The 54,373-nt window shown below is 73.3% G+C and carries 55 protein-coding genes and 2 pseudogenes (1 of these 57 cut by a window edge); 38 read left to right on the forward strand and 19 right to left on the reverse strand.

Annotated features, from left to right (window positions below):
• Positions 1-285: 285 nt before the first annotated feature.
• Positions 286-1,032, reverse strand: a complete 747-nt coding sequence (gene arsH, locus DT057_RS08010) for an arsenical resistance protein ArsH (protein WP_128561559.1) — start codon at positions 1,030-1,032, stop codon at positions 286-288.
• Between the two features lie 50 nt (positions 1,033-1,082).
• On the opposite strand from arsH, the gene DT057_RS08015 reads away from it, so the two are divergent.
• The 6 genes and pseudogenes from DT057_RS08015 (at position 1,083) to DT057_RS08040 (ending at position 5,820) form a co-directional block, all read left to right on the forward strand.
• Positions 1,083-1,442: an ArsR/SmtB family transcription factor gene (locus tag DT057_RS08015; protein ID WP_128561560.1), complete on the forward strand. Its 360-nt coding sequence runs from the start codon at positions 1,083-1,085 to the stop codon at positions 1,440-1,442.
• Complete coding sequence (gene arsC / locus DT057_RS08020; protein WP_128561561.1) at positions 1,435-1,872, forward strand: arsenate reductase (glutaredoxin); 438 nt, start codon at positions 1,435-1,437, stop codon at positions 1,870-1,872. Before DT057_RS08015 ends, arsC begins: the two co-directional genes overlap by 8 nt.
• Before the next feature lie 7 nt (positions 1,873-1,879).
• The gene (gene arsB / locus DT057_RS08025; RefSeq protein WP_128561562.1) at positions 1,880-2,944 is read left to right on the forward strand and encodes an ACR3 family arsenite efflux transporter; all 1,065 of its coding nucleotides are present in this window, start codon (positions 1,880-1,882) and stop codon (positions 2,942-2,944) included.
• An 89-nt stretch (positions 2,945-3,033) separates the two neighbouring features.
• A pseudogene (locus DT057_RS08030) lies at positions 3,034-3,180 on the forward strand (ArsR/SmtB family transcription factor); the annotation flags it as partial.
• Positions 3,181-3,226: 46 nt separating this feature from the next.
• Positions 3,227-4,609, forward strand: coding sequence for an NAD(P)-binding protein (locus DT057_RS08035; protein WP_128561563.1), 1,383 nt, complete (start codon positions 3,227-3,229; stop codon positions 4,607-4,609).
• The gene (locus DT057_RS08040; protein ID WP_128561564.1) at positions 4,606-5,820 is read left to right on the forward strand and encodes an MFS transporter; all 1,215 of its coding nucleotides are present in this window, start codon (positions 4,606-4,608) and stop codon (positions 5,818-5,820) included. Before DT057_RS08035 ends, DT057_RS08040 begins: the two co-directional genes overlap by 4 nt.
• 114 nt (positions 5,821-5,934) lie before the next feature.
• On the opposite strand, the gene DT057_RS08045 is transcribed toward DT057_RS08040, so the two are convergent.
• From DT057_RS08045 to ribH, 4 genes are all read right to left on the reverse strand, one after another.
• A complete protein-coding gene (locus DT057_RS08045) occupies positions 5,935-8,082 on the reverse strand; it encodes a sodium-translocating pyrophosphatase (protein WP_128561565.1) in 2,148 nt (715 codons plus the stop codon).
• 236 nt (positions 8,083-8,318) lie between these two features.
• Entirely contained in the window at positions 8,319-9,323 is a 1,005-nt protein-coding gene (thiL, locus tag DT057_RS08050) for a thiamine-phosphate kinase (RefSeq protein WP_128561566.1), read from the reverse strand.
• Between the two features lie 124 nt (positions 9,324-9,447).
• A complete protein-coding gene (gene nusB / locus DT057_RS08055; protein ID WP_128561567.1) occupies positions 9,448-9,930 on the reverse strand; it encodes a transcription antitermination factor NusB in 483 nt (160 codons plus the stop codon).
• Position 9,931: 1 nt separating this feature from the next.
• Complete coding sequence (gene ribH / locus DT057_RS08060; protein WP_128561568.1) at positions 9,932-10,474, reverse strand: 6,7-dimethyl-8-ribityllumazine synthase; 543 nt, start codon at positions 10,472-10,474, stop codon at positions 9,932-9,934.
• Between the two features lie 315 nt (positions 10,475-10,789).
• On the opposite strand from ribH, the gene DT057_RS08065 reads away from it, so the two are divergent.
• The 12 genes from DT057_RS08065 to coaA all read left to right on the forward strand — a co-directional run bounded on the left by DT057_RS08065 (position 10,790) and on the right by coaA (position 21,324).
• Complete coding sequence (locus DT057_RS08065; RefSeq protein ID WP_128561569.1) at positions 10,790-12,103, forward strand: MFS transporter; 1,314 nt, start codon at positions 10,790-10,792, stop codon at positions 12,101-12,103.
• Between the two features lie 303 nt (positions 12,104-12,406).
• Complete coding sequence (gene petA / locus DT057_RS08070) at positions 12,407-12,970, forward strand: ubiquinol-cytochrome c reductase iron-sulfur subunit (protein WP_128561570.1); 564 nt, start codon at positions 12,407-12,409, stop codon at positions 12,968-12,970.
• Positions 12,971-13,008: 38 nt separating this feature from the next.
• Positions 13,009-14,295 (forward strand): cytochrome b, encoded by a 1,287-nt coding sequence (locus DT057_RS08075; protein ID WP_128561571.1) that lies wholly within the window; start codon positions 13,009-13,011, stop codon positions 14,293-14,295.
• A 92-nt stretch (positions 14,296-14,387) separates the two neighbouring features.
• Positions 14,388-15,284, forward strand: a complete 897-nt coding sequence (locus DT057_RS08080; RefSeq protein WP_128561572.1) for a cytochrome c1 — start codon at positions 14,388-14,390, stop codon at positions 15,282-15,284.
• 188 nt (positions 15,285-15,472) lie between these two features.
• Positions 15,473-16,348 (forward strand): S-methyl-5'-thioadenosine phosphorylase, encoded by an 876-nt coding sequence (locus tag DT057_RS08085; protein WP_128561573.1) that lies wholly within the window; start codon positions 15,473-15,475, stop codon positions 16,346-16,348.
• Positions 16,349-16,422: 74 nt separating this feature from the next.
• Positions 16,423-17,025 carry an imidazoleglycerol-phosphate dehydratase HisB gene (gene hisB, locus DT057_RS08090; protein WP_128561574.1) on the forward strand — a complete coding sequence of 201 codons (603 nt, stop codon included), beginning with the start codon at positions 16,423-16,425 and terminating at the stop codon, positions 17,023-17,025.
• Between the two features lie 64 nt (positions 17,026-17,089).
• Complete coding sequence (locus DT057_RS08095) at positions 17,090-17,581, forward strand: DUF2628 domain-containing protein (RefSeq protein WP_128561575.1); 492 nt, start codon at positions 17,090-17,092, stop codon at positions 17,579-17,581.
• A gap of 73 nt (positions 17,582-17,654) precedes the next feature.
• Positions 17,655-18,314, forward strand: a complete 660-nt coding sequence (gene hisH, locus DT057_RS08100) for an imidazole glycerol phosphate synthase subunit HisH (RefSeq protein WP_128561576.1) — start codon at positions 17,655-17,657, stop codon at positions 18,312-18,314.
• A 44-nt stretch (positions 18,315-18,358) separates the two neighbouring features.
• Positions 18,359-19,114, forward strand: a complete 756-nt coding sequence (gene hisA / locus DT057_RS08105) for a 1-(5-phosphoribosyl)-5-[(5-phosphoribosylamino)methylideneamino]imidazole-4-carboxamide isomerase (RefSeq protein ID WP_128561577.1) — start codon at positions 18,359-18,361, stop codon at positions 19,112-19,114.
• A gap of 48 nt (positions 19,115-19,162) precedes the next feature.
• Entirely contained in the window at positions 19,163-19,939 is a 777-nt protein-coding gene (gene hisF / locus DT057_RS08110) for an imidazole glycerol phosphate synthase subunit HisF (protein WP_128561578.1), read from the forward strand.
• A gap of 63 nt (positions 19,940-20,002) precedes the next feature.
• On the forward strand, positions 20,003-20,326 hold the full coding sequence (locus tag DT057_RS08115; protein WP_128561579.1) for a phosphoribosyl-ATP diphosphatase: 324 nt from the start codon (positions 20,003-20,005) through the stop codon (positions 20,324-20,326).
• Positions 20,323-21,324, forward strand: a complete 1,002-nt coding sequence (gene coaA, locus DT057_RS08120) for a type I pantothenate kinase (RefSeq protein WP_128561580.1) — start codon at positions 20,323-20,325, stop codon at positions 21,322-21,324. The genes DT057_RS08115 and coaA overlap by 4 nt, the downstream gene beginning before the upstream one ends.
• A 42-nt stretch (positions 21,325-21,366) precedes the next feature.
• On the opposite strand, the gene thpR is transcribed toward coaA, so the two are convergent.
• Together thpR and DT057_RS08130 are read right to left on the reverse strand one after the other, a co-directional pair.
• On the reverse strand, positions 21,367-21,930 hold the full coding sequence (gene thpR / locus DT057_RS08125) for an RNA 2',3'-cyclic phosphodiesterase (RefSeq protein WP_128561581.1): 564 nt from the start codon (positions 21,928-21,930) through the stop codon (positions 21,367-21,369).
• 33 nt (positions 21,931-21,963) lie between these two features.
• Positions 21,964-22,569, reverse strand: a complete 606-nt coding sequence (locus tag DT057_RS08130) for an arylesterase (protein ID WP_238312649.1) — start codon at positions 22,567-22,569, stop codon at positions 21,964-21,966.
• A gap of 172 nt (positions 22,570-22,741) precedes the next feature.
• On the opposite strand from DT057_RS08130, the gene DT057_RS08135 reads away from it, so the two are divergent.
• From DT057_RS08135 to DT057_RS08145, 3 genes are all read left to right on the forward strand, one after another.
• On the forward strand, positions 22,742-23,437 hold the full coding sequence (locus tag DT057_RS08135) for an ABC transporter ATP-binding protein (RefSeq protein ID WP_128561583.1): 696 nt from the start codon (positions 22,742-22,744) through the stop codon (positions 23,435-23,437).
• Positions 23,438-23,455: 18 nt separating this feature from the next.
• Positions 23,456-26,047 (forward strand): ABC transporter permease, encoded by a 2,592-nt coding sequence (locus DT057_RS08140; RefSeq protein WP_128561584.1) that lies wholly within the window; start codon positions 23,456-23,458, stop codon positions 26,045-26,047.
• Positions 26,048-26,246: 199 nt separating this feature from the next.
• Positions 26,247-27,032, forward strand: a complete 786-nt coding sequence (locus DT057_RS08145) for a Bax inhibitor-1/YccA family protein (protein ID WP_128561585.1) — start codon at positions 26,247-26,249, stop codon at positions 27,030-27,032.
• 110 nt (positions 27,033-27,142) lie between these two features.
• On the opposite strand, the gene DT057_RS08150 is transcribed toward DT057_RS08145, so the two are convergent.
• Both DT057_RS08150 and DT057_RS08155 read right to left on the reverse strand, forming a co-directional pair.
• Positions 27,143-27,772, reverse strand: a complete 630-nt coding sequence (locus DT057_RS08150; RefSeq protein WP_128561586.1) for a TetR/AcrR family transcriptional regulator — start codon at positions 27,770-27,772, stop codon at positions 27,143-27,145.
• Positions 27,773-27,901: 129 nt separating this feature from the next.
• Positions 27,902-28,099, reverse strand: a complete 198-nt coding sequence (locus DT057_RS08155) for a hypothetical protein (RefSeq protein WP_128561587.1) — start codon at positions 28,097-28,099, stop codon at positions 27,902-27,904.
• A 241-nt stretch (positions 28,100-28,340) separates the two neighbouring features.
• Here DT057_RS08155 and DT057_RS08160 point away from each other — a divergent pair, with 241 nt between their 5' ends.
• Positions 28,341-28,904: a glutathione peroxidase gene (locus DT057_RS08160; RefSeq protein WP_128561588.1), complete on the forward strand. Its 564-nt coding sequence runs from the start codon at positions 28,341-28,343 to the stop codon at positions 28,902-28,904.
• A gap of 74 nt (positions 28,905-28,978) precedes the next feature.
• On the opposite strand, the gene DT057_RS08165 is transcribed toward DT057_RS08160, so the two are convergent.
• From DT057_RS08165 to DT057_RS08175, 3 genes are all read right to left on the reverse strand, one after another.
• On the reverse strand, positions 28,979-30,790 hold the full coding sequence (locus DT057_RS08165) for an NADPH-dependent assimilatory sulfite reductase hemoprotein subunit (RefSeq protein WP_128561589.1): 1,812 nt from the start codon (positions 30,788-30,790) through the stop codon (positions 28,979-28,981).
• 214 nt (positions 30,791-31,004) lie between these two features.
• The gene (locus tag DT057_RS08170; protein ID WP_128561590.1) at positions 31,005-32,786 is read right to left on the reverse strand and encodes a diflavin oxidoreductase; all 1,782 of its coding nucleotides are present in this window, start codon (positions 32,784-32,786) and stop codon (positions 31,005-31,007) included.
• 108 nt (positions 32,787-32,894) lie between these two features.
• On the reverse strand, positions 32,895-33,395 hold the full coding sequence (locus DT057_RS08175; RefSeq protein WP_128561591.1) for an Lrp/AsnC family transcriptional regulator: 501 nt from the start codon (positions 33,393-33,395) through the stop codon (positions 32,895-32,897).
• Between the two features lie 226 nt (positions 33,396-33,621).
• On the opposite strand from DT057_RS08175, the gene DT057_RS08180 reads away from it, so the two are divergent.
• The 7 genes and pseudogenes from DT057_RS08180 to DT057_RS08205 all read left to right on the forward strand — a co-directional run bounded on the left by DT057_RS08180 (position 33,622) and on the right by DT057_RS08205 (position 40,658).
• The gene (locus DT057_RS08180; protein ID WP_128561592.1) at positions 33,622-34,455 is read left to right on the forward strand and encodes a phosphoadenylyl-sulfate reductase; all 834 of its coding nucleotides are present in this window, start codon (positions 33,622-33,624) and stop codon (positions 34,453-34,455) included.
• Complete coding sequence (gene cysD / locus DT057_RS08185; protein ID WP_128561593.1) at positions 34,452-35,387, forward strand: sulfate adenylyltransferase subunit CysD; 936 nt, start codon at positions 34,452-34,454, stop codon at positions 35,385-35,387. The genes DT057_RS08180 and cysD overlap by 4 nt, the downstream gene beginning before the upstream one ends.
• Positions 35,387-36,775, forward strand: a pseudogene (gene cysN, locus DT057_RS36740) (sulfate adenylyltransferase subunit CysN); the annotation flags it as partial. The gene cysD and the pseudogene cysN, both read left to right, overlap by 1 nt.
• Positions 36,758-37,783: a sulfate ABC transporter substrate-binding protein gene (locus DT057_RS36745; RefSeq protein ID WP_308220139.1), complete on the forward strand. Its 1,026-nt coding sequence runs from the start codon at positions 36,758-36,760 to the stop codon at positions 37,781-37,783. The pseudogene cysN and the gene DT057_RS36745, both read left to right, overlap by 18 nt.
• Complete coding sequence (cysT, locus tag DT057_RS08195) at positions 37,780-38,649, forward strand: sulfate ABC transporter permease subunit CysT (RefSeq protein ID WP_128561595.1); 870 nt, start codon at positions 37,780-37,782, stop codon at positions 38,647-38,649. Before DT057_RS36745 ends, cysT begins: the two co-directional genes overlap by 4 nt.
• Positions 38,642-39,514, forward strand: a complete 873-nt coding sequence (gene cysW, locus DT057_RS08200) for a sulfate ABC transporter permease subunit CysW (protein ID WP_128561596.1) — start codon at positions 38,642-38,644, stop codon at positions 39,512-39,514. Before cysT ends, cysW begins: the two co-directional genes overlap by 8 nt.
• A gap of 1 nt (position 39,515) precedes the next feature.
• Entirely contained in the window at positions 39,516-40,658 is a 1,143-nt protein-coding gene (locus DT057_RS08205; RefSeq protein WP_128561597.1) for a sulfate/molybdate ABC transporter ATP-binding protein, read from the forward strand.
• Between the two features lie 396 nt (positions 40,659-41,054).
• Here DT057_RS08205 and hrcA read toward each other — a convergent pair whose 3' ends face one another.
• Positions 41,055-42,158, reverse strand: coding sequence for a heat-inducible transcriptional repressor HrcA (gene hrcA, locus DT057_RS08210; protein WP_128561598.1), 1,104 nt, complete (start codon positions 42,156-42,158; stop codon positions 41,055-41,057).
• Positions 42,159-42,249: 91 nt separating this feature from the next.
• Positions 42,250-42,594, reverse strand: coding sequence for a hypothetical protein (locus DT057_RS08215; protein WP_128561599.1), 345 nt, complete (start codon positions 42,592-42,594; stop codon positions 42,250-42,252).
• A gap of 250 nt (positions 42,595-42,844) precedes the next feature.
• Here DT057_RS08215 and DT057_RS08220 point away from each other — a divergent pair, with 250 nt between their 5' ends.
• The 3 genes from DT057_RS08220 (at position 42,845) to rdgB (ending at position 44,668) form a co-directional block, all read left to right on the forward strand.
• Positions 42,845-43,159, forward strand: a complete 315-nt coding sequence (locus DT057_RS08220; protein WP_128561600.1) for a hypothetical protein — start codon at positions 42,845-42,847, stop codon at positions 43,157-43,159.
• A gap of 160 nt (positions 43,160-43,319) precedes the next feature.
• Positions 43,320-44,033, forward strand: coding sequence for a ribonuclease PH (rph, locus tag DT057_RS08225; protein WP_128561601.1), 714 nt, complete (start codon positions 43,320-43,322; stop codon positions 44,031-44,033).
• A 2-nt stretch (positions 44,034-44,035) separates the two neighbouring features.
• A complete protein-coding gene (rdgB, locus tag DT057_RS08230) occupies positions 44,036-44,668 on the forward strand; it encodes an RdgB/HAM1 family non-canonical purine NTP pyrophosphatase (RefSeq protein ID WP_128561602.1) in 633 nt (210 codons plus the stop codon).
• Between the two features lie 70 nt (positions 44,669-44,738).
• Here rdgB and DT057_RS08235 read toward each other — a convergent pair whose 3' ends face one another.
• Positions 44,739-45,164 carry an organic hydroperoxide resistance protein gene (locus DT057_RS08235; RefSeq protein ID WP_128561603.1) on the reverse strand — a complete coding sequence of 142 codons (426 nt, stop codon included), beginning with the start codon at positions 45,162-45,164 and terminating at the stop codon, positions 44,739-44,741.
• 268 nt (positions 45,165-45,432) lie between these two features.
• Between DT057_RS08235 and DT057_RS08240 the strand changes: the two genes are divergently transcribed.
• A complete protein-coding gene (locus DT057_RS08240; protein WP_128561604.1) occupies positions 45,433-45,930 on the forward strand; it encodes a MarR family winged helix-turn-helix transcriptional regulator in 498 nt (165 codons plus the stop codon).
• Positions 45,931-45,990: 60 nt separating this feature from the next.
• Here DT057_RS08240 and DT057_RS08245 read toward each other — a convergent pair whose 3' ends face one another.
• On the reverse strand, positions 45,991-46,830 hold the full coding sequence (locus DT057_RS08245) for an aldo/keto reductase (protein ID WP_128561605.1): 840 nt from the start codon (positions 46,828-46,830) through the stop codon (positions 45,991-45,993).
• A gap of 326 nt (positions 46,831-47,156) precedes the next feature.
• Here DT057_RS08245 and DT057_RS08250 point away from each other — a divergent pair, with 326 nt between their 5' ends.
• The 5 genes from DT057_RS08250 (at position 47,157) to DT057_RS08270 (ending at position 53,492) form a co-directional block, all read left to right on the forward strand.
• On the forward strand, positions 47,157-48,362 hold the full coding sequence (locus tag DT057_RS08250) for a methionine ABC transporter ATP-binding protein (RefSeq protein ID WP_128561606.1): 1,206 nt from the start codon (positions 47,157-47,159) through the stop codon (positions 48,360-48,362).
• Complete coding sequence (locus DT057_RS08255; protein ID WP_128561607.1) at positions 48,352-49,017, forward strand: methionine ABC transporter permease; 666 nt, start codon at positions 48,352-48,354, stop codon at positions 49,015-49,017. Before DT057_RS08250 ends, DT057_RS08255 begins: the two co-directional genes overlap by 11 nt.
• Before the next feature lie 51 nt (positions 49,018-49,068).
• Positions 49,069-49,854: a MetQ/NlpA family ABC transporter substrate-binding protein gene (locus tag DT057_RS08260; RefSeq protein ID WP_128561608.1), complete on the forward strand. Its 786-nt coding sequence runs from the start codon at positions 49,069-49,071 to the stop codon at positions 49,852-49,854.
• Positions 49,855-50,064: 210 nt separating this feature from the next.
• Positions 50,065-50,295 carry a hypothetical protein gene (locus DT057_RS08265; protein WP_128561609.1) on the forward strand — a complete coding sequence of 77 codons (231 nt, stop codon included), beginning with the start codon at positions 50,065-50,067 and terminating at the stop codon, positions 50,293-50,295.
• Positions 50,296-50,597: 302 nt separating this feature from the next.
• Positions 50,598-53,492 carry a sensor domain-containing protein gene (locus DT057_RS08270; RefSeq protein WP_128561610.1) on the forward strand — a complete coding sequence of 965 codons (2,895 nt, stop codon included), beginning with the start codon at positions 50,598-50,600 and terminating at the stop codon, positions 53,490-53,492.
• 135 nt (positions 53,493-53,627) lie between these two features.
• Here the strand turns inward: DT057_RS08270 and DT057_RS08275 are convergent, their stop codons facing one another.
• The 3 genes from DT057_RS08275 to DT057_RS08285 all read right to left on the reverse strand — a co-directional run.
• On the reverse strand, positions 53,628-53,834 hold the full coding sequence (locus tag DT057_RS08275) for a hypothetical protein (RefSeq protein ID WP_128561611.1): 207 nt from the start codon (positions 53,832-53,834) through the stop codon (positions 53,628-53,630).
• A 112-nt stretch (positions 53,835-53,946) separates the two neighbouring features.
• Positions 53,947-54,207: a hypothetical protein gene (locus DT057_RS08280; RefSeq protein WP_238312646.1), complete on the reverse strand. Its 261-nt coding sequence runs from the start codon at positions 54,205-54,207 to the stop codon at positions 53,947-53,949.
• Between the two features lie 93 nt (positions 54,208-54,300).
• Positions 54,301-54,373, reverse strand: the 3' portion of a protein-coding gene (locus DT057_RS08285; protein WP_128561612.1) for a cation:proton antiporter domain-containing protein. It continues 1,757 nt past the right edge of the window; the window shows 73 of its 1,830 coding nt (coding positions 1,758-1,830); its start codon lies off the right edge, out of view; its stop codon occupies positions 54,301-54,303.

A 54,373-nucleotide genomic window follows, 5' to 3' on the forward strand; every position in this document is an offset into this window, starting at 1 on the left:
CGGCGTGACCGGCCCCGGGCCCGCCGGGCGCCCGCCGCCGGAGGCGCGCGCCCGGCCGCGTCGTGCCGCGGCCCGCCTCCGGGAGCCGGCGGGCATGCGCCAGCGCGCCGGCCATCATGGCGGACGCACGATTGCAGGCGCCGTCGCGCCAGCCGTAGCCGTCCCGGGTCCGTCAGTGCGGGCGGCGCTGAAAGGGGAGCGGATGAGCCCGGAGCAGGAGCGGGACTTCGGAAGCCGCTTGGTCCGGCCCGACGCGGTGACCGGCCCCGGACACCGACGGCGGGGTCAGCGCTTCACGAACCCGATATCGGCGGCCACCGCCGTCAAGCGGTCCGGCTCCCGCTCCTTGCGCTCGGAGTAGCGGTCCACGAGGTAGTCGGCGCGCCCGCGGGTCAGCAGGGTGAACTTCATCAACTCCTCGCAGACGTCCACGACCCGGTCGTAGAGCGGCCCTGGCTTCATGCGGCCGGTGTCGTCGAACTCCTTGTAGGCCATCGGCACCGAGGACTGGTTCGGGATGGTGATCATCCGCATCCAGCGCCCGAGCACGCGCAGGCCGTTGACCGCGTTGAAACTCTGCGAGCCGCCCGAGACCTGCATCACGGCGAGCGTCCGGCCCTGGGTCGGGCGGACCGAGCCCTCGCTGAGCGGCAGCCAGTCGACCTGGCTCTTCATCACCCCGGTCAGGTTGCCGTGCCGCTCGGGGCTGACCCAGACCTGACCCTCGGACCAGATCGACAGGGACCGGAGTTCCTGCACCTTCGGGTGGTCGGCGGTCGCGTCGTCGGGCAACGGCAGGCCGTGGGCGTGGAAGATCCTGACCTCGCCGCCCATCGCCTCCAGCAGCCGGGCCGCCTCGCAGGCCAGGAACCGGCTGAACGAGCGCTCCCGCAGCGACCCGTAGAGGATGAGGAAGCGCGGCGCGTGCGCGAGCGGCACCGACGCCTGCACCCGCTCGAGGGTCGGGACCTCGAAACGCGCCTCGGAGAGGTTCGGCATCCCGTCGGAGAAGGGTTGCTGGGTCTTGTCCACGCGGCCATCATCTCCTAGGTTTCAACAATCGTTGAATTGATGGACCAGCCATGGACGAACGGCAAGCCCTCGCCGCCTTCGCCGCGCTCGGGCAGGAGCACCGGCTCCGGGCCGTGCGCGCGCTCGTCACCGCCGGGCCGGACGGTCTCGCCGCCGGGGCGCTGGCGAGCGAGGTCGGGATCGCGAGCACCAACCTGTCCTTCCACCTGAAGGAGCTCTCGCATGCCGGGCTGATCACGTCCCGGCGCGAGGGCAAGTCGGTCATCTACAGCGCCGCCTATGCGGGCCTGTCCGACCTGATCGCCTTCCTGATGCGCGACTGCTGCGGGGGCCGGCCCGAGGTCTGCGCTCCTGCCGTCGCCGCCCTGTCCGCCTGCGATCGTACCACCGGAGACACCGCCCATGCCTGAGGCGTTCGACGTCGTCGTTTACCACAACCCCGCCTGCGGCACGTCCCGCAACACCCTGGCGCTGATCCGCAACGCCGGGGTCGAGCCGCACGTGGTCGAGTACCTCAAGACGCCCCCGAGCCGGGCGCTCCTCAAGCAACTTCTCGCCCGCGCCGGCCTCTCGGTCCGGGACGTGCTGCGCGAGAAGGGCACGCCCTACGCCACGCTCGGCCTCGCCAGTACGGCGCTGACCGACGATCAGCTCCTCGACGCGGTCGAGGCTCACCCGGTCCTGCTCAACCGCCCGCTCGTGGTGAGCCCCAGGGGCGTGCGCCTGTGCCGGCCGTCCGAGGCGGTGCTGGACCTGCTGCCCGCCCAGCAGGGCGAGTTCGTGAAGGAGGACGGCGAGCGCGTCGTCGACGAGCACGGCCGCCGCGTCGCCACCGCCTGAGGACACGATGAGCACCTTCGAACGCTTCCTCACCCTCTGGGTCGCGCTGTGCATCGTGGCCGGCATCGCGCTCGGCCACGTCGTGCCGGGCTTCTTCCACGCCGTCGGCGGCGCCGAGGTCGCCAAGGTGAACCTGCCGGTGGCGGTCCTGATCTGGCTCATGGTCATCCCCATGCTGCTCAAGATCGACTTCGCCTCGCTGCGCCACGTCGGCCGGCACTGGCGCGGCATCGGCGTGACGCTCTTCATCAACTGGGCCGTGAAGCCCTTCTCGATGGCCGCGCTCGGCTGGCTCTTCGTGGGCTCCCTGTTCCGGCCGTACCTGCCCGCCGACCAGATCGACAGCTACGTCGCCGGGCTCATCATCCTGGCGGCGGCGCCCTGCACCGCCATGGTGTTCGTGTGGTCGAACCTGACCCGCGGCGAGCCCCACTTCACCCTGAGCCAGGTGGCGCTCAACGACACCATCATGGTGGTGGCCTTCGCGCCCATCGTCGGCCTGCTGCTCGGGCTCTCGGCCATCACCGTGCCCTGGGGCACGCTTGTGCTGTCGGTGGTGCTCTACATCGTCATTCCGGTCGTGATCGCGCAGGTCGTGCGCCGAAGCCTCCTGGCCTCGGGCGGCCAGCCGGCGCTCGACCGGCTTCTCGCCAGGCTCGGGCCGGCGTCGCTCGTCGCGCTCCTGGCCACCCTGGTGCTGCTGTTCGGCTTCCAGGGCGAGCAGATCCTGGCCCAGCCGGCGGTCATCGGCCTGCTGGCGGTGCCCATCCTGATCCAGGTCTACCTGAACTCCGGGTTGGCCTACCTCCTGAACCGGATCGCGGGGGAGCAGCATTGCGTGGCCGGGCCCTCGGCGCTGATCGGCGCCTCGAACTTCTTCGAGCTCGCGGTGGCCGCCGCCATCAGCCTGTTCGGCTTCAACTCGGGCGCGGCGCTCGCCACCGTGGTCGGCGTCCTCATCGAGGTGCCCGTCATGCTCTCGGTCGTGTGGATCGTGAACCGGTCGCAGGGCTGGTACGAGCGGGGGGCGAACCAGCGGGCGGCCTTGGAGCCGGCTTCGCGCCAAGCGTGAGCGTCACGGTGCGGGCCGCCGCGGCCCGCACCGTCCTACCGGCCGCGAAGGCTTGACCGCAGGACCGCGGAGGCAGCCCTGCTCAATCCATCCTCACCGGCTTGGTCTCCCAGGAGCGGCAGGCGACGACCCTGATCTGCCGCGCCGCCTACCCGGCCATGAACGCCCTCGTCGGTTTCCTCGCGGACGAGTGCTGCGCCGACGAGACCTGCTCCGGGAAGGGCGAAGCGGCCTGATGCCGTGTTCCTTATTTCAATAATTCCGGAATCAACGGAGGATAGCGTGCCCGAGACGACGTCTTCGCTCCCCGTCGCGGTCATCGGCGCCGGCCCGGTCGGCCTGGCGGCGGCCGCCCACCTCCTCGCCCGCGGCCTGCCGGTGCGGGTTTACGAGGCGGGCCCGGAGGTCGGCGCCCACGTGCGGGCGTGGGGGCATGTGCGCCTGTTCTCGCCGTGGCGCTACAACGTCGACCCGGCGGCCCGGGCGCTCCTGGAGGGGGCGGGCTGGGACGCACCGCCCGGGGATGCCTTCCCGACCGGCCACGAACTGGTCGACCGCTACCTCGCGCCGTTGGCCGCCACGCCCCGGCTGGCCGACGCTATCGAGACCGGCGCGCGGGTGACGGCGCTCGGGCGCCTCGGCCTCGACAAGGTGAGCGACCGCGGCCGCGCCGGCGTGCCCTTCGTCCTGACCATCGCCGAGGCCGGCCGTGGCGCCCGCCGCGACCTGGCGCGGGCGGTCGTCGACGCGTCCGGAACCTGGGGGCAGCCGAACCCGCTCGGCGCGAGCGGCCTGCCGGCGGAGGGCGAGGCCGACCTCGCCGAGCGGACCGCCACCGGCGTCCCGGACGTCCTCGGTCGCGACCGGGCCGATTATGCCGGCCGGACCACCCTGGTGGTGGGAGCGGGGCATTCCGCCGCCAACGTGCTGCTCGACCTCGCGCGGCTCGCCGACGAGGTCGAGGGGACGACGGCCGTCTGGGCGACCCGCGGCACCGACTTGTCGCGTGTCTACGGGGGCGGCGCGGCGGACGAACTCGCCGGGCGCGGCGACCTCGGTTCCAGGCTGCGCGGCCTGGTCGACGGCTGCCGGCTCCCGCTGGCGCGGGGCTTCGCGGTCACGTCCGTGCGGAGGTGCCGCGAACGCCTCTTGGTCGACGGCATCACCGCGGAGGGGCCCCGCACCCTCGGGCCGGTGGACAGGGTCGTCGCCGCGACCGGGCAGCGCCCCGACCTCGCCCTCACGCGGGAATTGCGCCTCGACCTCGATTCCTGTCTGGAAAGCGTCAGGGCGCTCGGGCCTTTGATCGACCCGAACCTGCATTCCTGCGGCTCGGTCCGGCCGCACGGCCACCGCGAGGTATCCCACCCGGAACCCGGCTTCTATACGGTCGGCATCAAGTCGTACGGCCGGGCTCCGACCTTCCTGATGCTGACGGGGTACGAGCAGGTCCGCTCGGTCGCGGCCGCGCTGGCGGGAGACCTCGCCGCCGCCGATGACGTGCGCCTGGTCCTGCCGCAGACCGGGGTGTGCGCGACGTCCCGGGGCGACGCCGATGCGGACGGATGCTGCGGCGTTCCGGCCCCGGCTGCGGCGGGAACCTGCTGTCCGCCGGCACCGGCGCGACGCTCGGCATCGACGTCCTTCTGCGGCGTGCCGGCATGAGCGCCCGCAACCGGATGACCGTCATCTCGGCCCTTGGCGTGGTGGAGATCCTCGCCTGGGGTTCCTCGTTCTACCTGCCGGCGGTGCTCGCCGGGCCCATCGCGGCCGACACCGGCTGGCCGCTCTCCTGGGTGGTCGGGGGCCTGTCCATCGGGCTCCTGGTGGCGGCCATCGCCTCGCCCCGGGTCGGAACCGCCATCCATCGGCGCGGCGGGCGCCCGGTGCTGGCGCTCGCCGCCCTGCTGCTGGCGGCGGGCCACGTCGTGATCGGCCTGGCGCCGAACCTGCCGACGTTCCTGGCGGGATGGCTCGTCCTCGGGCTCGGCATGGGGTGCGGCCTGTACGACCCGGCCTTCGCCACCCTCGGGCGGCTCTACGGCGCCGAGGCGCGTCCCGCCATCACCACGCTGACCCTCTGGGGCGGTTTCGCCAGCACGGTCTGCTGGCCGCTCTCCGCCTTCCTCGTCGAGCAGGTCGGCTGGCGGGGCACGTGCCTCGCCTATGCCGGGCTGCACCTCGCCGTGACCCTGCCGCTGGTGCTCGGCTTGGTCCCGCCGGTGCCCGCGGCCGCGCCTGGCGCGAGTGGCGCACGCGGGCAATGCGAGCCGCTGACGCGGCGCGAGCGGCGCGCCTTCCTGCTGATGGCCGGCGTGCTGGTCCTGGGCGGGACCGTGATGACGCTGGTCTCGGTGCACCTGATCGCGCTGCTGCAGGCGCGCGGCGTGGCGCTCGCCGCCGCGGTGTCCTACGGAGCGCTGATCGGGCCGTCCCAGGTCGGCGCCCGCATCGTCGAGATGGCCACCAAGGGTCGGCACCACCCGCTCTGGACGCTGACGGTCGCCATGGTCCTCGTGGCGCTCGGGCTGGCCATCCTGGTGGCGGGCATCCCGGCGGTCGCCGTCGCCCTGGTCCTGTATGGGGCCGGCAACGGGATCTACTCCATCGCCCGGGGCACGGTGCCGCTCGCCCTCTTCGGCGCGGAGCGCTACCCGGTGCTGGTCGGCCGCCTTGCGCGACCGGGCCTCGTCGCCCAGGCCCTCGCTCCGTCCTTGGGCGCCGTGGCGCTCACCTACGGCGGCCCCGACACGGCCTACGCTCTCCTTGCGGCGCTCGCGCTTGCGAATGTCGGCTTGGCATCGGCCTTGTGGAGCACGCGGCCGGAAGCGGCCCTCCCCCCTGCGCGCGCCCAGGCGGAGCCGCAGGAGAAGTGATCGCCTCGGTTGCAACGTCGAAGGGCCGCCATCGAGATGGCGGCCCTTCATCACTCTAGGTTGTTGCAGTGCGGAACTTTGGTGTCCGGCCGCGGAAAGCCGGGTCGGCTCTCATCAGCTGTGCGCCAGGATCGCCAGGAGCAGCAGCGCGATGATGTTGGTGATCTTGATCGCCGGGTTCACGGCGGGCCCGGCGGTGTCCTTGTAGGGATCGCCGACGGTGTCGCCGGTCACGGCCGCCTTGTGGGCGTCCGAGCCCTTGCCGCCGTAATGCCCGTCCTCGATGTACTTCTTGGCGTTGTCCCAGGCGCCGCCGCCCGAGGTCATCGAGACCGCGACGTAGAGCCCGGTCAGGATCACGCCCAGCAGCATCGCGCCGACCGCCGCGAAGGCCTGCGCCTTGCCGGCGATGAGCTGGATCGCGAAGAACAGCACCACCGGCGACAGCACCGGCAGCAGGGACGGCACCACCATCTCCTTGATCGCCGCCCGGGTCAGCATGTCGACGGCCCGGCCGTAATCGGGCCGCTCCGTGCCCTTCATGATCCCGGGCTTCTCGCGGAACTGGCGCCGCACCTCCTCGACGACCGCGCCGGCCGCCCGGCCGACCGCCGTCATGGCGATGCCGCTGAACAGGAACGGAATCAGGCCGCCGAGCAGCAGGCCGACGACGACGTAGGGGTTCGACAGCGAGAAGTCGACGGTCAGGCCCTGGAAGTAGCGGTACTGGGTCGGGGACGCGTTCTGGATGAAGTAGTTCAGGTCCGACGTGTAGGCCGCGAACAGCACCAGGGCGCCGAGGCCCGCCGAGCCGATGGCGTAGCCCTTGGTCACCGCCTTGGTGGTGTTGCCCACGGCGTCGAGGGCGTCGGTGGACTTGCGCACCTCCTTGGGCAGGCCGGCCATCTCGGCGATGCCGCCGGCATTGTCGGTGACCGGCCCGAAGGCGTCGAGCGCCACCACGACGCCGGCGAGGGCCAGCATGGCGGAGACCGCGACCGCGATGCCGAACAGGCCCGCGAGCGAGTAGGTCGCGATGATGCCGGCGACGATCACGAGCGCCGGCAGCGCCGTCGACTCGAGGGAGATCGCGAGCCCCTGGATCACGTTGGTGCCGTGGCCGGTCACCGAGGCGTGGGCGATCGACTTGACCGGCCGGAAGTTGGTGCCGGTGTAGTACTCCGTGATGACCACGATCAGGGCCGTGATCACGAGGCCCGCCACCGCGCACAGGAACAGGCTCAGCGACGTGAAGGTGACGCCCGTCGTGGTGGTGAACTGGGTGGCGAAGCCCCCGAACATCACGAAGTTCAGGCCCGCGATCGCCGCGATCGAGAGCACGCCGGCGCCGATCAGCCCCTTGTAGAGGGCGCCCATGATCGACTGGTTGGCGCCGAGCCGGACGAAGAAGGTGCCGATGATCGAGGTGACGATGCAGGCCGCGCCGATCGCCATTGGGTAGATCAGCATCGTCTCGAGGACGTTGCGCCCGCCGACGTCGGTCTGGCCGGCAAAGAAGATCGCCGCCAGCACCATGGTGGCGACGAGGGTCACCGCGTAGGTCTCGAACAGGTCGGCCGCCATGCCGGCGCAGTCGCCGACGTTGTCGCCGACGTTGTCGGCGATCGTGGCGGGGTTGCGCGGATCGTCCTCCGGGATGCCGGCCTCGACCTTGCCGACGAGGTCGCCGCCGACGTCGGCACCCTTGGTGAAGATGCCGCCGCCGAGGCGGGCGAAGATCGAGATCAGGGAGGCCCCGAACCCGAGCGCCACGAGGGCGTCGATCACCTCGCGGCTGGACGGCGCGAGCCCGGCGAAGCGCGTCAGGTAGGTGTAGTAGAACGCGACGCCGAGGAGCGCGAGCCCGGCCACCAGCATGCCGGTGACGGCGCCCGACTTGAAGGCGACGTCGAGGCCGCTCCCGAGGGACTGCGTCGCCGCCTGGGCGGTGCGCACGTTCGCCCGGACCGAGACGTTCATGCCGATGAAGCCGGCGGCGCCCGACAGCACCGCGCCGATCACGAAGCCGATCCCGACCTTGAGGCCCAGGAACCAGGCGAGGAGCGCGAACAGCACGACGCCCACCACCGCGATGGTGGCGTACTGGCGCCGCAGGTAGGCCTGCGCGCCCTCGGCGATCGCGCCCGCGATCTCCTGCATGCGCTGCGTGCCGGCGTCGCGCCGCATGACGTCGTTGATCGTGAAGATACCGTACGCGACGGCACAGAGGCCGCCCAGGATGATGAGCAGGAGTGCGGTCATTCTACCGTCCTTGATGTCGGGCGCGTTCCCGCGACGGCTGACGGCCTGTCATGGCGTGCGGCCGTCCGTGGCGGGCCTCCCTCCCCGTGTGAGCAGGGCCGCGCGGCGACGCGCGGTCCTTGCGGGTCACTTGAGTGCCAAACTTCAACGGCGAGCGCAAACGCTCTTAAGCTTCCTCCCGGCAGACTTTCGGACCCGAACGGCCGCTCCGGGGCGTCGGCCCGGAGCGGCCCCCGTCAGAAGTGGCTGAAGGAGCCCGTCCGGAAGGTGCGGGGCTGCCCGTCCGGCATCCGGAAGGTCGGCGCGCCGCCGCCCTCCCGCACGGTGCCGATCGCCGTGAGCGGCACCCCCGCGTCCCCGGCCTCGCCCAGGATCCCGGCGACCGCGCCGGGCGGGACCGCGCACAGGATCTCGTAATCGTCCCCGCCGGTCAGCGCCGCGTCGAGGAGCCCGGGGTCGAGGGCGAGCGCGGCCCGCGCCGCCTCCGAGAGCGGCACCGCCGCGACCTCGACCTCGGCGCTCAGGTGCGCCGCCCGCATCATCTTGGCGAGGTCGCCCACGAGCCCGTCCGAGACGTCCATGGCGGCCCGGGCGTGGCGGCCGAGCGCGCCCGCGAGGGCGAGCCGCGGGCGCGGGTGCAGGTAGCGGTCGACGAGGCTCGCGCGGGCCGGGAGGGGAAGGGCGGCGGCCCAGGCCGGCGCGGGCCGCCGCCGCAGCGCGAGGCCGAGGGCGGCGTCCCCGATCGTGCCGGAGACGAGCAGCCGGTCGCCCGCGGCGGCGGTCGGCCGGCGCACCATCCGGCCGGCCGGCACCTCGCCGAGGGCCGTGATCCCGACGAGGGTCGGCCCTCCCGACCGCACGGTGTCGCCGCCGAGGAGCGGGCAGGAGGACAGGGCGGCGGCCTCGCTCAGGCCGGTGCAGAACCCGGCGATCCAGGCCTCGTCCCAGTCGTCCGCGAGCGCCAGGGTGAGGAGGAAGCCCCGGGGCTCGGCGCCCTTGGCGGCGAGGTCCGAGAGGTTCACGCCGAGCGCCTTGCAGGCCACCGAGGCCGGCGGGTCGTCCGGGAAGTAGTGCACGCCGGCCACCACCGCGTCGGTGGTGAGGACGAGGTCGTGGCCCGGCCGCGGCGCCAGCAGGGCGGCGTCGTCGCGGAGGGCCAGGCCGCCGGGGCCCGCCAGGGGCGCGAAGTAGCGCGCGATCAGCTCGTCCTCGGTCGGGCGGGGGAGGTCGGGGCGCGCCATCTCGGAACGTCTCGCGTGCTGGCGGTCGCGGGGACCGGGACGATCGGGCCGGCGCGGTCCCGGGCATTGCCGCCCCGGGTCACGCCGCCCGGGGGCGGCCCCGGGAGCTTCGGCCGGCCGCGGCTCAGCCGGCCCGGCCGCCGTCGCGGGGCGCGCCGTCGAGCTCCTGGGCCCGGCCCGCGCGGGCGACCCTGTCGAGCACCGCGTTGACGAGGCCGGGCTCGTCGCCGGCGTAGAAGCTGTGGGCGACGTCGACGTATTCCGAGATCGCCACCCGGACGGGCACGTCGCGGCGGTAGATCAGCTCGTAGGCGCCGGCCCGCAGGATGGCGCGCAGCACCGCCTCGATCCGCCGCAGCGGCCAGCCCGCCGTGAGGGCCCCGTCGAGCTGCTGGTCGATCGTGCGCTGCTCCTCGACCACGCCCCGCAGGAGGTCGCGGAAGAAGGCGGGCTCGGCGGGCGGGTGCTCGACCCCGTCGATGACCTGCCCGATCCAGAACGCCTCGAACTCCGCCAGGGCCTCGATCACGCCCTTGCCGGAGATCTCCATCTCGTAGAGCGCCTGGACCACGGCCAGGCGGGCGCCGCTGCGCTCGGCGGGTTTCATCTCAAGCCTTCTCCGGATCCCGGCGGGGCGCGAAGCCGATGGTGCGGTCCTGGCGCTCCGCGTCCTCGGCCCGCCGCAGGGCCAGGACCGCGAGGGCGGCCTCCGCGGCGCCCCCGCCCTTGTTCATCTCGGCGACCCGGGCGCGGGCGAGGGCCTGCGCCTCGGTCTCGACGGTCAGGATACCATTGCCCAGGGGCAGGCGCAGCATCACGGAGAGGTCCATCAGCGCCCGGGCGCTCTCCCCCGCCACGATGTCGTAGTGCCCGGTCTCGCCCCGGATCACGCAGCCGAGCGCCACCACGGCGTCGTAGGGCTTGCGCGCGCGGGCCGCGGCCTCGAGCAGGATCGCCACGGCCTGGGGGACCTCCAGCGCCCCCGGCACCGTCGCCACCACGGCCTCGGCGCCGGCGGCGCTGAGGACCGCCCGGGCGCCGCTCAGGAGCTCGTCGGCGATGTCCTCGTAGTAGCGGGCCTCGACGATGAGCACCCGGGCTCCGGTGAGGGACGGGCGATCGCGGCCGCTGTCTCGGCGTGGCGTGACCATGGCGAATCCAGGCTTCCTGCAACGGGGCCGTCCGGCCCCGCCGGAACGGGGCGTCGCGACCCCTCCGGAACGGGACTTCCGCCCCGCCGACACGGGCGAACGCGCGGGCATGCACTTCGTTGCAGCGCACCAGCGGCGGGGGACGCGAGCACTAGACCGAAAGCGGCCCCCACCACAAGGCCGGCGCGGCGGGACCAAGGAATCCGCTCCCTCGCACCTCCCGGCTTGCCGATCCCGGCTTGCCAAGCCGGTGCAATCGGGCCAATCCCGCTAGGTCAGCCGGGCCGTCAGACCCGGGCCGGGAGGTTCCCCACCATGAGCGACATCGAAACCCGCACGATCCGGCGCGTCAGCTGGCGCCTGATCCCGTTCCTGATCGTCTGCTACTTCGTCGCCTACCTCGACCGGGTCAACGTCGGGTTCGCGTCCCTGAGCATGAACCGGGACCTCGGCATCTCGGCCACCGCCTACGGCCTCGGGGCCGGGCTGTTCTTCATCACCTACTTCATCTTCGAGGTCCCCTCGAACCTGGCGCTCGAGCGCTTCGGCGCCCGCCGCTGGATCGCCCGCATCATGCTGAGCTGGGGCGTGATCTCGGGCGGCATGGCCTTCATCGGCGGCGAGACGAGCTTCTACGTGATGCGCCTGCTGCTGGGGGCGGCCGAGGCCGGCTTCTTCCCGGGCATCATCTTCTACCTGACGCTCTGGTTCCCGGCCGCCTACCGCGCCCGCATCGTGTCGCTGTTCATGGTGGCGATTCCGCTCTCCAGCGTCATCGGCTCGCCGATCTCCGGGATGCTGCTCGATCTCGACGGCGTGCTGGGCTTCCGGGGCTGGCAGTGGCTCTACGTGATCGAGGCCCTGCCCGCCGTGATCCTGTCGGTGGTCACCTACTTCTACCTCACCGACCGCCCGGCCGACGCGGCCTGGCTCGCCCCCGACGAGCGCGAGTGGCTCGCCCGGCAGCTCGCCGCCGAGCAGGCGGCCCACGCGACGGCGCCCGGCAAGGGCGGCCACGCGCCCATCACCCGCGAGATCATGAACCCGCGGGTGCTCGCCATCGCGATCGTGTATTTCGGCGCCGTCGCGCTCCTGTACGCCTTCGGGTTCTTCCTGCCCCAGATCTTCAAGGGGTTCGGGCTGACCAACAGCCAGACCGGCTTCGTGATGATCATCCCGTACGCCGTCGGCACCGTCGGCATGCTGTGGTGGGGCAGGCGCTCCGACGCCAAGCAGGAGCGCAAGGGTCACCTCGCCGCCGCGCTCGCCTGCGCGTCGCTCTGCACCATCGGGGCGGCCCTCGTCGCCGACCCGTACCTGAAGGTCGTGCTGTTCTCGGGCGCCGCCCTCGGCATCTTCGGGGCGCTGCCGATCACCTGGACGCTGCCGACCGAGACGCTCTCGGGCGCCGCGGCGGCCGGCGCCATCGCGGTCGTGAACTCGATCGGCAACCTGTCGGGCTTCGTCGCGCCCTACGCGGTCGGCGCGATCAAGGACTACACCGGCAGCTTCACGGGCGGCCTGCTCCTCATCGCCTGCGTCGGCCTCGTCGGCATGGTGACGGTCCTGCGCCTGCGCCACGGCAGCGCAGAGGGGGTCCGCGGCCGGGTCGGCGCGCCCGCCGAGTGAGATCTCCGCGCGGCGCCCCCGCCCGCGGCCCGCGCGGCCCGCGGGCGGGGGCGCCGCAGAGGAAAACCTGGAATTCCTCCGGACTCGCGCCCCGTTCCGCCCTGGCTTCCGGCGCTTGGCCGTGCCAGAGAGCTTGGGCGCGGGCGACGCCCGGTCGCATTGCACCCTTGCGCGGGGTGGTGCTTCGGTCCCGTGAGATCGAGGGCCTAACCTCGCCGATCATCCCTTCCCGACCGTCCGCACCCGGCGTCATCACGGCGGCTGCGGGCCGTCGCCGTTCACGTTTTCTCGGGAGAGCCGGACTTGGCCACCACCGCCGCCCCCTCCGACGCCGCGCATCCGCACGGGACCACGCGCCGGGATTTCCTGTTCCTCGCCACCGGCGCGGGCGCCGTGGTCGGGGCCGCTGCGCTGGCCTGGCCGTTCGTGGCCTCGATGGCGCCCGACGCCGAGACGATCGCCGCCGGCGCTCCGATCGACGTCGACCTGTCGCCGATCACGGAAGGGCAGATCGTCAACGTGTTCTGGCGCGGCAAGCTGATCTTCGTGCGCCATCTCACCGCCAAGGAGATGACCGACATGAAGGCGGTCCCGGTGGGCGAGCTCTCCGATCCCGCGACCTTCGCGGCCAGGGTCAAGGGCGGCCACGACCAGTGGCTCGTCGTCTACGGCAACTGCACGCATCTCGGCTGCGTGCCGATCGGCCACCAGGGCAACTTCGAAGGCTGGGCCTGCCCCTGCCACGGCTCGCAGTTCGACGCCGTGGGCCGGGTACGCCGCGGCCCGGCGCCGATCAACCTGCCGATTCCCCCCTACGCCTTCCAGGGTGACACCAAGGTTCGCATCGGCGAAGGCGCCGCCGCCTGACCGCCGATCCTTGAGCCAAACCAGAAGCGGGCTGCCCCATGAGCGCACACGCCACCACCTACGTCCCCAAGAGCCGCCTCGCGAAGTGGTTCGAGTCCCGGCTGCCCATCGTCGGCCTGGTCCATTCCTCGTTCATCGCCTTCCCGGTCCCGCGCAACCTGAACTACTTCTGGACCTTCGGGGCGATCCTGGTGGCGATGCTGGCCTCCCAGATCGTCACCGGCGTCTGGCTGGCCATGCACTACCAGCCCTCGGGCACCGAGGCCTTCAACTCCGTCGAGCACATCATGCGCGACGTGAACTACGGCTGGCTGCTGCGCTACATGCACGCCAACGGCGCCTCGATGTTCTTCATCGCCGTCTACGCGCACATGTTCCGTAACCTCTACTACGGGTCCTACAAGGCGCCGCGGGAGGTGCTCTACATCCTGGGCGTCATCATCTACCTCCTGATGATGGCGACCGCGTTCCTCGGCTACACCCTGCCGTGGGGCCAGATGAGCTTCTGGGGCGCCACCGTCATCACCAACATCCTGGCGGCGATCCCGATCGTCGGCGACACGATCCAGAGCCTGCTCTGGGGCGGCTACTCGGTCGGCAACCCGACCATCAACCGCTTCTTCTCGCTGCACTACCTGCTGCCGTTCATGATCGCCGGCGTCGTCGTCCTGCACGTCTGGGCGCTGCACGTCACCGGCCAGAACAACCCGACCGGCATCCCGATCAAGTCCGGCAAGGACGCAGTGCCGTTCACGCCCTACGCGACCATCAAGGACGTGTTCGCCACGGTCGTGTTCTTCGCCTTCTTCGCCTACTGGATCTTCCTGCAGCCGAACTACCTCGGCCACGCCGACAACTACATCCCGGCGAACCCCGGCGTGACGCCCGCGCACATCGTGCCCGAATGGTACTTCCTGCCGTTCTACGCGATCCTGCGCGCGGTGCCGGACAAGCTCGGCGGCGTGATCCTGATGTTCGGCGCGGTGATCATCCTGGCGCTGGCCCCCTGGCTCGACACCTCGCGCGTGCGCTCGGCCAACTACCGGCCGATCTACCGCCAGTTCTTCTGGGTCTTCATCTTCTGCTGCTTCCTGCTGGGCTGGCTCGGCTCGAAGCCCCCGGAGGGCGGCTACGTGCTGGCGGCCCGGATCGCCACCTTCTACTACTTCGCCCACTTCCTCATCGTGATGCCGCTGGTCGGGCTGTTCGAGACGCCCAAGCCCCTCCCGGGCTCGATCCTCGAGAGCGTCACCGGCCCGGGCAAGCAGGTCGGATCCTCCGGCATGCCCGCCGGCGCCGCCGCGGCCCCGCCGACCAAGGGCTGAGAGGCCCCGCGACGCGGGCCGCGCCGACCCGGCGCGGCCCGCCCCGTTCACACGTCCGAGCACATGACGACGCCGCAAGGGGCATCGAGGGAATGATCAGAACACGCGCTCTCGTGGCAGCCGCGCTCGCCGCGATGCTGTCGGGCACAGCCGCCCTGGCGGAGGACCACGGCGCCCTTCCGCCGCGCGAGAAGTGGACCTTCTCGGGCCTGTTCGGCACCTTCGACCAGGCGCAGCTGCAGCGCGGCTACCAGGTCTACCGCGAGGTCTGCTCCAACTGCCACAGCATGAACTACGTCCGCTTCCGCAACCTGGCGGAGGAGGGCGGCCCCGACTTCTCGGAGAGCCAGGTCAAGGCGCTGGCGGCGGAGTACAAGGTCAAGGACGGGCCGAACGACGCCGGCGACATGTTCGAGCGGCCCGGCCGCGCGGCCGACAAGCTGCCGGCGCCGTTCCCCAACGACCAGGCGGCCGCGGCGGCCAACGGCGGCAAGGCGCCCCCCGACCTGTCGCTGATGGCCAAGGCCCGCACCTTCGCCCGCGGCGGGCTCTGGTTCCTGATCGATTGGCTGCCCTTCATCGGCTACACCGAGCAGGGCCCCGACTACATCCACGCCCTCCTCAACGGCTACGAGGAGAACCCCCCGAAGGACGTGACGGTGCCGGAGGGCGGGCACTACAACGCGTACTACCCCGGCCACATCATCGCGATGCCCAAGCCCCTGAGCGACGGGCAGGTCACCTACCCGAAGGCGGCCGACGGCAATCCGGTCGTGCCCGAGACCCTCGACCAGTACTCCCGCGACATCACGGCCTTCCTGATGTGGACCGCCGAGCCGCACCTGCTCGCCCGCAAGCAGCTGGGCCTCCGGGCGATCCTGTTCCTGCTCGCCCTCGCCGGCCTGCTCTACTACGTGAAGAAGAAGGTCTGGTCGGACGTGGGGGGCGAGACCCACGGGCTCCAGCCCGAGCTGCACAAGACCGGCTGAGCACGGCGCGGCCCCTGGCGCGAGACCCCTCGGCCGGGCCTCCCGTCTCCGGGGGGCCCTGCGCGGTCCCGGTCGCGACCGCGGAAGGCCGGGCGCGCCGCGGCGTCCCGCGGCGGACCGGCCTCGACGGCGCATCATTCTCGCTCGTGGCGCCCGCGACGTCGCGGGACGACGCTCAGGAGGCCCACATGGCCAAGGCAGTGCTCGGGGTGATCGGCGGGTCGGGCGTCTACGACCTGCCCGGCCTGGAGGACGTGCGCGAGGAGCGGGTCGCCTCGCCCTGGGGCGAGCCCTCGGACGCCCTGCGCATCGGCCGCATCGGCCAGACCACGGTGGTGTTCCTCCCCCGCCACGGCCGCGGCCACCGGCTCTCGCCGTCGGGCATCGACTACCGGGCGAACATCGACGTCCTGAAGCGCGCCGGGGTCACGGACCTCGTGGCGCTCTCGGCCTGCGGGTCGTTCCGGCAGGAGCTCTACCCGGGGCTGTTCGTGCTGGTGGACCAATTCGTCGACCGCACCGTCGGCCGGGCCTCGTCGTTCTTCGGGAACGGCTGCGTCGCCCACGTCTCCATGGCCCATCCGGTCGGGCCGGGCCTCCAGGCGCGGATCCTGGCGGCGGCGGAGGCCGAGGGCGTCGCGGTGCGCAAGGGCGGCACCTACGTCTGCATGGAGGGGCCGCACTTCTCCTCCTACGCCGAGTCGCTGACCTACAAGGGCCAGGGCTACGACGTAATCGGCATGACCAACATGCCTGAGGCCAAGCTCGCCCGCGAGGCGGAGATCACCTACGCGACCATCGCGATGGTGACCGACTTCGACTGCTGGCACCCGGAGCACGAGGCCGTCGAGGTCTCGGCGGTGATCGCGGTCGCACGCGCCAACGCCGAGAAGGCCGCCCGCCTGGTGAGCCGGCTCGCCCGCGACTTCCCGGCCGAGCACGAGCCGTGCCCGGCCCGCTCCGACCGGGCGCTCGACGGCGCCATCATGACGGCGCCCGAGCACCGCGACCCGGCCCTGATGGCGAAGCTCGACGCGATCCTGGCGCGGGCGCTCGGCAGGTAAAACCGCGCCGCCCCCTGGCGTTTCGGCGGGCTGCCTTCTAACAAGGCAGCCCGTTTCCGGCGAGCCAAGGCCCGATGACCGACACTCCCCCCCGCGCCGGCCGCGTCAGCCGGCGGACGGCCGAGACCGACGTCAGCGTCGCCCTCGCGCTCGACGGCACCGGCCGGGCGGCGGTCGCGACCGGCGTCGGCTTCCTCGACCACATGCTCGCGCTGCTCGCCCGGCACGCGCTGTTCGACCTCGACGTCGCGGTGACCGGGGACCTCCACGTCGACCAGCACCATACCACCGAGGATTGCGGCATCGCCCTCGGCCAGGCCTTCGCGCAGGCGCTCGGCGACAAGCGCGGCATCCGCCGCTACGCCGACCTGCACCTGCCCATGGACGAGGCCCTGACCCGGGTCGCCGTCGACATCTCGGGCCGGCCGTTCCTGGTCTTCCGCACGCACTTCGCCCGGGAGAAGATCGGGGCGTTCGACACCGAGCTCGTGCGGGAGTGGTTCCAGGCCTTCGCGATGAACGCCGGGATCACCCTGCACGTCGAGACCCTGTACGGCGACAACCAGCACCACATCGCCGAGAGCTGCTACAAGGGACTGGCACGTGCCTTGCGGCAGGCGGTCGAGGTCGACCCCCGCGAGGGCGGCCGGGTGCCCTCGACGAAGGGCTCGCTCTGAGGCGGCGGATCCCGCTCCGGGGCGGGGACGAGGCGGCGGCCGCGATCGGCCAGGGGACCAGCGGATGACGACCTACACGCTGCACATGGCCGACGAGGACGATCCGGGCGCGCCCGAGGCGCTCGACCGCGCCAGGCTGGTGCGGGACGGCTTCGTCTGGCCGGCCTTCTGGTTCACGGCCCTGTGGTTCTTCTGGCACCGGCTCTGGCTCGCCGGCCTCCTGGTTCTGCTCGCCGAGGTTGCAGCCTGGGGGGCCGGGCTCCTGCTCGGCCTGAGCCCCGGCGCCGGCTTCGCGATCGCGCTCCTGCTGTCCTGGCTGATCGGGCTCGAGGCCTCGTCCCTGCGGCGCTGGACCTACGAGCGGCGCGGCCGCCCGATCCGCGACGCCGTGACGGCCGCGGACGCCCGGGAGGCGGAGGTCAAGCTCGTCGCCCGCTGGCTCAGGGGGGACGGCGCGCGGGTCGCGTCCGGCCCGCCGGTGCCGGTCGCGCCCCCGAACCTGCGGGCCGGCAGCCCCGCGCTCGGGCTCTTCCCCGAGGCGGACACGCCCCGGTGAGCGGCGGGCCGGTGAGCGGGCGGGCGGCCGGGGGACCTGGCCCCGCCGCGGGAGAGACCAGGGAGGCTCGGCTTTGAGCGCCGGAACCGTCGCCATCATCGATTACGGATCGGGCAACCTGCATTCCGCCGCCAAGGCGTTCGAGCGCGCGGCCCGTGAGGCGGAGTGCGACGCCCGCATCGCCGTGACGTCGGACCCGGCCGTGGTGGCGGCCGCCGACCGGGTCGTGCTGCCGGGCGTCGGCGCCTACGCGGATTGCCGGCGCGGCCTCGACGCGGTGTCCGGGATGGTCGAGGCGATGGACGAGGCGGCGCAACGGCGCGGCCGGCCCTTCCTCGGCATCTGCGTCGGGATGCAGCTCCTGGCGAGCCGCGGCCTCGAGTACGAGACCACGCCGGGCCTCGGCTGGATCCCGGGCGACGTCGCGGCGATCACGCCCGGGGACCCCGGCCTCAAGGTGCCGCACATGGGGTGGAACACCCTGGTGGCGCGCCGGGCCCACCCGCTCCTCGCCGGCATCCCGACCGGCGACGACGGCCTGCACGCCTACTTCGTGCACAGCTACGCCCTCGCGGCCCGGGAGCCCGCCGACGTGGTGGCGACGAGCGATTACGGCGGGCCCGTCACCGCCATGGTGGCCCGCGGCACCGTCGCGGGCACGCAGTTCCACCCCGAGAAGAGCCAGAAGCTCGGCCTCGCGCTCATCGCGAACTTCCTGCGCTGGCGGCCCTGAGGGCCGCTCCTCCCCCGCAAACCCCCAGCCCGTGGTGACGACGCGTGATCCTGTTTCCGGCCATCGATCTCAAGGAGGGGCGCTGCGTCCGCCTCGTGCAGGGCGACATGGCGCAGGCGATCGTCTTCAGCGACGATCCGGCCGCGCAGGCCGCGACCTTCGAGGAGCAGGGCTTCGCCTGGCTCCACGTCGTCGACCTCGACGGGGCCTTCGCGGGCGCGCCGATGAACGCCGCGGCGGTCGACGAGATCCTGGGCCGGGTCGGGATCCCGGTCCAGCTCGGCGGCGGCATCCGGGAGATGCGCACCGTCGAGGGCTGGCTCGCCAAGGGGGTCACCCGGATCATCATCGGCACCGCGGCGGTGCGGGATCCCGCCTTCGTGCGCGAGGCCGCCCGCCGCTTCCCCGGCCGGATCGCCGTCGGCATCGACGCCAAGGACGGCCGCGTCGCGGTCGAGGGCTGGGCCAAGACGTCCACGGTCACCGCCGAGGAGCTCGGGCGGCGCTTCGAGGATGCCGGCGTCGCCGCGATCGTGTACACCGACATCGCCCGCGACGGCGTGCTCAAGGGGCTGAACATCCCGATGACCCTGGCGCTCGCCGGGGCCGTGCGCATCCCGGTCATCGCCTCCGGGGGCCTCGCGTCGATCGAGGACGTGCACCGCATCCTCGAGCCCGACTGCGCGGGCCTCGCCGGCGCCATCACGGGGCGCGCCCTCTACGACGGCCGCATCGACCCGAAGGAGGCGCTCGCCGCCATCGCGCGGGTCCGCGCCTCCCGGGAGGCGGCCGCCCCGTGACCGCGGCGACGCCGCGCCCCCCGCGTCCCCGCTAGAGAGCGAGCGCCCGTGCTCAAGACCCGCATCATCCCCTGCCTCGACGTCAAGGACGGCCGCGTCGTCAAGGGCGTGCAGTTCCTCGCGCTGCGGGACGCGGGCGACCCCGTCGAGGCGGCCAAGGCCTACGACCGCGCCGGGGCCGACGAGCTCTGCTTCCTCGACATCACGGCGAGCCACGAGGATCGCGGCATCCTCCTCGGCGCCGTGAGCCGCACCGCGGAGGCCTGCTTCATGCCCCTCACCGTGGGGGGCGGCGTGCGGCGCGTCGAGGACATCCGCACCCTCCTGCTGGCGGGCGCCGACAAGGTCTCGATCAACACCGCGGCGGTCGCCGACCCCGACTTCGTGGCGGCGGCGGCGGAGAAGTTCGGCGACCAGTGCATCGTGGTGGCGATCGACGCCAAGCGCGTCTCCGGCCCGGGCGAGCCGGGCCGCTGGGAGATCTTCACCCACGGCGGGCGCCGGCCGACCGGCCTCGACGCCGTCGCGTTCGCCCGCACCGTGACGGCCCGGGGCGCCGGCGAGCTCCTGGTGACGTCGATGGACCGGGACGGCATGCGCTCGGGCTACGATCTCGGCCTGACGCGGGCGATCAGCGACGCGGTCGGCGTGCCGGTGATCGCGTCCGGCGGCGTCGGGGGCCTCGACGACCTCGTGGCGGGCGTGCGCGACGGCGGCGCGAGCGCCGTGCTGGCGGCCTCGATCTTCCATTTCGGCCAGCACACCGTGGCGGAGGCCAAGGCCCACATGGCGGCGGCCGGCCTGGCGATGCGGCTCGATCCCTGAACGCCGCTTGACCGGCCGGTCCTGCCTGCCCCAGGGTCGGCAGACGCAGTTTCCGGCAGCCGCATGACCGCCTTCACCCTCGCCGACCTCGACCGTATCGTCCGGAGCCGCGCCGCCGCGTCGCCGGAGGATTCCTACACGGCGAAGCTCGTGTCGGGCGGCCCGGCGCGCCCGGCCAAGAAGCTCGGCGAGGAGGCCGTCGAGGCGGCGATCGCGGCGGTGCAGGGCGACCGGGCCGGGCTGGCCTGCGAGGCCGCCGACGTGCTCTACCACCTGCTCGTGCTGCTGGCCGCGGGCGGCGTGCCGCTGGAGGACGTGATGGCGGAGCTGGAGCGGCGCACCGCGCAGGGCGGCCTGGCCGAGAAGGCCTCCCGGAGGCCCGCGTGAGCGAGGCGCCGGTCACCGCCGGCCCGGAGGAGCTCGCCGCGAGCCTCGACGAGGCGACCGACCACCTCTCGCCCTACCGGGTCTTCGCCCGGGACGAGTGGGCGCACCTGCGCGCCGACACGCCGCTCACCCTCACGGCCGAGGACGTGATGCGGCTGCAATCCCTCAACGACCCGATCTCCCTCGAGGAGGTCATCGCCATCTACCTGCCGCTGTCGCGGCTGCTCTCGCTCTACGTCGCGGCGACGCAGGGATTGTTCAAGGCGACCCAGCGCTTCCTCCTCGCCGAGCGCGAGGTGAAGGTGCCCTACATCATCGGGGTGGCGGGCTCGGTCGCGGTGGGCAAGTCCACCACGGCCCGGGTGCTGAAGGCGCTCCTCGCGCGCTGGCCCAACACGCCGAAGGTCGACCTCGTCACCACGGACGGCTTCCTGTTCCCGAACGCCGAGCTCCACCGCCTCGGCCTCATGGAGCGCAAGGGCTTCCCGGAGAGCTACGACACCCCGCTGCTCCTGCGCTTCCTCGCCGACATCAAGGCCGGCAAGCGCCACGTCGTCGCCCCGCTCTACTCGCACCTCGTCTACGACGTGGTGGCGGGCGAGGAGACGGTGGTGGACCGCCCCGACATCCTGATCGTCGAGGGGCTGAACGTGCTCCAGCCCGCGCGGCTCCCGCGCGACGGCACCGCGATCCCGTTCGTCTCCGACTATTTCGACTTCTCGGTCTACCTCGACGCCCACGAGGACGACCTGCACCGCTGGTACGTCAACCGCTTCCTGCGCCTGCGCCACACCGCCTTCCGGGACCCGCTCTCCTACTTCCGCAAGTACGCGGAGGTGAGCGAGGAGGAGGCCCTCGGCATCGCGGACGGGCTGTGGTCGCGCATCAACCTCCTGAACCTGCGCGAGAACATCGTGCCGACGCGCCAGCGCGCGAGCCTGATCCTCGCCAAGGGCGCGAGCCACCGCATCGAGAGCGTGGCGCTGCGCCGGCTGTGAGGCGGGCCGCCGGGTCCCGGCGCGCGGCCGCGCGCCCGGGCGTCACGCCCCGGGCGAGAGCGCGTCCTCGCCGAGGGGATAGGCCGCCTCCACCACGTAGGGACCGCCGCCCACCGAGCCCCGGGCCGAGTACAGGGCCGTCCGGCGCGCCGTGAAGGCGAGGCGGGGGAAGACCGGCTGCATCGCGAGGTAGCCCGCCACGGCCTCGGGCCCGGTCCCGCGCCTGAGGCGCGCCAGGGTCACGTGCGGGGTGAAGCGGCGCGTCTCCGGGCGCAGGCCGAGGCGGCGCACCAGGCGCTCCTGCTCGGCCTGGAGGTCGTCGAGCGCCGGGTCGGGGGCGACCCGGGCGTAGAGCGCGTGCGGCCGCGCGCCCCCGAAGCTCGCGAGCCCGTCGAGGCTGACGGGCAGGGCGGGGCGGGAGCGCGCCTCGGCGAGGGCCTCCGTCACCTCCCCGGCCAGGCCGTCGTCGATGTCGCCGAGGAAGCGCAGGGTGATGTGGTAGTCCGCCGGCTCGACCCAGCGGGCGCCGGGCAGGCCGCCGCGCAGCCCGCCGAGCGCGAGGCCGATCTCGGGCGGGACCTCGATCCCGGTGAACAGGCGCGGCATGGCGGCTCCTCCGCTCAAGGTGCGCGCGGGCCCTCACGGGCCCTTGCGCAGGCGCTGCAGGAAGTCCTCGACCGTCGGCACGATGCCGGCCACCACCCGCTCGACGCCCGCCCGGGTCGGGTGCAGCCCGTCCGCGAGGTTGAGGCCCCGGTCGCCCGCGATGCCGTCGAGGAAGAACGGGTAGAGGACCAGCCCGTGCCGGGCCGCGAGGGCGGGGTAGATCGCGTCGAAGCGGCGCACGTAGTCCGGGCCGAGATTCGGGGGCGCCCGCATGCCGGCGAGCAGCACCGGGATGCCCCGGCCCTTGAGGCGGGTGATGATCGCCTCGAGGGCCGCCTCGGTCATGGCCGGGTCGGTGCCCCGGAGCATGTCGTTGGCGCCGAGCTCCAGGATGACCCCGTCGGTCCCGTCCGGCACCGACCAGTCGATCCGGTCGAGCCCGCCCGTCGCGGTATCGCCCGAGACCCCCGCGTTGGCGACGGCGACCGCCTGCCCCTTCGCCTTGAGGACGCGCTCGAGCACGACCGGGAAGGCGGCGTCGGCCGGCAGGCCGTAGCCCGCCGTGAGGCTGTCGCCGAGGGCGACGATCCGCACGGGCCGGTCGGCGGCGCGGGACGGGGCGGGGGAGAGGAGGGACATCGGCGCCAGCGAAACGATCAGAAATGCGAGCGCCGCGAGGCGGCCACCATGGCGGTCCAGGGTCCGGCGGACCATATCGGGCCGGACGGCATCCCCGCGTTCGTCAGTTCGTCCCAACTCCCACCTCCGGCGCCGTCGTCCTCGGTCGCCCCAAGAGATCGGCCTCCAGCCCATGACCGACAAGGCCGCCGGACCGGCGATCGCGCTCCACGACGTCGATCTCAGCCTCGGCCGCGGCGCCGCGCGGGTGCACATCCTGAAGGGGATCTCCCTCGACGTCGCGGCCGGCGAGGCGGTGGGGCTCGTCGGGCCGTCGGGCTCCGGCAAGTCGACCCTGCTGATGACGATGGCCGGGCTGGAGCGTCCGGACAAGGGCCGCATCGTGGTGGAGGGCACCGACCTCGCGGGGCTCGACGAGGACGCGCTCGCGCGCTTCCGCGGCCGGCGCATCGGCATCGTGTTCCAGTCCTTCCACCTCGTGCCGACCATGACGGCGCTCGAGAACGTCGCGCTGCCCCTCGAGCTCGCCGACGCGCCGGACGCCCATGCCCGCGCGGCCCGCGAGCTCGACGGCGTCGGCCTCGGGCACCGGCTGCACCATTACCCGGCCCAGCTCTCCGGCGGCGAGCAGCAGCGCGTCGCCATCGCCCGGGCGGTGGCGCCCGACCCGGCGATCCTCGTCGCCGACGAGCCGACCGGCAACCTCGACGAGGCGACCGGCGCCCAGATCATCGCGCTGCTGTTCGCCCTGAAGCGCGACCGCGGCGCCACCCTGGTGCTGGTCACCCACGATCCCGGCCTCGCGCGCCTCTGCGACCGCACGGTCCGGCTGCGCTCCGGGCTCGTCGAGGCGGCGGTCCCCGTCTGAGAAAGGCAGCCTGAGGCGATGCACGGAAGCCTGCCCACCATCGGTGCCGAGCCCCGCCGGGAGGCCGGACGGCCCTGGCGCCTGCCGCTCATCCTGCGGCTGGCCTTGCGCGAGCTGCGCGGGGGGGTGCGCGGCTTCGCGGTCTTCCTCGCCTGCATCGCCCTCGGCGTCGCCGCCATCGCGGGCGTCGCCTCGCTGTCGCGCTCCCTCACGGAGGGGCTCGGCCGGGAGGGACGGCGCATCCTCGGCGGCGACGTCACCTTCGGGCTGATCCACCGGGAGGCGAGCCCGCAGGAGCGGGCCTTCCTGGAGGCCCGGGGCGCCCTCTCGGTGGTGGCCTTCACCCGCGCCATGGCGGTGGCGGGGGACAAGGGCGCGGCCCTCGTCGAGCTGAAGGCGGTCGGGCCGGACTACCCGGTGCTCGGCGACCTCGCGACCGATCCGCCGCTGCCGCGCGCCGACCTGTTCGCGGCCCGCGACGGCACGTACGGGGCCGTGGCCGATCCGGCGCTCCTGGCGCGGCTCGGCCTCACGACCGGCGACCGCCTGAGCATCGGCGCGGCCCAGATCGTGCTGCGCGCCGCCCTCGTGGGCGAGCCCGACAAGATCGCCAACGGGATCGGCTTCGGGCCGCGCCTGCTCGTGTCGACCGAGGCCCTGCGGGCCTCCGGCCTGGTCCAGCCCGGCAGCCTCAACCGCTGGGTCTATCGCCTGCAACTCCCCGACGCCTCCGACGCGAAAGTCGAGGCCGTGATGGCCGAGGCCCGGAGCGCGCTGCCGGACGCGGGCTGGGAGGTGCGCTCGCGCCTCAACGCCGATCCGCGCTTCTCCCGCAGCGTCGAGCGCTTCACCCAGTTCCTGACCCTGGTCGGCCTGACCGCCCTGATGGTGGGCGGCGTCGGCGTGGCGAACGCCGTGCGGGCCTTCGTCGACCGCAAGCGCCCCTCGATCGCGACCCTCAAGAGCCTCGGGGCGCCGGGCGGGCAGGTGGTGGCGCTCTACCTGACCCAGGTGATGCTGATCGCCGGCCTCGGCATCGCCGTCGGCCTCGCGGTCGGGGCGGTGCTGCCCTTCGCGCTCCAGGCGGCCTTCGGCGCGGTGCTGCCGCTGCCGCTCGACCCGAGGCTGGCGCCCGGCGAGCTGCTGGTGGCGGCCGCCTACGGCGTGCTCACCGCCCTCGCCTTCGCGATCGGTCCGCTCGGCCGCGCCCACGACATCGCCGTCTCCGGCCTGTTCCGGGACGCGGTCGATCCCGACCGGCGCCGGCCGAGGACGCGCTACCTCGCGATCCTGGGCGCCGCCCTCGCCGGCCTCGTGGCGCTCGCCCTCACGACGGCCTTCGACCGCGGCGTGGCGCTGATCTTCATCGCGGCGGCGGGCCTCGCCTTCGGGCTCCTGCGCCTCGTCGGCACCGGCCTGATGGCGCTCGCGCGGCGCCTGCCGCGCCCGCAGAGGCCGGCCCCGCGCCTCGCCCTCGCGAACCTGCACCGGCCGGGCGCCCTGACGCCCTCGATCGTGCTCTCGCTCGGGCTCGGCATCACGCTCCTCGTCACCTTGAGCGTGATCGACGCCAACATCACCCGCACGCTCACCCGCTCGCTGCCCGCGCGGGCCCCGAGCCTGTTCTTCCTCGACATCCCGAGCCGCGACGCGGCGGCCTTCGACCAGTTCCTCGGCGCCGCCGCCCCGCAGGGCAAGATCGAGCGGGTGCCGATGATGCGGGGGCGGATCACGGCCCTCAACGGCGTGCCGGCCGGCCAGATCAAGGCCGCCGAGGACGCCGCCTGGGTGCTCGACGGCGACCGCGGCATCACCTACGCGGAGGACCTGCCGGAGGGCTCCCGCATCACGCAGGGCGCGTGGTGGACGCCCGCGCAGGCCGCGACGCCCCTCGTCTCCTTCGACGACCAGCTCGGCCGCAGCCTCGGCCTCAAGGTCGGCGACACCGTCACGGTCAACGTGCTCGGCCGCAGCCTCACGGTCGCGATCGCCAACCTGCGCCACGTCGAGTGGCGCTCCCTCGGCATCAACTTCGTGATGGTGTTCTCCCCCGGCACCTTCCGGGGCGCGCCCCACGCCGACCTTGCCACCCTGACCCTGCCCGAGGGGCCGGATGCCGGCATCGAGGCCCGCATCCTGCGCGACGCCGCCCTCCGGTTCCCGTCCGTGAGCAGCGTCCGGGTCAAGGACGCCCTCGACGCCGTGAACGACCTCGTCGGCAAGCTCGTCCTGGCGATCCGGGGGGCGAGCGCCGTCGCCCTGGTGGCGAGCCTGTTCGTGCTGGCCGGGGCCCTGGCGGCGGGACACCGGGCCCGGCTCTACGACGCCGTGGTGCTGAAGACGCTGGGCGCGACGCGGGCCCGGCTGCTCGCCGCCTACACGATCGAGTACGGCGCCCTGGGGCTCGCGACCGCGCTGTTCGGCCTCGGGGCCGGTACGCTCGCCGGCTGGGTGATCGTCACCCGGGTGATGCGGCTCGACTTCGTGCCCGACCTCGCGGGCGCGGTGCTCGCCGCGGTCCTGGCGGTGGTGGTGGCGGTCGGGCTCGGACTCGCCGGCACTTGGCGGATCCTGGGTCAGAAGCCGGCCTCGTACCTACGAAACCTGTAGGGGTTTTAATCCTTCCTCATCCCTGCGGCGGATGGACCTGCCATTTTCGGCCGATGTCCCCGCCTCGGGCCGGGACGACGCTCTTGTGCGCGACGGCCGAGGCTCACATATTCTGCCCACGACGCCACGGCGTCCGAGGGTCGCGTGAGAGCCTCGCTATTGGAACATCCACGCTAGAGAGCTTCCGAAGGAATCTCCCATGGCATTCGAGAACAGCCCGTTCCGGCAGGGCGGCGCGAGCGGTTACGGAGCCCCCACGGGCTACGCCCGCAGCCAGGTCGAGGTCGACCAGGGCCTGCGCGCGTTCATGCTGGGCGTCTACAACAACATGATCGTCGGCCTGGGCATCTCCGGGCTCGTCGCACTTGGCATCAACATGGCGGCCGTCACCAAGACGGGCGCGGGGCGGCTCGCCCTGACGCCCTTCGGCCAGTTCATGTACGCCAGCCCCTTCAAGTGGCTGGTGATGCTGGCCCCGCTCGCCTTCATCTTCGTCTTCTCGATGCGGATGGAGCGGATGTCGGCTGCCTCCGCGCGCACCACCTTCTTCGCCTTCGCGGCGGTGATGGGGGCGTCGCTGTCCACGATCCTGCTGGTCTACACCGGCGCGAGCGTGGTGCAGGTGTTCTTCATCACGGCGGCGGCCTTCGCGGGTCTTAGCCTCTACGGCTACACGACGAGCCGCAGCCTGTCGGGCATGGGCTCGTTCCTGATGATGGGCCTGATCGGCCTCGTCATCGCGAGCCTGGTGAACATCTTCCTGGCGTCGAGCGCGCTGCAATTCGCCATCTCGGCGATCGGCGTGCTGATCTTCGCCGGGCTGACCGCCTACGACACGCAGAAGCTCAAGGAGATGTACGTCTACGGCAACTTCGACGGCGAGACCGCGGCGAAGGTCTCGGTGGTCGGTGCTCTGACGCTCTACCTCGACTTCATCAACATGTTCCAGTTCCTGCTCTCGCTGATGGGCAACCGGAACAACTAAGGACGGCGGGGCGCCGGGTCGCAGTGTCGACCCGGCGCCCCTTCGCGAACGACGAGACGCCCCGGACCCTCGCGGCCCGGGGCGTCTCGTCGTTCGACGTCTCAGAACAGTCAGCAGGCCTGCCGCTGCGCCCGCAGGGCGCCGAGCAGGAACTCGATCATGGCGTCGAGGGCGGGCACGAAATCCTCCGGGCACTGCACCACCAGGACCGGGTGACAGAAGCGCAGGATGGCCGTGTGGACGCAGCGCGCCGCCACCGCGGCGTCGGGCACCGCGAACTCGCCCCGGTCGACCCCGTCCGCGATCACCCGCTCCAGCACCGCGGTGATGCGGTCGACGTGGTGGCGGCAGACGTTCCAGCTCTCGGACATGGCCGCCTCGATCATCTCGTGCATCCGCGGATGCGCCGTGAAGCGGCCGGCGGCGTCGCGATGCAGCAACGCGATGACCTCGCGCAGGCGGATCTCGGCGCTGTCGCCGGGCCGGCCCGCGATGGCGGCGATCTTCGCCTCGACCTCGCCGATCAGGCGCTCGACCACCGCCTCGTTGATCGCCTTCTTCGAATCGAAGAATCGGTAGACGTTGGCGGGGCTCATCCTCAGCGTCTTGGCGATGTCCGCCACCGTCGTCTTCTGGTAGCCGATCTCGCGGAAGAAGCGCTCCGCCGTGGCCAGAATCCGGCAACGCGTGTTGGGGGCGGTCTCCTCGATCGGCGGAGGTACGGACAGGGCAGGGATCATCGGCAGAGCCTATAGTGCCGATCGGTTCGGGGTTAAAAGGGCCCGATGCAGGTTCCGCGCCGGTGTGGCATCTGCGTCACCTTCGCCTCAAATCCGGCCGCGACGCGCGCCGGGGCGCGCGTCAGCCGGTCACGAGCCGAACTGCGAGCCGAGTTGTTCCAGGTATTCGGCAAGATCGATGCCCCCGATCTTGCTGCCGTAATCGAAGCGCATGCCCTGCCGGATCGGCACGCTCTCCCGGCGCGTCGTCAGCGTGAAGGCCTTGGTGCAGACCCAGGCGCCGTCGCGACGGTGCTCGAAGTAATCCAGGATCTCGTGCTTGGCCACGTTCCTCTCCCTGTCCTGCGTCGTGCATCAACGTGGCCCCGGAGAGAAAGTTCAAGAAGGTCGCCCGGACTTTGCGGCCGGGTTCTAAGCTTGAGCATATTCAGCGGGACGTCGGGCCCGCGCGGGCCCGGCCGCTGCGGCGTCGCGACCGGCGCGCAGGGGCGGCATCGCGCGGGCTTGCGGAGGCGACGCGCGCGCGCGATGGTCGCAGGACTCACCGCCGCAACGAGGAGGCCCGCCCATGCCCGTCGCTCGCCGCGAGGCCCTGGCGCTGCTCGGGAGCCTCGCGCTGCTGCCCGCCCGGGCCGCGCCGCTCCAGAGCTCCGCCACCGCCGCGGCCTTCGGCTTCGAGGAGGCCGACGGGCGCCGGCTCAACCTCGCCGACCTCGCGGGCAAGCCGGTCCTGGTCGTGAACACCGCGACGGCCTGCGGCTACGCCCCGCAATTCTCCGGCCTGCAGCAGCTCTGGACCCGCTTCGGCCCGCGCGGCCTGACGGTGATCGCCGTGCCGTCCGGCGATTTCGGCCACCAGGAGCCCCTTGACGGTGAGGCCATCGCGGAGGCGGCGCGCAAGACCCACGGCGTCACGTTCCCGGTCGTGATGAAGACCGCCGTCACGGGGCCGAACGCGCACCCGTTCTACCGCTGGGCCGCCGCCGAGAAGCCGGCCGAGACGCCGCGCTGGAACTTCCACAAGTACCTGGTCGGCCGGGACGGCCACCTCGCCGCGAGCTTCGCCACGCCGGTCGAGCCGACGGATTCGCGGGTCATCGCGGCGATCGTGCGGGAGCTCGACGCCGCCTGAGGCCGGGCCCGCGCCGCGCCGACATCCCCCGGGGCGCCGTCTCCCGGGACGTCGGCGGGCGCGCCGCCGGCGGCCTACGCCACTGCCCGCTGCGGGCCCGTGCGGTCGTGGAAGTCCGGCCCGTTGACGGTCCGCTCGACGTGCCCGGCGCGGACCAGGAAGTCGCCGAAGCGCTCGCCGGCCCGGCGCTCCCGGGCGTAGGCCGCGAACAGCGGGTCCAGGGTCGCGCGGATCTGCGCCGCCGGCAGGTCGCCGGCGTAGAGCTTGCCGAGGCGCGAGCCGTCGAAGGCGGCGCCGAGGTAGAGGTTGTAGCGCTCGGGCCCGCGGCCGACGAGGCCGATCTCGGCGATGTAGGGCCGGGCGCAGCCGTTGGGGCAGCCGGTCATCCGGATCGTGATCTCGTCCTCGGCGAGGCCGTGCGCCGCGAGGCTCGCCTCGAGCTCGCCCACGAGGTCCGGCAGGTAGCGCTCGCTCTCGGCGAGCGCCAGCCCGCAGGTCGGCAGGGCGACGCAGGCGAGGCTGTTGCGGCGCAGCGCCCCGGCGCCCGTGGCGAGGCCGTACTCCGCCACGAGGGCGTCGATCTCCGCCTTGCGATCGGCCGGCACGTTGGCGACGATGACGTTCTGGTTGCCGGTCAGGCGGAAGTCGCCCTGATGCACCTCGGCGATCCGGCGCAGGCCCGAGAGGATCTGCGGGCCGTCCGGGACGTCCTTGATGCGGCCGGAGGCGACGTAGAGGGTCAGGTGGTGGCGGCCGTCCTCGCCCTCGACCCAGCCGTAGCGGTCGCCGTTGCCCTCGAACCGGAACGGCTTCGGGTCCTTGAAGGCCCGGCCGATCCGCCGCTCGACCTCGGCCCGGAAGGCTTTGAGGCCGTAGCGCTCGATCGTGTACTTCAGGCGTGCGTTCTTGCGCACCGTGCGGTTGCCCCAGTCGCGCTGGACGGTCATCACCGCCTCGGCGACCTTGAGGGCGTCGCCGGGCTCGCAGAACAGCATCACGTCGGCGGTGCGCGGGAAGGTGTCGGTCTCGCCGTGGGTCATGCCCATGCCGCCGCCGACCGTGACGTTCCAGCCCGTCAGCCGGTTCTTCCGGTCCAGGATGGCGATGAAGCCGAGGTCGTGCGCGAAGACGTCGACCTCGTTCGAGGGCGGCACCGCCACGATCGTCTTGAACTTCCGGGGCAGGTAGGTCTTCCCGTAGACGGGCTCGACCTCGGCCGCGTCCTCGCCGCCGACGACGCGCTCGCCGTCGAGCCAGATCTCCCGCCAGGCACTCGTCTTCGGGAGGAGCGAATCGGAGATCGTCCGGGCGAGCTCGTAGGCGGCCGCGTGGGCGCCGGTCTGGGCCGGGTTCGTCGCCGCCATCACGTTGCGGTTGACGTCGCCGCAGGCCGCGATGGTGTCGAGCAGCGCCCCGTCGATCGCCGCCATCGTGCGCTTCAGGTTCGACTTGATGACGCCGTGGTACTGGAAGGTCTGCCGCGTCGTCGCCCGCAGGGTGCCGTTGGCGTAGGTGCGGGCGATGTCGTCGAGCACCAGCCACTGCTTGGGCGTCACCACCCCGCCGGCGATGCGCAGGCGGATCATGAACGCGTAGGCCTTGTCGAGCTTCTTGCGGGTGCGCTCGGCCCGGAGGTCGCGGTCGTCCTGCAGGTACATCCCGTGGAACTTCACGAGCTGCCCGTCATCGTCCGAGATCGCGCCCGTGGCGTTCTTGAGCAGCCCCGCCGCCAGGGTGCCGCGGAGGTAGCCGCTGGCGATCTTGATGTGCTCGTTGGCCGAGAGCTTGGCGGCCCTGGCCGCCTCCGCGTCGGTGATCGGGCGCTCGGTCGGCGGCGTCTCGTAGGCGCGGTCGGCGGGGGTGTCGGCGGTCTCGCGGTTGGCCATCGTGGTGTCCGTTCGGTCGCCCCAAGGCAGGGCGGGGGGCGGCCCCGGCCCTCGGCCCCGGGCGGAGCCGGGTGAGGTGCGGGGAACCCCTCTCGCGGGGGCGGGAGGGGCGCGGCCGGCGGGCGGTGCTCCGCGGGGAAGCGGCCGGCCGGGATCGTGGCGGGCGGGGGCGGCGGGACGTCGATCCCGAACGCCCCTCAGGCGGCAGCAGGGCTCAGTAGACGTCCTGCTGGTAGCGGTGGTTCCGCTCCAGGCCGGCCACCGCGGCCTCGGCCGCCTCCGGCGCGAGGCCGCGCACGTCCGCGTAGGCCCGCACCAGGGTCGCTCGCACGTCCTTGGCCATCGCCTTGGCGTCGCCGCAGACGTAGAGGTGCGCGCCGCCCTCGAGCCACTCCACCACCTCGCGGCGGCGCTCCCAGAGCCGGTCCTGGACGTAGACCTTCTCGGGCTGGTCGCGCGAGAAGGCGACGTCGATGCGGGTGAGCGAGCGGTCCTCCAGGGCCTCCTGCCACTCGAGCTGGTACAGGAAGTCGTGGGTGAAGTGCCGGTCGCCGAAGAACAGCCACGACCGGCCGGGCGCCTCGCTGGCGCGGCGCTCCTGCACGAAGGCCCGGAACGGCGCCACGCCGGTGCCGGGCCCCACCATGATGATGTCGGTGGCCGGGTCCTTCGGCAGCCGGAAGTGCTTGTTGGGCTTCATCCGCACGCGCAGGCGGGCGCCCGTGCGGATGCGGTCGGCGACGTGGACCGAGGCGACGCCGGCGCGGTCGCGCCCGTGGGTGGCGTAGCGCACCGCGGCGATCGTCAGGTGCGCCTCGTCCCCGACCTCCCGCCGCGAGGACGCGATGGAGTAGGCCCGCGGCGGCAGCGGGCGCGTGATGTCGGCGAGGTGCTGCGCCGTGAGCGCGGCCGGGTAGGTCTCGATCAGGTCGATGAGGTGGCGGCCCTCGATCCAGGCCCGGGCCTCGCCGCTGTCGATGAGCCGGCGCGCCTCGACGTGGCCGGTCGCCTTGACGAACCGCTCGATGGTGGCGGCCGAGAGCGTCGTGACGTCGCGCTCGGCGAGCAGCGCCTGCCGCAGGGCCGCGTCGCCCTGGAGGCCCGTGGCGGCCAGGATCTCGTCGACCAGCGCGGGATCGTTCTCGGGGTAGAGCTCGAGCGAGTCGCCGGGCTCGTAGGCGGGCGCGCCGTCCTCGAAGGCGAGGGCGAGGTGGATCGTCTCCTTGTCGGAGCGCGACGAGTTCAGGTTGACGTGCTCGATCACCTCGACGGTGACCGGCTCGCGGCTGAGTTCGGCCTCCTCGGCCTCGGCGCCGGCCGCCCGGGCGAAATCGACCGACACGACGTTGCCGGCGGGCTCGGCCGGGGTCAGGGCCTTCAGGGCGTCCTTGATCCAGGCGGCGGCCGGGGCGTCGAAGTCGAGGTCGCAATCGACCCGGGGCAGCACGCGCCTGGCGCCGAGCTCCTCGAGGCGGGCGTCGAGGCGCTTCCCCACGGCGCAGAACTCGGCGTAGGAGGTGTCGCCGAGGGAGAGCACCCCGAACTCGACCCCCTCGAGGCGCGGCGCGCCGTCCCCCAGGAGCTCGCCGTAGGCCCGCACCGCCCGCGCAGGCGGCTCGCCCTCGCCCCAGGTGGCGGCGATCGCCACGAGGCGCTTCTCCCGGGCCAGGGAGGCGACGTCGAGGTCGGCGAAGTCCACGACCCTCGGCTTGAAGCCGTTCTTGCGGGCGAGCTTGGCGATGTCGCCGGCGAGCTTCTCCGAGTTGCCCGACTCGCTCGCGAACAGGATCGTCAGCGGCTCGGCCGCCCGCGGGGGAGCGGCGGGCTGCGCCGTCTCGGCCGCCGCCGGCACGCCCGCGGCGGCGTCGAGGCCGGCGAGGAAACCCGCGAGCCACGCGCGCTGGAGCGCCGTCGTGGAGCCGAGGGCGGCGTCGAGATGGGCCCGCTCGGCGTCGCCGAAGGGAGCCGTGCGGGGAAGGAGCGCGGGGCGAGACATGCCCGCACAGATGTGTCCGCGCCGGCCGGGAGTCAACCAAAATGTTCTTTTTGAAGAACGCGGCATCGGGAGATCGTTGTTGTCGCGCCCCCGGTCTAGGAGAGAATATTATTTTCCGCCGGCCGCCGCAGCCGCGACCGGCAGGGTGAAGGGCGCGGAGGGCAGCGGGAGCGCGGTCGTGCTCTTCACCTTCTCCATGGCGAACCGGGAGGTGACGTTCTTGAGCGGCAGGACCGCGATGAGGTTCTTGTAGAACGTGTCGTAGGCCTGCATGTCGGCCACGACCACGCGCAGCATGTAGTCGACGTCCCCGGCCATGCGGTAGAATTCCAGCACCTCCGGCATGGCCGAGACCTCGGCGGCGAAGCGCTCGAGCCAGCCGCGGGAATGGTCGTTGGTCTCGACGGAGACGAACACCGTGAGGCCGAGGCCGAGCTTGACCGGATCGAGCACGGCGACGCGCCGGTCGATGACGCCGTCGGCCTCCAGGCGCTGGATGCGCTTCCAGCACGGCGTCTGCGACAGGCCGACGCGCTCCCCGATCTGGGCGATCGACAGGGTCGCGTCGTTCTGGAGCAGGGCCAGAATCTTCAAATCGATGGCGTCCACCGCCTGACTCCCGGGTTCGCGAGAAGTTGCTTTTCGGCTCCCGCGGTACGCTAAGATGATTATTCTCTCAGTAGGCCGTTCGGGGCCGCGCGGGCCGCCCGATCCCGCCGCGGGCCGGCCCGGCACCCCGAAAAATCACCGGGCGCACAGCCCAGCCATGCCTTGACACTGTTCGGTATAGCGAACAGTTACCCATCACGACAAGCAGCCTTTCCGCGGCCTCCCCATGACCCTCTCCCTCGACAGCGCGGCCCAGGATCTGGCCACTCGCCTCCGCCCGCTCGCCCTGCCCGAGCGCCTCGCGCTGATCGACGCGGCGGTGGAGGGACGCCTCGTCTTCACCACGAGCTTCGGCCTGGAGGACCAGGCCCTCACCCACGCCCTGCGCCTGGCGCGCTCGCGGGCCGAGATCGTGACCCTCGACACCGGCCGGCTGTTTCCCGAGACCTACGACGTCTGGGCCGAGACCGAGGCGGCCTACGACTTCCGCATCCCGGCCTACGCGCCCGAGCGCGAGGCGGAGGAGCACTTCGTGGCGCAATCCGGCATCAACGGATTCCGCCACTCGGTCGCGGCGCGCCAGGCCTGCTGCGGCTTGCGCAAGGTCGAGCCGCTAAGCCGCGCGCTCGCGGGCGCCGCGGGCTGGCTCACGGGCCTGCGCGCGGGCCAGTCGGCGAACCGCGCCGACACGCCGCTGGCCGAGGCCGACGCCGCCCGGGGCCTGATCAAGCTCAACCCCCTGGCCGACTGGACGCGCGAGGCCGTCGCGGACCTCGTCCACCGGAACTACGTCCCCTACAACGTCCTGCACGACCGCGGCTTCCCGTCGATCGGCTGCGCGCCCTGCACCCGCGCCGTGAAGGTCGGCGAGCCGGAGCGGGCCGGCCGCTGGTGGTGGGAGCAGGCGGACAAGAAGGAGTGCGGCCTGCACGTGGTCGCGGCCGGCCGGGAGGCGCCGGCCTTCGAGGGGGCCGCCCGCGCCGGGGATCCGCGCGCCGTCGAGCAGGCGCAGCCCCAGGGCCCAGTGTCACGATCCTCCAACCCGGAGCTGGCCGCATGAGCGCCGCCCTCAAGAGCCGCACGCCCGACCTCCCGCGCCTGACCCACCTCCAGCGCCTCGAGGCCGAGAGCATCCACATCATCCGGGAGACGGTCGCCGAGACCGAGAACCCGGTGATGCTCTACTCGATCGGCAAGGACTCGTCGGTCCTGCTGCACCTCGCCCTCAAGGCCTTCGCGCCCGGGCGCCTGCCGTTCCCGCTGCTCCACGTCGACACCACCTGGAAGTTCCGCGAGATGATCGCCTTCCGGGACCGGCGCGCGAAGGAGCTCGGCCTCGACCTCATCGTCCACACCAACCCGGACGGGCTCGCCCGCGGCATCGGGCCGGTGAGCCACGGCTCCGAGGTCCACACCGACGTGATGAAGACCCAGGCCCTGCGGCAGGCCCTCGACCGGCACAGGTTCGACGCCGCCTTCGGGGGGGCGCGGCGCGACGAGGAGGCCTCGCGGGCCAAGGAGCGCATCGTCTCCCTGCGCACCGCGCAGCACCGCTGGGATCCCAAGCGCCAGCGCGCCGAGCCCTGGCACCTCTACAACATGCGCAAGCGGCGCGGCGAGAGCCTGCGGGTCTTCCCGCTGTCGAACTGGACCGAGCTCGACGTCTGGCTCTACATCGCGCAGGAACAGATCCCGATCGTGCCGCTCTACTACGCGGCGGAGCGCCCCGTGGTGCGGCGCGACGGGCAGTGGATCATGGTGGACGACGAGCGCCTGCCGCTCGAGCCCGGCGAGACGCCGGAGACGCGGCTGGTCCGCTTCCGGACGCTGGGCTGCTACCCGCTGACCGGGGCGGTCGAGAGTTCCGCCGCGAGCCTGCCCGAGATCATCGGCGAGACCCTCGCGGCCCGCACCTCCGAGCGGCAGGGCCGGGCGATCGACAAGGACGGGGCCGGCGCCATGGAGCGCAAGAAGCAGGAAGGTTACTTCTGATGACCGTTCATCAATCCACGCGCGCATTCGGCTACGAGACCTTTCTCGCCGCCCACCAGCGCAAGGAAGTGCTGCGGTTCATCACCTGCGGCTCGGTGGACGACGGCAAGTCGACGCTGATCGGGCGCCTGCTGCACGACACGAAGCAGATCTTCGACGACCAGGTCGGCGCGCTCGAGCGCGATTCGCGCCGCCACGGCACCCGCGGGGCCGAGCTCGACCTCGCCCTCCTCGTCGACGGCCTCCAGGCCGAGCGCGAGCAGGGCATCACCATCGACGTCGCCTACCGGTTCTTCTCGACCGAGCGGCGCTCCTTCATTGTCGCCGACACCCCCGGCCACGAGCAGTACACCCGCAACATGGCGACCGGCGCCTCGACCGCCGAGGTTGCGGTCCTGCTCGTCGACGCCCGCAAGGGCCTGAGCCGGCAGACCCGGCGCCACGCGCTGCTCGTGTCGATGCTGGGCATCCGCCGGGTGGTGCTCGCGGTCAACAAGATGGACCTGATCGGCTGGTCGCAGGACCGGTTCGAGGCGATCTTCGCCGAGTTCTCGGCCTTCGCGGGCCCCCTCGGCTTCACCGCCGTCACGGGCATCCCGCTCTCGGCCGCGAACGGCGACAACGTGGTGCTGCCCGGCGCCGCCGCCCCCTGGTACACCGGCGCGCCGCTGCTCCAGTACCTCGAGGAGGTGCCCGCCCACGTGGCCGAGGAGGTCGCGCCCTTCCGCATGGCGGTGCAGTGGGTGAACCGCCCTGACTCGGAGTTCCGCGGCTTCTCCGGCCTGATCGCCTCCGGGCGCGTCGCGCCGGGCGACGCCGTGGTGGTGGCGCCCTCCGGCCGCGCCTCGAGGATCGCCCGCATCGTCACCGCCGACGGCGACCTCGACCAGGCCATCGCCGGCCAGTCCGTCACCCTGGTGCTCGAAGACGAGGTGGACGCCTCCCGGGGCAGCGTGATCGCGGCGGCCGACCGCGCCCCGCGCGTCACCGACCGGCTCGACGCGCGCCTGTTCTGGACCGGGGAGGCCGACCTCGTGCCGGGCGCCACGCTGCTGGCCAAGATCGGGGCCGTCACGGCGAGCGCCGTGGTGGAGGTGCGCTCGCGCATCGACCCCGAGACCGGCACCGCCGCGGCGGCGGGCCGGCTCGGCGCCAACGACATCGGCGACGTGGTGCTGCGCCTCGACCGCGAGGTCGCGGTCGACGCCTACCGGGACAACCGCGACACCGGCAGCCTGATCCTCATCGACCGCGACACCACCGACACGGCGGCGCTCGGCCTCGTCCAGGCGCCGACGCCCGGACCCGCGGACCGGCGGGAGCCGGGCGCCCGGGAGGCGCCGCCGGCCCGCGCCGGGCTCCTCGCGGCTGTGCGCCGGCTGTTCGGCGCCCGGGGGCTCGGGCTCGCGGGGGCCGCGCTCCTGGCGCTCGCGGGCGCGCCCGAGCGGGCCTCCGCCCAGGTGCTCCTCAACGTCTCGTACGACCCGACCCGGGAGCTCTACCGGGCGATCGACGCGGCCTTCGCGAAGGCCTGGAAGGAGAAGACCGGCGAGGCCGTGACGGTCCGGGCCTCCCACGGCGGCTCGGGCGCGCAGGCCCGCTCCGTCATCGACGGGCTGCCGGCGGACGTGGTGACCCTCGCCCTCGCGAGCGACATCGACGCCATCGCGGCCCGCTCGAACAAGATCCCGGCGGACTGGCAGAAGCGGCTGCCCCACAATTCGACCCCCTACACCTCGACCATCGTGTTCCTGGTCCGCAAGGGCAACCCGAAGGGGGTCCGGGACTGGGACGACCTCGTCAAGCCCGGCATCCAGGTCATCACGCCGAACCCCAAGACCTCCGGGGGCGCGCGCTGGAACTACCTCGCGGCCTACGCCTACGCGCTCTCGAAGAACGCCAACGACGACGCCAAGGCGCGGGACTTCGTGACGGCGCTCCTGAAGAACGTGCCGGTGCTCGACACCGGCGCGCGCGGCGCCACCACGACCTTCGTGCAGCGCGGCCTCGGCGACGTGCTGATCGCCTGGGAGAACGAGGCCTTCCTGGCCGACGAGGAGTTCGGGAAGGGCAAGTTCGACATCGTGGTGCCGTCGCTCTCGATCCTGGCCGAGCCGCCCGTGGCGCTCGTGGACGGCAACGTGGACCAGAAGGGCACCCGCCGGCAGGCCGAGGCCTACCTGCAGTTCCTCTACACGCCCGAGGCGCAGCGCCTCATCGCCAAGAACTACTACCGCCCCCGCGACGAGGCGGCGGCCGCCAAGGAGGACCTCGCGCGCTTCCCCAAGCTGAAGCTCGTCACCATCGACGACACCTTTGGGGGCTGGGCCAAGGCGCAGAAGACCCACTTCGACGACGGCGGCGTCTTCGACGCGATCCTGAAGGCCCGTCAATGAGCAGCGCCGCCGTCCTGCCGGAGGTGCGGCCGCGCGCCCGCTTCCGCCGGCCGAGCGCGCTCCCGGGCTTCCGGCTCACCTTCGGCCTCGCGGTCGCCTACCTGACGCTCCTGGTGCTGCTGCCCCTGGCGGTGCTGCTGCTGCGCGCCTCCGGCATCGGCCCCGCCGGGCTCTGGGCGCTCGTCACGGATCCCCGCAACCTCGCGGCGCTGCGGACCTCGTTCGGCCTGTCGCTCGCGGCGGCCGCCATCGACGCCGTGTTCGGGCTGCTGATCGCCTGGGTGCTGACGCGCTACCGCTTCCCGGGCCGGCGCCTCATCGACGCGCTGGTCGACCTGCCCTTCGCGCTGCCGACGGCCGTGGCCGGCATCGCGCTCGCCACGCTCTACGCGCCGAACGGCTGGCTCGGCGCGCCCCTCGCCGCCCTCGGCGTCAAGGTCGCCTACACGCCGCTCGGCATCCTGGTGGCCCTGGTCTTCGTCGGCCTGCCGTTCTGCGTGCGTACGGTGCAGCCCCTGGTCGCCGAGATCGACAAGTCGAGCGAGGAGGCCGCCGCGATCCTGGGCGCCTCGCGCCTTAGGGCCGTCGTGACGGTGATCCTGCCGCCCCTCGTGCCCGCCATGCTGACGGGCTTCGCCCTCGCCTTCGCGCGGGCGGTGGGCGAGTACGGCTCGGTGATCTTCGTCGCCGGCAACCTGCCGTACGTGTCCGAGATCGCGCCGCTGCTGATCGTGATCAAGCTCGAGGAGTTCAACTACGCCGGCGCCACCGCCATCGCGGCCGTGATGCTGCTGATGTCCTTCGCGGCGCTCCTCGCCATCAACCTGATCCAGGATTACAGCCGCCGCAGGTTCGGCCATGTCTGACGGCCCGATCCCGTCGCCGGGCGGGCCGCTCGCGGCCTTGACGGAACCGCGGCCCGTCCGCATCGCCCTGAGCCTCGCGGCCGTCGCCTTCCTGACGCTGTTCCTGCTCCTGCCCCTCGCGGTGGTGTTCGTCGAGGCCCTGAGCAACGGGATCGGCCGCTACCTCGCGACCTTCGCCGAGAAGGACGCGCAGGCGGCGATCCGCCTGACGCTCCTCGTCGCGGTGATCGCCGTGCCCCTCAACGTGGCGTTCGGCCTCTGCGCGTCCTGGGCCATCGCCAAGTTCGAGTTCCGCGGCCGCAACCTCCTGATCACCCTCATCGACCTGCCGTTCTCGGTCTCCCCGGTGGTGGCGGGCCTGATCTACGTGCTGATCTTCGGGGCGCAGGGGCTGCTCGGCCCGTTCCTCCAGCGCCACGGCATCGAGGTGATCTTCGCGGTGCCCGGCATCGTGCTGGCCACGGTGTTCGTCACGTTCCCGTTCGTCGCCCGGGAGCTGATCCCCCTGATGCAGGACCAGGGCACCACGGACGAGGAAGCCGCGTTGACCCTCGGGGCGAGCCCGTGGCGGGTCTTCCGGACCGTGACGCTGCCCAACATCCGCTGGGCGCTCCTCTACGGCGTACTCCTGTGCAACGCCCGGGCGATGGGCGAGTTCGGCGCGGTCTCGGTGGTATCCGGGCGGATCAGGGGGCTCACCAATACCATGCCGCTCCACGTCGAGATCCTCTACAACGAGTACAACTACGTGGCGGCTTTCGGGATCGCCTCGCTCCTGGCGCTCCTGGCCTTGGTCACCCTGGCGGGAAAGTCTTTCCTCGAATGGCGCCACGCGGATTCGCTGGCCGGACGCGGAGCCCACTGAGATGACGGCAGGATACGCTCCCACCGACACCGTCGCCCTGCACCGCGACTCCGTGCGCGCGCGCGCCGCCGAGGTCGCCGCGCCCCGGCGGGTGCGCCACGCCGGCACCGCCGTACGGGTCGACGGCATCGTCAAGAGCTACGGCGGCCAGGGCCCGGCGGCGCTCGAGGGCGTCAGCCTGGCGATCGAGCCGGGCGAGCTCCTGGCCCTGCTCGGCCCGTCGGGCTCGGGCAAGACCACGCTGCTGCGGGTGATCGCGGGCCTCGAGATCCCGGACGGCGGCCGGGTGTTCTTCGGCTCGGACGACACCACCGACATCCCGGTCCAGCGCCGCGGCGTCGGGTTCGTGTTCCAGCACTACGCGCTGTTTCGCCACCTCACGGTGTTCGAGAACATTGCCTACGGGCTGCGCTCGCGGCCGCGGGCGCACCGGCCGAGCGAGGCCGACATCGCCCGCCGCGTCGAGCGCCTGCTCGAGCTCGTCCAGCTCCCGACGCTCGCCAAGCGCTTCCCCGGCCAGCTCTCGGGCGGCCAGCGCCAGCGCGTGGCCCTCGCCCGCGCCCTCGCGGTCGAGCCCTCGGTGCTGCTCCTCGACGAGCCCTTCGGGGCCCTCGACGCGCAGGTGCGCAAGGACCTGCGCCGCTGGCTGCGGGAGATCCACCGGGAGACCGGCCAGACCACGATCTTCGTCACCCACGACCAGGACGAGGCCCTGGAGCTCGCCGACCGCATCGCGATCCTCAACAGGGGCCGCATCGAGCAGGTCGGCGCCCCCCACGAGGTGCAGGACCACCCCGTCTCGCGCTTCGTGATGTCGTTCGTGGGCGAGACCGCGCGCCTGCCCGCCGAGGTGGCGGACGGCCGGGTCTGGGTCGGCGGCCGCGCGATCCTCGACGCGCAGGCAGGCTGGCCGCAGGGGGCCGTCGACCTCTGCGTGCGCCCCTGGGACCTCGCCGTCGGGCAGGCCCCCGGCGCGCTCCCCGGGACCGTGCACGAGTGGCGGCGCACCGGCCGCGGCACGGTGGCGGAGATCCTGCTCGACGGCGCCGAGGCGGCCGTCGAGGTCCAGGTGACGGAGGTCTACGAGCCCGGCGACCGCGTCGCCCTGGTGGCCGCCGCCGCCCGCGTCTTCGCGCGGGGCTGACCTCACGGCCCGCGCGGGGCGGGCGCCACGGTCCGGCTCCGCGGCCCGGGCGCCTCATCTCCGACCGCGATCGGCGTGGCCGCCGGTCCGCGCGGGAGGCAGGCCGCGTGCGGAGCGCGAGCCACCGGCTTCGCCGCAGGTCCACCACCTTCGGGTGTCGCCTCGACGGCCGGTTCGTGAAGCCGGCGCGGTCGGCCCCGCGCCCCGGCGTGGAGGATGCCGCGGCGGGCTCCGTGCGGCCCATGTCCCACACCGCCCCGGCCGTGCGACGCCCGGCCGACGCCGTTCGAGCCTCTAGAGCATTTCCCGGCGCAGTGGACACCGGTTCGCCGCAGACAATGCGGCGGAATCAAGAACCTGGAGCAGCGGCCGATCGCAGCGTGATCGGATGCTGCTCTAGCCGCGCCCGCGCTCCAGCATCCGCGAGACGACGCGGGCGGTGAAATCCACCATCGGCACGATGCGGGCGTAGTTCAGGCGGGTCGGGCCGATCACCCCGACCACGCCGACGATGGTCTGGCTGCCGTCCCGGAAGGGCGCGGCGATCATCGAGGAGCCCGAGAGCGAGAACAGCTTGTTCTCCGATCCGATGAAGATGCGGACGCCCTCGCCGCCCTCGGCGCGGGTCAGGAGCTCGATGACGTCCTTCTGGCTCTCGAGGTCGCTGAACAGCAGGCGGATGCGCTCGAGGTCCTCGGCGGCGCGCAGGTCGTCGAGGAGGTTCGCCTGGCCGCGCACGATGAGCTGGCGCTCCTCGCTCGGCCCGACCGAGCGGGCGAGCCCGGCCTCGACGAGGCGCTCCGTCAGGGTGTCGAGCTCGCGCTTCATCGCGACGCGCCCGGCCTCGATCTCCGAGCGCACCTCGCCGAGGGTGCGGCCGCGGATGCGGGCGTTGAGGAAGTTCGAGGCCTCCTGCAGCGCCCCCGCCGGCAGGCCCGGCGGCAGGTCGAGGAGGCGGTTCTCCACCGAGCCGTCGTCCGAGACCAGCACCACGAGGGCGCGCCCGGGATCGAGGCGCACGAACTCGATGTGGCGCAGGTGCACGTTCTGCTTGGCGGTGACCACCACGCCGGCGCCCCGCGAGATGCCCGAGAGCAGCATCGAGGCCTCGGTCAGCGCGCTCTCGAAGGTGTGCCGGGAGGCGGCGGCCCGCATCTGGGCCTCGATCCGGCCCTGCTCCTCCTGGCCGACGTCGCCGAGCTCCAGGAGCGCGTCGACGAAGAAGCGCAGCCCGTGCTCGGTCGGCAACCGGCCGGCGCTGGTGTGGGGGGCGTAGATCAGCCCGGCCTGCTCCAGGTCCGACATGACGTTGCGCACGGAAGCCGGCGACAACGCCATCGGCAGGATGCGCGCGAGGTTGCGCGACCCGACGGGCTCGCCGGTGGCGAGGTAGCTCTCGACGATCTGACGGAAGATCTCGCGCGAGCGCTCGTTCAGCTCGGCGATGGCGCGGGAGGGGCTGATGCCGGATGCCAGATGGGGGAGGTCGCGGGTGTTCATCAACCGTGCGGCGCGAAGGGCTACACAATGTGCGGGCTCGGCTCCCCGGGCGCAAGCGCCAAGACCCGCGGGGGCACCCCCCAGCGTCACCTCATCGCGGCTCCGGCTGCCGGGCGAGGCGCCCCGCCCGCATCGGATGCGGCGGCACCACCACCCGTTCCGCCCGGCTGTCCCGGGCCGGCGCGCGCCCGGCGAGGCGGAGCCAGAGCAGCCAGGCCCCGGGGGAGGCCGCAGCCGGGGCGGCGGGCGACGGGGTGAGCAGCACCCCGGCGCCGACCGCGTTGTTCCCCTCCCGCAGGAGCCCGACGAGCGCCGTCGGGAGGTTGACCGGGGGCGGCGCCGGCGGCGGCGGCGCCGGCGGCGGCAGCGCCGGGCCAGCGGCGGCGGCGGCGGCGCAGTCCGCGAGGAGCGCGAGGCCCGCAAGGCAGAGCCGCATTCGGCGGGCCGCCGCCCCGGTCCCGTCGCACGCTAGGGCGTCCTCAAGTCGCGTCACCCGCCTGCCGCTGGGGAACAGGGAACAGTGGCCTTGAGGACTTTGACGCACGGCGAACATCCGCGGCGGGATCCGGCGGCCCCGCCGGCTGAACGAACCCCGCGCGCTCTTGTCAGAGCGTGTTCATCCGCCCGGAGCCATCATCTCGGTCGAGCCGAAAGCTCCGGTTGCAACCGAGATCATGGAGGCACTGATGGTGACGACACGCGACGCAACGAGGATCGGGCAGCGGCTGCTCGCGGCGCTGCTGGTGGGCGGCGGCCTCGCCGCGGCGGCCGGGACGGCGCAGGCCGCGCCCTTCGCGCCGTCCGCCGCCGCCGCGCCCGAGGCCGGCATCGTGCTGGCGCGCGGCGGGCATGGGCATGGGTACGGGCACCACCACGGCCATGGGGGCCGCCACGGGGGCCACCATCACGGGTGGGGCCACCATCGCGGCCACGGCTACGGCTGGGGCCACCGGGGGCACCATTACGGTTGGCGCCACCGCCACGGCCACGGCTACTTCTGACCCGGCCCGGTCGCTTCGATCCCTCGGGCGACGGGCCCGGGCGCCGTGCGCCCGGGCCCTTTTCGCGTCCGGCCCGGGTTGCCGCCCCGGCCGGCAGCGCCTAAGAGCGCGGGCCCGTTTCCGCCCGGACCGCGGGCCGGTTGCCGCACAGGAGTGTCCGATGCGCCCTTCGAAGCGCGCCCCCGACGAGCTGCGCAAGGTCACGCTGGAGCGGAGCGTCGCGCGCCACGCCGAGGGCTCCTGCCTCGTCACCTTCGGGGACACGAAGGTGCTCTGCACCGCGTCGCTGGAGGAGCGCGGGCCGCCGTGGCTGCGGGGCTCCGGCAAGGGCTGGATCACCGCCGAGTACAGCATGCTCCCGCGCGCGACCCACGAGCGCAACCGCCGCGAGGTCAATGCCGGCAAGCCGTCCGGGCGCACCCAGGAGATCCAGCGCCTCATCGGCCGCTCCCTGCGCGCCGTGGTGAACCTGCCGGCGGTCGGCGAGCGTCAGATCGTCGTCGATTGCGACGTCCTCCAGGCCGACGGGGGCACCCGCACCGCCTCCATCACGGGCGCCTGGGTGGCGCTGCACGAGTGCTTCGCCTGGATGCGCGGCCGCTCGATCATCTCGGTCGACCCGATGCGCGACCACGTCGCGGCGATCTCCTGCGGCCTCCACAAGGGCACGCCCGTCCTCGACCTCGACTACGCCGAGGATTCGGCCGCCGAGACCGACGCCAACTTCGTCATCACGGGGTCGGGGGGCATCGTCGAGGTGCAGGGCACCGCGGAGGTCAAGCCCTTCTCGGAGGACGAGTTCCTGGGGCTGCTGCGCCTCGCCAGGGAGGGCGTGTCGCAGCTCGTCGCGCTCCAGAAGCAGGCGGTCGGCTGACGATGGCGCGCCTCCTCAGCGGCCGGGTCGTGATCGCGACCCACAACGCGGGCAAGCTCGCGGAGATGCGCGAGCTGCTCGCCCCCTTCGGGATCGAGGCGGTGTCGGCCGGCGCGCTGAACCTGCCGGAGCCCGAGGAGACCGGCACGATGTTCGCCGAGAACGCCGCCATCAAGGCGCGGGCGGCGGCCTCGGCCACGGGCCTGCCGGCCTTCGCGGACGATTCCGGGCTCTGCGTCCACGCCCTCGACGGCGCGCCGGGCCTGTTCTCGGCCCGCTGGTCGGGCGGCTCGAAGGATTTCGCCGGCGCGATGGCGCGGGTCGAGCGCGAGCTCGCCGCCCGCGGCGCCGCGGACCGGCGCTGCCACTTCGTCTCGGCCCTGGTCCTGGCCTGGCCGGACGGGCACGAGGAGCTGTTCGAGGGCCGGGTCTTCGGCGACCTCGTCTGGCCGCCGCGGGGCACGCGCGGCTTCGGCTACGACCCGATGTTCAAGCCCGACGGGAGCCCGCTCACCTTCGGCGAGCTCGGCGCCGAGGAGAAGCACGGCATCGACTGGGAGACGGGCACCGCCCTGTCGCACCGGGCGCGCGCCTTCCTGTCCCTCGCGGCGGCCTGCCTGCGCCGGCCCGGCTGAGCGGTCGGGCGGCCCCGGCGTCGCCCCCCGACCGGCAGGGGGCGGCGGAGCGGCCGCCCGGGCGCGGCGGTCAGACGATCTCGAGCCCGACGTCGACGTTGCCGCGGGTGGCGTTCGAGTACGGGCAGACCTGGTGCGCCTTCTGCACCAGCGACTCGGCGGTCGCCCGCTCGAGGCCTGGCAGGGCGATCGTCAGGTTGGCGGTGATGCCGAAGCCGCCCTCGGAGCGCGGGCCGATGCCCACCTGCGCCGTCACCGTGGTGTCGGCCGGGACCTGGATCTTCTCCTGGCCGCCGACGAACTTCATCGCGCCGAGGAAGCAGGCGGCGTAGCCGGCCGCGAAGAGCTGCTCGGGATTGTTGCCCTCGCCGCCTGCGCCGCCGAGCTCCTTCGGGGTCGACAGCTTGACGTCGAGGCCGCCGTCGAGGGTGTGGGCGCGTCCGTCGCGACCGCCGGTGGCCTTGGCCTTCGTGCTGTACTTCACGTCCACGGACATCAGGGCTCTCCGTTCGTGCGAGGGGCGGGTCCCGCCCCGGGCCGCGGTCCTGGCGGGCCGCGACCGGGGTTCTAGCGCGGAGTTAGATTGCGCGCAATTTGTTTTTGGCGGCTTGGATGCGTTATGATCGTGCGCGACCCCGCGGATCTGGACCGAACATTGCTCCCGCGGGTGAGGCGCCGGTCCGCGCGGCCGGCGTCACGGTCGCCGGTCCGGCTGTCCGCGCAACGCCCCCGGCGCCCCGGGGGCGTTCCAGAAGGAGACCAACATGTCAGAGCCCGAGGCGCAGCATCCTGCGCCCGCATCCGGCGCCGACGGTGACCTTCGGCTGGCGAGCCAGATCTGCTTCGCGGTCTACTCGGCGGCGCACGCCTTCAACCGCGCCTACAAGCCCCTGCTCGACGGGCTCGGCCTGACCTATCCGCAGTACCTGGTGCTGCTGCTGCTCTGGGAGCAGGACGGCCTGACCATGAAGGCGGTCGGGCAGCGGCTCTACCTGGATTCGGGCACCCTGACCCCGCTGCTGAAGCGCCTCGAGGCCGCGGGCCTGGTGCGCCGCGCGCGGGACGCCGTCGACGAGCGCCTGATGCGCATCAACCTCACGGAGGCCGGGGCCGCCCTCCGGCAGAAGGCGATGCCGTTCCCCGACGAGATCTTCTGCGCGGCCGGACAGCCGGCCGAGCGGCTCATCGCCCTGCGCGACGAGATCGTGGCCCTGCGCGACAGCCTGCACGCCAGCGCCGCCGGCGAGCGGGACCGCGCCTGAGGGCAGGCGGGTTCCCCCGAGCCGGCCGCGGCCGCCCGGGTCGCGGGCGGGGCCGGGCCGCTACAGCATCGGCAGGTGGCGCGGCTCGGGCCCGAGCGGGAAGGCCGCGTCGATCCGGGCGAGGTCCGCCGCGCCGAGGGTCAGGCTGCCGCCGCCGGCGTTCTCGGCCGCGTGGGCCGGGCTCGACGCCTTCGGGATCGCGAACACGCCCGCGCCCCGGGTGAGGGCCGCGAGGGCGACCTGCCGGGGCGTGGCGCCGTGCGCCGCCGCGACCTCCGCCAGCACCCGGCCGCTCGGCGTCGCCGGCCCCGGGAAGCGGTCGTGCCCGAAGGGGCTGTAGGCCACGACCGCGACGCCGTGCGCCCGGCACCAGGGCAGCACGGCGTGCTCGATCGCCCGCTCCTCGAGGTGGTAGAGCACCTGGTTGCAGGCGATGCGGCCCGGCCCCGCCAGCGCCAGGGCCTCGTCGAGGTCGCCGGCGTCGAAGTTGCTGACGCCCCAGGACAGGATCTTGCCGGCCCGCACCAGGTCCTCGAAGGCCGCGATGGTCTCGGGCAGCGGGTGCCGCCCGCGCCAGTGCAGCAGGTAGCAGTCGAGCCGGTCGGTGCGGAGGCGGCGCAGCGAGCGCTCGCAGGCCTCCACGGTGCCGCGGCGCGAGGCGTTGCCCGGCAGCACCTTGGAGACGAGGAAGATCTCGTCGCGCCGGTCCGCCAGCGCCTCGGCCACCAGGGGCTCGGCCTCCCCGTACATCTCGGCGGTGTCGACGTGGCTCATGCCGACGTCGAGGCCCTTGCGCAGGGCGGCCGCCGCCACGGTCGGCTCGCCGGCGTCGAGGTACCAGGTTCCCTGTCCGATCACCGGCACCGCGGGGCCGGTCTGTCCGAAGGGTTGCCGTCGCATGGCCTGCTCCTGCGAAGCTCCGCGCCCTCCTCGAAGGGGCGCGCGGGCGGCGAGGTCACGGGGCGCAGAATGCACGCCAACCGGGGCGTTGTTCCACCCCGCCCGGAGGCCCGGCGGCGACAAAAGCCGGCGTCCTGCGCGAAAATATCCGCCTTCCGGGCCGGGCGTCGCCGGGTGATTCCTTCTGCGGAGCATCGTTCTTCAAAAAGAACATTTTGGTTGACAGAAAGTCCGTATCTGGGGTTTCTGTGCAGTCCGCACCGCTGCGAAGGACGGAAGGCCCCGATGCGCCCACACGCGATCCCACCCGCCGGACCCGGCGCGCCATGACGGCGCCCGTCAGGGTGCCGGTGCCCGCGGATCTGAGCGGAGCGCTCGGCGGCGGGGATGCGCTGGTGCGCCTGGAGGGCGTGGCGAAGACCTACGCGGCGCGGCGCGGCGCCGCGCAGGTCACCGCGCTCGACGGGATCGACCTCAGCCTGCGGCGCGGCCGCGTCCTCGGCGTGATCGGCCGCTCGGGCGCCGGCAAGTCGACCCTGATCCGCCTCGTCAACGGGCTGGAGCGCCCGAGCCGCGGCCGGGTGATCGTGGGCGACGCCGAGATCTCCGCCCTGTCGGAATCCGCCCTCAGGCGGGAGCGGCGCGGCATCGGCATGATCTTCCAGCACTTCAACCTGCTCTCGGCCCGCACCGCCGCCGGCAACGTCGCGCTGCCCATGGAGGTCGCGGGCTACGATCGCGCCGCGATCCGGGCCCGGGTCGCCGAGCTCCTCGACCTCGTCGGCCTCGGCGCCCAGGCGAACCGCTACCCGGCCGAGCTGTCGGGGGGGCAGAAGCAGCGCGTCGGCATCGCCCGAGCCCTCGCCACGAACCCGAAGGTGCTGCTCTCCGACGAGGCCACCTCGGCCCTCGACCCCGAGACGACGCACCAGATCCTCGACCTCCTCGGCCGCATCAACCGGGAGCTCGGCCTGACCATCCTGCTCATCACCCACGAGATGTCGGTGATCCGCGCGATCGCCCACGAGGTGGCGGTCCTCGACGGCGGGCGGATCGCCGATAGCGGCGACGTCTTCGACGTGTTCACCCGGCCACAGGCCCCGATCACCCGCACCTTCCTCGATCGCGAGACCGGCCGGGCCCTGCCGCCGGTCCTGGCGGGGCGGCTGCGGCCCGGGGCCGGGGACGACACGGGCCGGCCCGGCGACCAGGCCGTCCTGCGCATCACCTTCCGGGGGCCGCACGCCACCGACCCGGTCGTGGCGCACCTCGCCCGCGACGCCGGCATCGAGGCCGGCATCCTGTCGGGCACCGTGGACGAGATCGCCGGGCGGCCCTTCGGCACCCTGGTGGTGGGCGTGCCCGCCACGGCCGGCACGGTGGCGCGCACGGAGGCGTTCCTGAGGAAGCGCGGGCTCGACGTCGAGGTGCTCGGCACGCTCGACGCCGCGCCCGGCGATGCCCACGCGCGCGCGCAAGCCCCCGCACACGCGGCGCTCCCGACGCCGAGCGGAGCCCCCCATGTCGCCTGAACTCCTGCGCCTCCTCGCGCTCGCCACCGGCGACACGCTCCGGATGGTGGCGATCGCGGCCGGCCTCGGCACCCTGTTCGGCCTGCCCCTCGGGGTGTTCCTGGCGACGAGCGGGCGGGGCGAGCTGCTGGCCGCCCCCTGGCTCAACCGGGCCCTCGGGATCGTGGTCAACGCCACCCGCTCGACGCCCTTCATCATCCTGGTGGTGGCGATCATCCCGTTCACCCGCCTGATCGCCGGCACCTCGATCGGCACCGCGGCCGCCACCGTGCCGCTGACCGTCGCGGCGACGCCCTTCATCGCGCGCCTCGTCGAGGGCGCGGTGCGGGAGGTCGATGCCGGCCTCGTCGAGGCGGCCCGGGCCTTCGGGGCGAGCCCGTTCCAGATCGTCGCCAAGGTGCTGATCCCCGAGGCGCTGCCCGGCATCGTCCTCGGCCTGACCCTCGCGGTCGTGTCGCTGATCGGCTTCTCGGCCATGGTCGGGGCCGTGGGCGGCGGGGGTCTCGGCGACCTCGGCATCCGCTACGGCTACCAGCGCTTCATGCCCGAGATGATGGTCGCCGTGGTGGCGGTGCTGATCGTCCTCGTGCAGGCGGTCCAGACCCTCGGCGACCGCCTCGCCCGCCGCCTGAACAAGCGCCTGCGGCACGGCTGACCGCCGGCTCACCCCTTCACCTCTCTCCCCCGATCCTCGGAGACGTCCGTCATGGTGCGTACCCTCACCCTCCTGCTCGCCGCGGCGCTCGCGGCCGGGAGCCTGCCGGCCCGGGCCGACGCCCAGCGCGTCCGCGTCGCCGCGACGCCCGGGCCCCATGCCCAGATCCTCGAGGCTGTCAAGCCGATCGCGGCGAAGCGCGGCCTCGACCTGCAGGTGCTCGAGTTCTCGGACTACGTGGTGCCGAACGAGGCGCTCGCGGCCGGCGAGATCGAGGCCAATTCCTTCCAGAACCAGCCCTACCTCGACAACCAGAAGGCCGACCGCGGCTACCGGATCGACAGCGTCGCCCTGACGGTGAACTTCCCGCTCGGGATCTACTCGAAGCGCCACAAGAGCTTCGAGGCGGTCCCGGCGGGCGGCACCATCGCGATCCAGAACGACCCGACCAACGGCGGCCGGTCGCTGCTGCTGCTCCAGGACAAGGGCGTGATCAAGCTCAAGGCCGGCACCGGCTTCAAGCCGACGGTGGCCGACATCGTGGAGAATCCCCGGCGCCTGCGCTTCATCGAGGTCGACGCCGCCCAGACCCCGCGCTCCCTCGACGACGTCGACGCGGCGGCGATCAACACCAACTACGCCACCCCGGCGGGCCTCAAGCCCACGGACGCGATCCTCAAGGAGGAGCCGAAGGGCCCCTACGTCAACGTGCTCGCGGTGCGCAGCGTGGACAAGGACAAGCCCTGGGTCGCGGCCCTGGTCGAATCCTACCGCTCGCCGGAGGTGAGGGCCTTCGTGGACAAGACCTTCGGCGGCGCGGTGCTGCCGAGCTGGTGAGCCGCGGGCGTCGCCGCGGAGGAAGCCCCGGACCCTGACGGCCGCCCGGCGGCCCCGGAAGGCCGCCCGGCGGTCCAGAACGCACGCGAGTCCGTGCCGAGCGGCCGGGGCTCGTGTGCGTTTATGCACATGGCGAAATGAACCAATGGCCGCGCTGCACGTCTCCTCGGTGCAGCCCGCTGTGCGGCTCGCATATCCATGAGTTGTCCGATGAAGATCCTGAACCCGCTCATCCTCGCCGCCGTGCTCGCGGCGGCCTCGGTCCCGGCCTTCGCCCAGGGCGGTTCGCCCTACAACAACTCGGGCTCGCAGGCCGGCGGCCCCCTGGCCGGCCAGCAGCGCGAGATGGGCGCCCCGGGCGCCGCCCCCGCCGCCAGGATGGCCCCGCGCAAGCAGCGCAGCGTGCATCACCGCCGCGCCCGCCACCACCGCGCCCGCTGAGGCGTCGCGAGGGCCGCGGCCGCGTCCATCGACGCGGTCCCGGCTCCTGCGCCCGGCTCCCGCATCAGGCCCACACGCGTCGTTCCCGCCCGCGCCGGATCGGCCTCCGGTCCCGCGGGGGCCTCCGCTCGTCCAGCGCACCCGTCCGGCGGTGGTCCCGCCGCGCGGGCGCGCACTCGTGCCGGCCCCGGAGCCCCGCCGCGGCCTCAGCGCTTCCGAACCGTTAACCCGACTGCGTTACCGCTGACGCTCGTGCGAGTTGTGCGGGCGCCGCGGGGCGGCGCAATCGGAGCGGGAGCGGCATGACCGAGCGATTCAGGCCGGATCGGGATGCCGGCCCGCGGGACCCGGGCGGCGCGGAGGCGCTCGGCGCCGACCTCGGCGCGCTCTGCCGGACGGCCGCGGCCGGGCTCGGCACGGCGGTGGCCTACGTGGTGCTCGCTGAGGACGGCCGGCACAGGATCGCGGCCTTCGCCGGGCCCGCGGACCGGGCCGGGCTGGCGGGCGACGCCTTCCACGGCGCGGCGACCGCGGCCGACGCCGTGGTGACGACGGCCTGCCCCTCGGCCGGGCTCGTCGTCGGCGCTCCGATCCGCGACTCGTCGGGCACGCGCCTGGGCGCCCTCTGCCTGGCGGACGCGGGCCCGCGCGACCTGAGCGAGGCGGAGATCCGGCAGGTCCGCGATCTCGCCGGGCTCGCGGCATCGCGGATCCGCCTCGACCGGATGGAGCGCGAGACCTCCGCGCACGAGACCCGCTACCACCTGCTCGCCCAGCACGCGACCGACATGATCGTCTGGGCCGCCCCCGACGGCACGCGCCGCTTCGTCTCGCCGGCGTGCCGGGCGCTCCTCGGCTACGAGCCCGAGGAGCTCGTCGGGCGCCCGCCCTACGAGCTGGTCCACCCCGACGACGTCGAGGCCGCGGCGCGCACGGCCGAGGCCTTCGTGCAGGGCGACCGCGACCGCCTCGTCACCTGCCAGCGCTACCGGCGCAGGGACGGCGCGTTCATCTGGGCCGAGGCGATCGTCAACCGCACGCGGGGGCGCGACGGGGAGACGACCGGCTTCGTCGCCCTGGTGCGCGACGTCTCGGACCGCCGCCTTGCCGAGGACGCCATGCGCGAGGGCGAGACGCGCTACCGCGCCCTGGCGGACGGGCTGCCGCAGATCGTCTGGGTCATCCGCGGCGGCGACGGCGCCGCCACCTACGTCAACCGGCAGTTCCGCGCGTATTTCGGGCCCTCCAGCCCGGAGCAGGCGGGGCGCATGGTCGCCATCCACCCGGACGACAGGGTCCGCGTGGAGGCGGGCTGGGAGGCGCTGCACCGCGGCGTCGCCTGGGTGCCCGTGGAGGCGCGCCTGCGCCGGCACGACGGGTTCCATCGCTGGCACCGCCTGATGATCATCCCGATGGGCCAGGGCGCCGAGACGAGCGAGTACATCGCGACCGCGCTCGACATCGACGACATCGTGGTCGCCCGCAACCAGCTCACCGAGACCACCGACCTGCTGCGGCTCGCCCAGGAGGCGATCGGGGCCGCGATCTGGGACTGGGACCGGCGGGCGGGCGTGATCCGGCACTCGCGCGAGAGCGCGCGGCTGCTCGGCGTCCTGCCCGAGGCCCATGGCGGCGACGTCGTCGAGACGACGTCCGCCGAGATGTCGGCGCACATCCATCCGGACGATGCCGCGCACATGCAGGCCGAGTTCCGCCGCTCCGTCGCGACCCGCACCACCTACGCGGTGGAGTACCGCGTCGCCTGCCCGGAGGCGGAGGGCGGCTACCGCTGGCTCAACGGCTTCGGCCGGCTGGTGTTCGACGACGCGCAGGCCGAGGTCGTGCGCGTGGTCGGGCTCAACCTCGACGTCAGCGGCCGCAAGGCGGCCGAGCAGCGGATCGCGCACCTCGCCCGCCACGACCCCCTCACCGACCTGCCGAACCGCACGCTGTTCCGCGAGCGCCTGGAGCAAGTGCTCACGGAGGTGCGGCGCAGCGGGGGCTCGGCCGCCGTGCTCTGCCTCGACCTCGACCGCTTCAAGCTCGTCAACGACACCCTCGGGCACCCGGCGGGCGACGCGCTGCTCGCCGTGGTGGCGGCGCGCCTGCGGGCGGCGCTCAGGGCCGAGGACGTCGTGGCGCGCCTCGGCGGCGACGAGTTCGCCATCATCGAGGTGGGCGCGGGGCGGCCGGGCGACACCCGGGCCCTGTGCGAGCGCCTGATCGAGCTCGTCGGGCAGCCGATCCGGGCGCTGGGCCACATGATGAGTGTGGGCCTCAGCATCGGCGTCGCCCGGGTGCCGGAGGACGGCCTCGACGGCGACGCCCTGTTCAAGCGGGCCGACCTCGCGCTCTATCGCGCCAAGGCGGACGGCCGCAACACCAGCCGCTTCTTCGAGGCCGCCATGGATGCGGCCGTCGAGGAACGCCGCCGCCTGGAGCTCGACCTGCGCGCCGCGCTGGGCGGCGGGGGGCTCGAGGCGCACTACCAGCCCGTGGTGCGGATCGCCACCGGGGCCATCCGCGGCTTCGAGGCGCTCGTGCGCTGGCGCCACCCCGAGCGCGGCCTCGTGCCGCCGGGCGTGTTCATCCCCCTCGCCGAGGAGACGGGCCTGATCGCCGCGATCGGCGCGCGCATCCTCCTCGACGCCTGCCGGGACGCGGCGGCGTGGCCCGACCCCGACCTCATCGTCGCGGTCAACGTCTCGGCGGTGCAGTTCCGCCAGGACGGGCTGCTGCGGAGCGTCACCAGCGCCCTCGCGGAGACGGGGCTGCCGGCCCGCCGCCTCGAGCTCGAGATCACCGAGACGCTCCTCGTCGAGGACAGCGCCGCCGTCCTCGCCACCCTGCGGGCCCTGCGCGACCTCGGCGTGCGGATCGCCCTCGACGATTTCGGCATCGGCTACTCGTCGCTGAGCTACCTGCGCAAGTTCCCGTTCGACAAGATCAAGATCGACCGCTCCTTCGTGGAGGACTTCGCCAACCCGAGCACCGCCGCGATCGTGCGCTCGGTCGTCGGTCTCGGCCTACAGCTCGGCATCGCGATCTGCGCCGAGGGCGTCGAGACGCGCGAGCAGCTCGCGCTGATGGAGCGCGAGGGCTGCACCGAGGCGCAGGGCTACTTCCTGAGCCCGCCGGTGCCGGCCGCGGAGGCGGCCGCCTTCGCGCAGGGCGCGCGAACGCTGCGGGCGGCGTAGGCCCCGCGCCGGGGCCGACCCGCGCGGGTCCTCGGAGGCGAAGGATGCCGTGCGGGGGTGCCTCGCGTCCGACGCGCCGCCCGCGATCGGTGCCGGCCGGTCCCCTCCGGACGCCCCCGGCGCCCGTGAGCCGCCCTAGAACCCGCCCGTCCTCCAGAGCAGCGCCGAGAGGGCGGCGAGGCCCGCGAGCCACGACCCGAGGAGGAGCGCCCGCGAGCGGCGCGCCGGGCGGCGGTTGTCGTTGGCCGGGCGGGGCAGCCGCATCCAGCCCGCCCCGTAGCCATGGGTCGCCGCCGCGATCGTGGCGGGGCGTGCGGCGGCGGAGGAGCGAGGGCTCGGCATGAGGTGCTTCATACCACGGACCGCCGCGGGAGGAGAGACGTCATCGGCATCGTCGGGGCGAGGGCGGCGCCTGAGCGGCCCGGCCGCGCCCCGGCCGGCCGGGATCCCGCCCTCAGATCCAGCGGGCGAGCCAGCCGCACAGGCCGCCCCGGGGCGCCGGCCCCGCGCGCCGGAAATGGTCGTCGATCCAGTGCGGGCTGAGGATGTCGCCGTCCTCGGTGACGATCCAGGGCAGGGCCTCCGCGTCGCCGGCGAGGCCGGAGGCGGCCGACAGGGCATCCCGCAGGGTGGGGTAGATCCGGGCCGCGCTCGGCGTGCGCGCGGCCCGCCAGATCACGAGTTCGGCCGGACGGTCCATCGACGACAGGGGCATCCCGACAACATCCTCCGCGACGTCACCACGATGACGCGGCGGAGCTTGGTGGAGCCTTTCCGGAACATTGCGATCCGGTAATCCGGCCGCCCGTCAGGGCTCGGCCGAGGCCTCCCGGTGCGGGCGCAGCTCCGGGGCGCCCTGCTCGGGCTCGGTCTCGGCGACC

The organism is Methylobacterium crusticola, from assembly GCF_003574465.1.
Classification (GTDB): domain Bacteria; phylum Pseudomonadota; class Alphaproteobacteria; order Rhizobiales; family Beijerinckiaceae; genus Methylobacterium; species Methylobacterium crusticola.

What these genes read in the sequence shown, in the direction of transcription:
- DT057_RS08015 (WP_128561560.1), top strand. Translation starts at nt 1,083, where the DNA reads ATGGACGAACGGCAAGCCCTCGCCGCCTTCGCCGCGCTCGGGCAGGAG.
- arsC (WP_128561561.1), top strand. Translation starts at nt 1,435, where the DNA reads ATGCCTGAGGCGTTCGACGTCGTCGTTTACCACAACCCCGCCTGCGGC.
- arsB (WP_128561562.1), top strand. Translation starts at nt 1,880, where the DNA reads ATGAGCACCTTCGAACGCTTCCTCACCCTCTGGGTCGCGCTGTGCATC.
- DT057_RS08040 (WP_128561564.1), top strand. Translation starts at nt 4,606, where the DNA reads ATGAGCGCCCGCAACCGGATGACCGTCATCTCGGCCCTTGGCGTGGTG.
- DT057_RS08045 (WP_128561565.1), bottom strand. Translation starts at nt 8,082, where the DNA reads ATGACCGCACTCCTGCTCATCATCCTGGGCGGCCTCTGTGCCGTCGCG.
- thiL (WP_128561566.1), bottom strand. Translation starts at nt 9,323, where the DNA reads ATGGCGCGCCCCGACCTCCCCCGCCCGACCGAGGACGAGCTGATCGCG.
- nusB (WP_128561567.1), bottom strand. Translation starts at nt 9,930, where the DNA reads ATGAAACCCGCCGAGCGCAGCGGCGCCCGCCTGGCCGTGGTCCAGGCG.
- ribH (WP_128561568.1), bottom strand. Translation starts at nt 10,474, where the DNA reads ATGGTCACGCCACGCCGAGACAGCGGCCGCGATCGCCCGTCCCTCACC.
- DT057_RS08065 (WP_128561569.1), top strand. Translation starts at nt 10,790, where the DNA reads ATGAGCGACATCGAAACCCGCACGATCCGGCGCGTCAGCTGGCGCCTG.
- DT057_RS08075 (WP_128561571.1), top strand. Translation starts at nt 13,009, where the DNA reads ATGAGCGCACACGCCACCACCTACGTCCCCAAGAGCCGCCTCGCGAAG.
- DT057_RS08080 (WP_128561572.1), top strand. Translation starts at nt 14,388, where the DNA reads ATGATCAGAACACGCGCTCTCGTGGCAGCCGCGCTCGCCGCGATGCTG.
- DT057_RS08085 (WP_128561573.1), top strand. Translation starts at nt 15,473, where the DNA reads ATGGCCAAGGCAGTGCTCGGGGTGATCGGCGGGTCGGGCGTCTACGAC.
- hisB (WP_128561574.1), top strand. Translation starts at nt 16,423, where the DNA reads ATGACCGACACTCCCCCCCGCGCCGGCCGCGTCAGCCGGCGGACGGCC.
- DT057_RS08095 (WP_128561575.1), top strand. Translation starts at nt 17,090, where the DNA reads ATGACGACCTACACGCTGCACATGGCCGACGAGGACGATCCGGGCGCG.
- DT057_RS08115 (WP_128561579.1), top strand. Translation starts at nt 20,003, where the DNA reads ATGACCGCCTTCACCCTCGCCGACCTCGACCGTATCGTCCGGAGCCGC.
- thpR (WP_128561581.1), bottom strand. Translation starts at nt 21,930, where the DNA reads ATGCCGCGCCTGTTCACCGGGATCGAGGTCCCGCCCGAGATCGGCCTC.
- DT057_RS08130 (WP_238312649.1), bottom strand. Translation starts at nt 22,569, where the DNA reads ATGTCCCTCCTCTCCCCCGCCCCGTCCCGCGCCGCCGACCGGCCCGTG.
- DT057_RS08135 (WP_128561583.1), top strand. Translation starts at nt 22,742, where the DNA reads ATGACCGACAAGGCCGCCGGACCGGCGATCGCGCTCCACGACGTCGAT.
- DT057_RS08140 (WP_128561584.1), top strand. Translation starts at nt 23,456, where the DNA reads ATGCACGGAAGCCTGCCCACCATCGGTGCCGAGCCCCGCCGGGAGGCC.
- DT057_RS08145 (WP_128561585.1), top strand. Translation starts at nt 26,247, where the DNA reads ATGGCATTCGAGAACAGCCCGTTCCGGCAGGGCGGCGCGAGCGGTTAC.
- DT057_RS08150 (WP_128561586.1), bottom strand. Translation starts at nt 27,772, where the DNA reads ATGATCCCTGCCCTGTCCGTACCTCCGCCGATCGAGGAGACCGCCCCC.
- DT057_RS08160 (WP_128561588.1), top strand. Translation starts at nt 28,341, where the DNA reads ATGCCCGTCGCTCGCCGCGAGGCCCTGGCGCTGCTCGGGAGCCTCGCG.
- DT057_RS08165 (WP_128561589.1), bottom strand. Translation starts at nt 30,790, where the DNA reads ATGGCCAACCGCGAGACCGCCGACACCCCCGCCGACCGCGCCTACGAG.
- DT057_RS08170 (WP_128561590.1), bottom strand. Translation starts at nt 32,786, where the DNA reads ATGTCTCGCCCCGCGCTCCTTCCCCGCACGGCTCCCTTCGGCGACGCC.
- DT057_RS08180 (WP_128561592.1), top strand. Translation starts at nt 33,622, where the DNA reads ATGACCCTCTCCCTCGACAGCGCGGCCCAGGATCTGGCCACTCGCCTC.
- cysD (WP_128561593.1), top strand. Translation starts at nt 34,452, where the DNA reads ATGAGCGCCGCCCTCAAGAGCCGCACGCCCGACCTCCCGCGCCTGACC.
- cysT (WP_128561595.1), top strand. Translation starts at nt 37,780, where the DNA reads ATGAGCAGCGCCGCCGTCCTGCCGGAGGTGCGGCCGCGCGCCCGCTTC.
- cysW (WP_128561596.1), top strand. Translation starts at nt 38,642, where the DNA reads ATGTCTGACGGCCCGATCCCGTCGCCGGGCGGGCCGCTCGCGGCCTTG.
- DT057_RS08205 (WP_128561597.1), top strand. Translation starts at nt 39,516, where the DNA reads ATGACGGCAGGATACGCTCCCACCGACACCGTCGCCCTGCACCGCGAC.
- hrcA (WP_128561598.1), bottom strand. Translation starts at nt 42,158, where the DNA reads ATGAACACCCGCGACCTCCCCCATCTGGCATCCGGCATCAGCCCCTCC.
- DT057_RS08215 (WP_128561599.1), bottom strand. Translation starts at nt 42,594, where the DNA reads ATGCGGCTCTGCCTTGCGGGCCTCGCGCTCCTCGCGGACTGCGCCGCC.
- DT057_RS08220 (WP_128561600.1), top strand. Translation starts at nt 42,845, where the DNA reads ATGGTGACGACACGCGACGCAACGAGGATCGGGCAGCGGCTGCTCGCG.
- rph (WP_128561601.1), top strand. Translation starts at nt 43,320, where the DNA reads ATGCGCCCTTCGAAGCGCGCCCCCGACGAGCTGCGCAAGGTCACGCTG.
- rdgB (WP_128561602.1), top strand. Translation starts at nt 44,036, where the DNA reads ATGGCGCGCCTCCTCAGCGGCCGGGTCGTGATCGCGACCCACAACGCG.
- DT057_RS08235 (WP_128561603.1), bottom strand. Translation starts at nt 45,164, where the DNA reads ATGTCCGTGGACGTGAAGTACAGCACGAAGGCCAAGGCCACCGGCGGT.
- DT057_RS08240 (WP_128561604.1), top strand. Translation starts at nt 45,433, where the DNA reads ATGTCAGAGCCCGAGGCGCAGCATCCTGCGCCCGCATCCGGCGCCGAC.
- DT057_RS08245 (WP_128561605.1), bottom strand. Translation starts at nt 46,830, where the DNA reads ATGCGACGGCAACCCTTCGGACAGACCGGCCCCGCGGTGCCGGTGATC.
- DT057_RS08250 (WP_128561606.1), top strand. Translation starts at nt 47,157, where the DNA reads ATGACGGCGCCCGTCAGGGTGCCGGTGCCCGCGGATCTGAGCGGAGCG.
- DT057_RS08255 (WP_128561607.1), top strand. Translation starts at nt 48,352, where the DNA reads ATGTCGCCTGAACTCCTGCGCCTCCTCGCGCTCGCCACCGGCGACACG.
- DT057_RS08260 (WP_128561608.1), top strand. Translation starts at nt 49,069, where the DNA reads ATGGTGCGTACCCTCACCCTCCTGCTCGCCGCGGCGCTCGCGGCCGGG.
- DT057_RS08265 (WP_128561609.1), top strand. Translation starts at nt 50,065, where the DNA reads ATGAAGATCCTGAACCCGCTCATCCTCGCCGCCGTGCTCGCGGCGGCC.
- DT057_RS08270 (WP_128561610.1), top strand. Translation starts at nt 50,598, where the DNA reads ATGACCGAGCGATTCAGGCCGGATCGGGATGCCGGCCCGCGGGACCCG.
- DT057_RS08275 (WP_128561611.1), bottom strand. Translation starts at nt 53,834, where the DNA reads ATGCCGAGCCCTCGCTCCTCCGCCGCCGCACGCCCCGCCACGATCGCG.
- DT057_RS08280 (WP_238312646.1), bottom strand. Translation starts at nt 54,207, where the DNA reads ATGCCCCTGTCGTCGATGGACCGTCCGGCCGAACTCGTGATCTGGCGG.